This is a genomic window from Acinetobacter sp. 25-47-130 (assembly GCF_056779705.1).
In genome coordinates this window covers 1-57,671 of the sequence record NZ_JBWYII010000013.1, presented here as the reverse complement: position 1 = coordinate 57,671, position 57,671 = coordinate 1, and the positions used below count along the sequence as shown (strand labels likewise).

The window sequence follows — 57,671 nt, the reverse complement described above, 5'->3', positions numbered from 1 at the left end:
ATCCAAATAAGATTTTTTCGAAGTCTAATCTTGAAGAAAAACTGTATGATATTGAAAATGAAATCAGCAGTAATACCATTGAAGTCTATATTCATCGCATACGCTCAAAATTAGGTAAAAATTTTATACGTAATGTGCGAGGATTAGGTTATCGGCTAGGTCAGCCTACACCATAAAACAAGAATTGATACATGACGCAACCCTACTCTTTACAAAAGCAACTTGTTGTATTTACCTCAATTTTTAGTGTGGTGATGGGATGCATATTAGTTTTTTCAGCCTATAGAACAGCTTTAGAGGAAACAAATGAAATACTTGATGCTCAGCTGAAAAATCTGGCAGAGCGCGTTGCAAAATTTAATCCAGATCCTGTAAAGAGTAAATTTTCACATTTAAAACAGTACCATGAAGAAGATTTATTTGTAGATGTTTGGGCCTATGACCAACAATCACATTTACACGAAAAGTTTAAACAGTTGGTTGAGCCAGTTGCTAACTCAGGTTTTTATCATCACACTAATCATTATGGTAAATGGCATACCTATGTGATTCCATTGAAAACTGTTCAAGTCCAAGTGAGCCAACAAGACTCTGTTCGACAAGCTTTAGCCATAGAGCTCGCAATCAATATGTTTTTACCTTACTTAATCATTATGCCCTTCGCGATTTATGGCTTAGGTTTTATGATTAGAAGAAATTTTTCTCCATTTGAACAATTTAAATCCGAATTAAGTACACGCAAACCAAATGAGCTGACCGTAATTGACCCTCAACAGTACCCTATTGAGTTAGTACCCAGCATTCAAGCGATTAATCAATTATTTCAAAGGATCTCTGATGCCCAACAAGAACAAAAACAATTTATTGCAGACGCCGCTCACGAATTAAGAACACCAATTACAGCATTAAATCTTCAAACTAAAATTTTACTCAAAGAGCTCCCCCATCACGAATCGTTAATCAAAATGAATAATGGTTTACATCGAACTCAGCATTTGGTCGGACAGCTTTTAAATCTCGCTCAACAAGATTCATTGAATGCCAGTAACGAGAAAAAAATGAGTATTCGGTTAGATGAACGTGCTTATCAATCTATTGAACAATTGATTCATTTAGCCTTAGCCAAAGAAATCGATTTAGGTATGGAACGTTATGAACACGTTCAAATTATAAATTATTCATCTGCTATAGATTCAATATTAACCAACTTAATAGAGAATGCGATTAAATACACGCCTCCCAATGGCATCATTAATGTTTCGACATTTCAAGAGAATGATATTGCGATCATTCAAGTCGAAGATAGTGGCCCAGGAATTTCAGCAGATCTCTATGAACGTATTAAAAAAAGATTTTATCGAGTTGAGCAACATCAAGAAATTGGTAGTGGCTTAGGTTTATCAATTGTTGAAAAAGCGGTAGAACGTATGGGGGGTAATCTTATCTTTGATCGCAGCCCTCAATTAGGTGGTTTATTGGTGAGAGTGGAAATTAAACTACATTAATTGCTTAGGCTAATTTAACCTTTTCTTTTAGACTAAATATTACGACATTGAACATCCAAATCAGCCAACCAGTCCAAAGATTATGACTCAAAAAATGTGCACCTCTAAGCATTTGTGTCCATCCCATAAGCATTCCCAAGAGAATTGCACTCAATAAGTAAAATTGAGCTAATTTGCTTTTTTTGCTCCTGAACACAAAATACCCACTCAATAATGCAAAACCTGCAGAAGCATGACCTCCAGGAAAACAATGCCCAACTTTACTACTGAGACTCCAGACAACTGTCATTCCCTGAGGTTGAGCTGCATCCCACGGACACATCAAGTTCGACTGTGATTTGAACAACGCTATTAAAATAATTGAAATTAAAGCAACTGCAAAAATTGTGATGTAATTTTTAGAGGTTTCCAAACGTTGATTTCTCGATTTGGGATGAGCAACCATGACTGCAGATATCAGCATACTGCAGTACATCGCGATTAGCACATATTTAACCCATTCATGCCCGACTACACTTGGCCAAAATGCATCTTTTAAATAGAACACTCCTTTTGAATTTAAGCCTAATTGAATCAATTTCATGTCGACTGCACCATGCACTGGAAATAGATTGACCAAAATGAAATAGCTCAAGATTAAGGCGATACATTGCTTGCGATAGAAAAAACTCATACGAATACATCGAATAAAAATGTATTTAAATCAATCAGGCTTAAAATTTTCTGAACGATTTGACATCAAATAGACTTTTATACTGCATAACGATATGCTTAAACCAACCTGAGTTGGGTTTAAAAAATAAAAAAGTGTTAAGGATAACCACGATGCAAACTCAAGAATTACTCATTCCGAATGGTAGCTATCAAATCCAAGCGGATTTATATATGCCAGAGCCGATCACAAAAGATTCTAGTATCATCATTATGGCTCATGGCTTAGGTGGAGAAAAAAGCTGTGGCTTAAACTCTTTCGCTGAAGCTTATGCAGAATTGGGATATAACTTATGCGTATTTGATCATTCTGGTTTTGGATTAAGCAGTGGTCCTGTTCAGCATCTTGTCGATAAAAATAGTCAACTTCAGGATTGGAACGTCGTTATCGACTATATTCAATCCCGATTCTATATCCCGAAAAAAAATATCATTTTATGGGGGTATTCTTTCAGTGGTGCGCATGTTCTAACATTAGCAAGTGAACACACCTTTAAAGCAGTGATCTCTAATTTTCCACACGTTGATGGTTTAGCGAGCTTGACACTGTATCCGAAAAAATATTTATTGCCTGCAACCATGATTGCATTACAAGATTTAGCCCTAGCAAAAATAGGTAGAGTCAAAACCATGCCTGTAGTTGCAAAAGATCGGTTTGCCATTTTGGCGGGTGAAGATTGCTATGATGCATATTATCGACTGATCCCAGACGGGATACATTGGAAAAATGCTGTACCAGCTCGAATCGTTGCAACCATTGGTTTATACCGACCAACAATGATCGTACATAAAATTCAATGCCCTGTTTTTGTGTCAGGTGCGGAACTAGATTCACTTATTCCTATCAAAGCAACACGTAAACTCGCACAAAAACTAAAACAAGGTGAATATCGTGAGTTCGTCTGCGGTCACTTCGATCTATTCCATTCGCCCGTTTTTGATCAACTCATCACAGCGCATCAACATTTTTTGGAAAAACTAAAATAAACTTTTAAAGTTGGTAGTTATATCCCTTACTGCTTAAGTAAAATTCACTGATGAAATGGCATTCTTTTAGAATGTCATCAGTGACTTGTTGATGCTGATAATAGCTGTGTTTCATTAATGCAAAAACCATTTCAACCAGATACACCGCTTCCTCTTTTCTATTCAATTTTAGCGGATGTACTTTCTGCTCAAATACCGCTTGTAAATCATGAGCAATCTTCTCAATCACGATTTCCTGTAAATTAAAACCATCAACATGTACTGGCCCACCCAAAATCAAAATACTTGCAGCAGGATTTGAATTGTAGAACTCAGCCACCTTAGAAATTAGATCAAAACAAATATCACGTGTTGACCAAGTTTGATAGCACTCATTTTTAAACAAAACATAGGCCTGCAGTTCATCTAAATAACGTTTCACCAATATGCTGAACAAATGATTAACTGTTGGAAAGTATTGATAAATCGTAATCTTAGGAAGATCGGACTGTGCTGCAATTTCGGGAATAGTACAGTAATTGATGCCTTGTTCTTCTAATATTTTCTTCGTTGTTTCTAATACAAGTTCTAACCTTGCTTTACTTCTTTTTTGTACAGGAAGCTTAATTTCATCAAAAAGCATTTAAACAAATCCCCTGTCTTGCTGTTTAAAAATAAATCGATTATAGTCATAAAACCAACTATAGTTGGTTATGAATAAAAAGAACATCATTCAAGGATATGAATATGAACACAGTCTGTATCATTGGTGCAGGTCCGTCAGGAATTACGGCTGCTAAAAATTGTCAACAAAATGGTATTGCATACGATATCTTCGAGAAGAATGACAAAGTCGGTGGGAATTGGGTGTTTAATTCTAAAACTGGTCATTCTTCAGTCTATGAGAATACACACATTATTAGCTCGCGTACAATGTCTGAATATGAAGATTATCCAATGCCAGACAGTTACCCTGATTATCCACGACATGATCATTTGCAGCAGTATTTTGAAAATTATGCCAAACATTTTGGTGTATATGACAAGATTAAATTTCATCACACGATTCACCATATTCATAAAAATGAAAATAAAAAATGGGTGGTGGATTACACCGATGATCAAGGTAAAGAACAACAGAAAATATATGACTATTTAATGGTTGCAAATGGTCATCACTGGAAACCGAAATACCCTGAGTATGGAGGTGAATTTACTGGCAAGTGGATGCATTCACATGATTTTAAAGGTGTAAATGACGACTGGCGTGGAAAGAAAATTTTAGTCATTGGTGCAGGTAATTCAGGCTGTGATGTTGCCGTAGAATCAGCACGTGTCTCAAAAGATGTGTATATATCGATGCGCAGTCCACAATGGTTTGTTCCAAAATTTATGTTTGGACATCCCGCAGACATACTCGTCAAGTCAATGGAAAAACTTCCGCCCAAAATGCGCCAAAAAATTCTGACCAAATTGGTAAAAGCATTCAGTGGAAATTACGCAGATTTTGGCTTGCCTGTAAATGACAAACCGATGCTGACACAACATCCAACGGCGAACTCTGACTTCATTGACTATGTGCGTCACGGTAAAATCAAACCAAAACCAGCGATCAAGCGTCTCAATGGTAAAATTGTAGAATTCGTCGATGGTACTCAACAAGAGTTTGATATTATTTGTTGTTGTACTGGTTTCTGGACCGTCTTCCCTTTCTTCGATAAAGATTTTATAGATTTCCAACATGCTGAAAAATTACCGCTTTACCGTAAAATGATGCATGCAGAACATGACAATCTTTATTTCATTGGTTTATTCCAGCCACTAGGTTGTATTTGGCCAATTTCAGATCATCAAGCCAATTTGGCATGTCAGGAAATCTTAGGAAAATATAAACGTCCTGCTGATATGAAAAAAGCGATTCAGCATGAGTTAGATCATCCACATTACAACTTTGAAGGCGGTCAACGTCATGCAGCAGAGGTTGACTATAATGACTTCCGCGCTGAACTCGTGTCAGACCTTAAAACTGCTGGTGTCATCATTCCAGAGCGTAAACCTTTGGTTTCAATCCGTAAATTAGTTGGTTCTTTACTGACTGCATAATTTAGTGTATTTCTAGGTCATCAGTGAGTGTTACGTTAATCGTGAGCACTCACCTTACATAAATATAATCAACTCAAAATAAAAACTTAAATGATCAATAGCAGGAGCTTTGCATGCACGGACGTATGATGTTTCAACCTTTATTAATCAGCAGTTTACTAGAACATGCTGCTGAATTTCATAAAGACACCCTGATCGTTTCAAAAAACACCGATGGCTCACTTTACGAAACCAATTGGGGCGATGTATCGGATAATGCTAAACGTGGTGCAAAGGCATTAAATGAACTTAAACTCATTCACGGCGATTGTATTGCAACATTAGCTTGGAACAATCATCGTCATTTAGAGGCTTGGTATGCTATTTCTGGTAGTGGCTTAATCTGTCACACCATTAACCCAAGATTATTTCCAGAACAACTGATTTTCATTATTAATGATGCACAAGATAAAGCGATTATTTTTGATAAAACGTTCCTACCTTTGATTACAGGAATAAAAGCACATATTCCACTGGTGCAACATTTCATCTGCTTAGATGCACCTGATGAAAAGATTCGTCAAGCCTTACCCGAAGTCTTGTTCTACGATGATTTAATTGCGGGTCAAACTGCAGAATATACATGGCCTGAATTTGATGAAACCACTGCTAGTTCACTATGTTATACCTCTGGAACAACAGGCAATCCTAAAGGTGCTCTCTATTCTCATCGCTCAACTGTTCTTCACAGTTCAGCGGCCAGCTTACCTGACTCACTCAATCTGTCAGCCAAAGACACTATTTTACCTGTAGTTCCGATGTTTCACGTTCATGCATGGGGAACACCTTATGCCGCAGCGATGGTAGGTGCTTCAATTATATTACCAGGGCCGGGTCTTGATGGTGAGAGTCTAGTTAAACTCATTGATCAATATGAAGTGACTGTTGCACTTGGTGTTCCTACCATTTGGCAAAGCTTGTTGGTCGCTGCAAAAGCAATGAACAGTTCACTGACCTCTTTAAAACGTAATGTGATTGGTGGCTCGGCTTGCCCACCTAGCATGTTAGCCACATTCCGTGATGTATATGATTGTGAAACCATTCATGCATGGGGGATGACTGAAGCTAGTCCACTTGGCACTGCCAATCAATTCAAAGCTAAACATAAACAACTTTCTCAGGATCAACAAGCAAAACTACGTCTTTCCCAAGGTCGCCCGCCGTTTGGAGTCAGGATTCGTTTAGTGTCTGAAGAAAGAGGAACCGATCTTGTTCCACATGATGGTGAGACTATTGGTAATTTACAAATCAAAGGACATTGGATTGTTGACAAATACTTTGGTCAGTCCGACTCACCATTGACCAGTGATGGATGGTTTGATACTGGAGATATTGCGTCTATAGATGCTGATGGCTATCTGCATATTAGTGATCGTGCCAAAGACTTGATTAAATCTGGTGGAGAATGGATCTCTTCTGTAGAGCTTGAAAATATCGCAATGGGTCACCCAGAAATTGCGATGGCTGCGGTCATCGCAGCACAACATCCAAAGTGGGATGAAAGACCTGTCTTAATCGCCGTTAAACATCCTAATAGCCAAATCACTGAACAACAACTCATTGATTACTATGCTGATAAAATTGCAAAATGGCAAACTCCAGATAAAGTGATTTTTGTCGATGCCATACCGCTTAGCGGCACTGGAAAAATGCTAAAAAGAAAACTTCGCGAAGAATATGGACATGTATTAATGTGAGTTCAGGTTAATTTCTCAACTCACTCATACTAACTAAATAAAGCTGTAACTGTACATCAGTTACAGCTTTATATTTAAGCCACTACGAATAATTAAATTAGCAGTATCACGACCTGACAGATATGCACCATGCACAGTGCCTGCATAATCGGTATGACAATGTTCACCTGCAAAATATACTTGCGCTGGATGCTCTTTTTTAAAGATCTCTACATCATCTTTAGTATGTTCAACTTTTGGAAAACTAAATGAACCTAAACTAAACGGATCACTCCCCCAGCGGGTAATTATGATGTTCTGAATTTCATTGGAGTGCATGCAAATCTTCAATATTTTCTTGATATATTCATGCACCTGTTGCTCCGTTGCTTGATCAACCCATTCTGACTTTGTACCTCCCACGAGAAGTAGATAAGTCGGTTTATTATATAAACGACTAAAATCTAAAATACTATACAGCTCACGCTCATCCCAAAAAAATGCCGTATTGTATTTAAGTGCATTCCCATTAAATTCTAGAGCTTTTGAAAATTGTATAAATATTTTATTGAAAGATCCAAAACCCAGCTTTTGAATCGATCGGACTAATCCACTAGGCAAAGGCGGCTCAAACTTAATTTTATCTTGCTTTAAAATACCGAGTGGAACTGTCACCACAACTTGAGAACCTATGTAAAGCTGTCCACATGCTGTTTTTATCTGCACTTGATGAGAGTCATGATCGATTTCAACAATATCTGCATTCGTATGAATCTCTAAATCAGTAGCCAGAACTTTAACAATCTGTTCATAACCTTTTGGAAATATCACTTCATCGCCTGAGAAGTAGCCTTCAAAATCCATAAAATTATGGGCTAATTGCTCTAAATCAGTCGCAAAAGGATCATTGGCAAGCCTTGAGTAATACTGCTTAATTTTGTGTGTGATGACGTCTCGATCAAAATAATGAAGTTGAAAACGTATCGTTCCTAAAACATTCTCAAGTTGCTCAAAAGCGGAGATATCCTGCTCTTTTGATTTATTTTGAAAAACCTTCTGAACATCACGAAGGCATTTTTCAAATTCTAAGCTCTCTTGTTCAGTAAATGGCTGACCATTGGCATGAAAATAATCCATTTGATCATAATTAAAAACTTGAGTATTGATCTGATTGGACTCTGCAATTTTCCATATCGGATTATTATCAATACCATGTATCCATGATGCACCAAGGTCAAAACAATGACCATCAATGTTTTGTGTATGTATTCTCCCACCTATACGATCACGTGCTTCTAAAACAACAACATTAAATCCTGCTGATTTTAAATGCTGAGCACAACTTAATCCTGCAACACCAGCGCCGATAATATAAATAGGATGATTAAAGTCGTTCATTCATTTTTTTATTAGAAAAAATTCGCTTAAAGATATCGCGTTCAAAACTGTGAAAATAGTCGTGTGATGTAATAAATTTAAAATGATTGGTAACTTAAGAAGAGTTAAAAATTGTTTTAATCGAATAAATCACAAATAAAACGGCCATGAAGACCGTTTTTTTTAGAATGCTTTGATTTTCTCGTTAATCTGCTGAGATATCTTCAAATAAAACTGAAGATAAATAGCGCTCTCCAGCATCAGGTAAAATCACCACTATGGTTTTACCGGCATTTTCAGGACGTTGAGCAAGTTCATGAGCGGCCGCTAATGCTGCACCACTTGAAATCCCCACAAAAATTCCTTCTTTGATTGCAGATTGACGAGCAAAATCAATTGCAGTTTGATTTTCAATCGCGATAACTTCATCCACCAAATCTAAATCTAGGTTCTTAGGAATAAAGTTTGCACCAATGCCTTGGATTTTATGTGGTCCTGGAGTCAGTGTTTCGCCACGCTTCGCTTGTCCAATAATTGGTGAGTCTGCTGGTTCAACTGCAACTGAGTAAAGGGCTTGATTTTTAACTTTCTCAAAATAACGCGAAATACCAGAGATCGTACCTCCCGTACCTACACCAGCCACTAAAATATCAACCTTACCACCCGTTGCTTCAAAAATTTCAGGTCCAGTTGTAGTTTCATGAATGGCAGGATTTGCTGGGTTTTCAAATTGCTGAGGTAAATAATAAAGCTCTGGGTTCTCAGCAACTAAACGTTCTGCTTCTTGAACAGCACCATTCATCCCTTTAGCAGGATCGGTTAATACTAAATGAGCACCCAATGCTTTGAGTACTTTACGGCGCTCGATACTCATACTTGCAGGCATGGTCAGTGTGATGTCATAACCTTTAGCAGCAGCAACAAAAGCTAGCGCAATCCCTGTATTACCACTCGTCGGTTCAACAATATGCATGCCTGCTTTAAGCACACCACGTTGTTCTGCATCTGCAATCAAAGCTGCACCAACACGGCATTTTACTGAAAATGCTGGGTTACGTGCTTCCACTTTAGCAAGAACTGTAGCCCCACCCTGTATCACACGATTAATGCGAATAAGCGGTGTATTACCAATCGCTTCAGCGTTATTACTGTATACCGCGATTCCACGATTAGAAGTTTGTGGAAATTGAGTCTCTGTGGTCATGAACAATCCTTATATTCATAAAACAATACTTTTATCATAATCCTTTTTCATTTTAGATATATAACCATTTGTACGATTTTCATATAAAATAAAATGAATAGGTTATTCTAAATATGAAATTATCACTTTACTGCTTTTAATCCATAAAAATTAGACATTTGACAAAAAGTTCTTAAATTTTGATAACCAGCCTGAAGGTATAGATTCTTAATCTCTTTCACCGTCATTAAATTAAAGTCATCATGTATTCTTTCCAACATGACCTGACTTTGTTTTTCACTTAATCCTATTTTTGTCACCAAATTTTTTAATACTAACTGATCATTTGGTTCTTCGAATTGCATCAGATCGAAACTCAGAACCACACCATCTTGTTTCAAAGCATGGTAAATATCACCTAAAAAACTCTTTTTGCATGCATGTGAAACAAAATGAAAAACCAAAATACTCAATACTGCATCAAAATTTTCAGAATATTTCTGGAGCACCGTCGTGTCACCTTGCAGAATTATGACTCGGTGCATTTGCTGCTTAAACTGAACGATCTGTTTTGTTTTTTCAAGCATCGCTGCCGATGGATCAAACACAACAAACTCCGCCTTTGGAAAATGATCTAATAAATAATTCAGTTCAAATCCAGTTCCGCACCCGACAATGGCAATTTTAGCCTCTTCTTTGAGATGAGTTTCAAGCAGTGCCAGTATATGTAGATGCATCAGTTCATATCCTGGTATGAGCTGCCTGATATGTTCATCATAGTTTTCTACAATTTTTGGGTGATCAAAATTCTTTGCCATATCGCTCTTCGACTATTTTTAAAATTAAGCCGAACTTAGTGAACTAAGTTCGGCTTTGTTGTTTTTCTAGCTTGAAGTTAAAAATATTACTCAATGACGATTAAGCACTCTCATCAAAAATATTGAGGTGCTCACGCATATATTCTTGGAGTTTAAACTTCTGGGCCTTACCAGAAGCAGTCATTGGGAACTCTTTAAGAAAATGTACATATCGTGGCACTTTATTATGTGAGATATTGGCTTTGCAGTAATCTTTGATCACTTGTTCAGAACATTCATGTCCTTCATGCAAAATAATACAAGCACATAACTCTTCGCCATATTTCGGGTCAGGAAGTCCAATCACTTGGACATCGCTAACAGCCGGATGTTTATATAAGAAGTCTTCAATCTCTTTAGGGAATAAATTCTCCCCCCCACGAATCACGACATCTTTAATGCGACCTTTGATTTTGATAAATCCTTCATCATCCATTTCAGCGATATCACCGGTATGCATCCATTTTGCGACATCTACGACTTCTCGGGTTTTTTCTTCTTCATCCCAATAGCCCAGCATGACTGAGTATCCTCGTACACACAACTCTCCGAGTTTGCCACGAGGCACTACTTTACCGTGTTCATCGACTATTTTAATTTCGATATGTGGATGAACTCGACCAACAGTGCTCACTCGTTGTTCTAGCGAATCTGTGATCGAACTTTGTGCGCTTACTGGTGCTGTTTCAGTCATGCCATAACAAATCGTGATATCTCGCATATGCATACGCTCAATGACGCGCTTCATGATTTCTTTTGGACATGGACTGCCAGCCATGATGCCTGTACGTAATGTGGTCAAATCAAATTCGTCAAATTGCTCATGATCAAGCATGGCAATAAACATGGTAGGCACACCATATGCCGCAGTACATTTCTCTTGTTCAATCGCTTTAAGACTATCAAGAGGATTAAATACAGCTGATGGATAGATCATGGTTGATCCATGTGTAATACAGGCGAGATTACCCATCACCATACCAAAGCAATGAAATAACGGTACAGAAATACAAACTCGATCTTGAGAAGTCAGTTTGATTGCCTCTCCCACAAAATACCCGTTATTCAGAATATTATTGTGTGTCAGCATGGTCCCTTTGGGGCTACCTGTCGTTCCGGAGGTAAACTGGATATTGATGGTTTCATCGAATTGAAGACCAGATGCTATCTCATTAAGTTGATCTAACTGCTCTGAAGTCGGTTCAGCCAATAAATCACTAAAGCGATAAAACCCAGTATGTTGTTGATCATCTATTTTGATCAAATACTTTAAATGCGGTAATTTTTCAGCATTTAAAACGCCATTGGTCGTATGCAAAATTTCTGGTGCAATTTGCGTCAAAATTTCTAGATAATTGGTCGTCTTAAAGGTCGATGCAATGATCAATCCTTTGCAAGATACTCGATTGAGTACGTATTCTAGCTCGTAGCTTTTATACGCAGGATTTAAGTTGACCAAAATAATTCCAGCCTTGAAGGCTGCAAATTGTGCGATCGTCCATTCCACACAATTAGGGGACCAAATCGCTAGACGATCTCCCTTTTCTAAACCGATTTTTAATAAACTACATGCAAAAGCATTTACTTTCTCTTGTAACTGCTGATAGGTCAAACGTACATTTTGATGCACACTGACCACAGCATCCTGATCGGCATATTGTAGGCATGCTTGATCAAATTTATGGCCTATGGTCATACCCAATAAGGGTTGCTCACTGGTGCCATAGGCATAACTGAGTCGTAATTGCGTCATTGAATCATACTCCTTGATTCTATTTTCTTATATCAATCCAATATTTCGTTATTAATTACGCGATTACTCGTTTAAACATGACATCCTTTTGTGTGAATTAAATTAATTTTCCTCCTTTGCCTTAACTGCATTGACACAAAAGTCTGCAATTTGCTTAACGAAATAACCTTTATAACCGTCATCAAACATCACATTACGCGATGGATTTAAAGGTTCAATCACAACGAATGTCATCGCACCAACCACGCATAATGCAGCTGTATTTAAATCTTCAAATTCGAACTCACCATTGACCTTTCCTTCGGCAAGAATCTCCTTAATGGATTGTTTTATCAGTTGCTTACTTCTAAAACGTTCATGTTCAATCGTTGGGTCTACGGGCTCAAACATGAGTGAATATGCAAGTTGAGGGCTATTCAAAGCACGTTTTACGAAAGCAGTGACGGCCTTTGTCAACTTCTCAGTCGAAGTCCAATCATTTTTTGCAATCTGATTCAGAATATCGACCTCACCTTTGATGGCCTGTGAAAGCACTTCAATCAAAATCTGATTTTTGTTCTCAAAATAGCGATAGACCAAACCACTCGAGACACCAGATTTTTCTGCAATCGCTTGCACTTGTGCATCTTTAAAACCACCACCCGCAATAAGTTCGCGCGCGGATTGCAGTATCGATTGACGATTTTGCTCCATACGCTCTTGCATCAAAGTGGATCTTTTATAACTCATAATTGTTCACCCAATCAACTAAAATGAATTATAAATCATTTTCTGAATCTATATTCACTTTTTAAAAAAATAACTGTATTGTATTTCTCAAGCAAGGACAAAATGCTTCACTGGAAATAAAAATTAAATTTTAGGATGAATGAAAATGAATTTACAGAGTATCGACTTTGGACTAGACGAAACACTAATCGCTTTACGTGATTCTGTAGCTGCATTCTGTGCAAAGGAAATCGCACCTATTGCTCAACAAGTTGATCAAGACAACTTATTTCCAGCTCACTTATGGAAAAAATTTGGTGATATGGGGTTACTTGGACTTACCGTGAGTGAAGAATACGGTGGTGTCAATCTGGGTTATTTGGCTCATATCATTGTCATGCAGGAAATTTCACGAGCATCTGCTTCCATTGGACTTTCATACGGGGCACATTCAAATCTTTGTGTGAATCAAATTAACCGTAATGGTAGCGAAGAACAAAAACAAAAATATCTTCCTAAATTAATTTCTGGCGAATATGTCGGTGCTTTGGCAATGTCTGAACCAAATGCGGGTTCAGATGTCGTTAGTATGAAATTACGTGCTGAAGAGCATGGTGATCACTTTGTACTTAATGGCTCAAAAATGTGGATTACCAATGGTGGAGATGCTGACGTGCTGGTGGTTTACGCCAAAACTGACATCAATGCTGGTGCCAAAGGCATGACTGCTTTCATTATTGAAAAAGGCATGGAAGGCTTTAGTCATGGGAGTCACTTAGACAAACTCGGAATGCGTGGTTCAAATACTTATCCCCTGTTCTTTGACAATGTCAAAGTGCCTAAAGAAAACGTGATGGGTGGTGTGGGTAACGGGACAAAAGTGCTCATGAGTGGATTGGATTACGAGCGTGCAGTTCTCAGTGGTGGACCACTAGGCATTATGGATGCATGTTTAGATGTGGTCATCCCATACATTCATGAACGTAAGCAATTCGGTCAATGTTTAGGTGAATTCCAACTCATGCAAGGCAAAATTGCGGATATGTATTCTACATGGTTGGCAAGCAAGGCTTTGGTTTATGCCGTGGGTGCAGCATGTGATAAAGCTGATCATGATCGTGGTTTACGTAAAGATGCAGCAAGTGCCATTCTCTACTCAGCTGAAAAAGCAACCTGGATGGCTGGTGAAGCAATTCAAACCCTTGGGGGCAATGGTTATATCAATGATTACAGCGCAGGTCGATTGTGGCGTGATGCCAAACTCTATGAAATCGGTGCAGGAACTTCTGAAATTCGACGCATGTTAATTGGTCGTGAGTTATTCAACGAAACCAAATAATTCAAGTTAATACAAGGAAGTCATTGATGAACGAAATTAAAAGCAAAATCAATCCACGTAGTGAAGAGTTTAAAATCAATCAAGCTGCAATGCTTGAATTGGTCGCAGATTTAAAAAAACAAGCTCAAACCATTGCCTTAGGTGGTGGAGAAAAAGCACGTCAGAAGCATTTAGCACGTGGAAAACTATTACCGCGTGAGCGCATTGACCAACTCATTGATGCAGGAACTGCCTTTCTTGAAATTGGTCAACTCGCTGCTTATCAAGTTTATGCTGACGATGTACCAGCCGCAGGTGTGGTTGCAGGTATTGGTCAAGTGCATGGTGTGACATGCATGATCGTTGCCAATGATGCAACAGTTAAAGGAGGTACATATTATCCTTTAACTGTAAAAAAACATTTACGTGCGCAAGAAATTGCTGAACAAAATCATCTTCCTTGTATTTATATGGTCGACTCGGGCGGTGCATTTCTGCCAATGCAGGATGAAGTATTCCCTGATCGCGATCATTTTGGACGAATTTTTTACAACCAAGCACGCATGTCGAGTAAAGGTATTGCACAAATAGCCGTGGTTATGGGGAGTTGTACTGCGGGTGGCGCATATGTCCCTGCCATGTCCGATGAAACAATTATTGTCCGCAATCAAGGTACGATTTTCCTCGGTGGTCCACCTTTGGTAAAAGCTGCAACAGGTGAAGTGGTGACTGCTGAAGACCTTGGTGGTGGCGATGTTCATACCCGTTTATCTGGTGTCGCAGATCATCTAGCAGAAAGTGATGAACATGCGATTCAAATTGCACGCAATATTGTTCAAAACCTAAATATCGAACCGAAAGCATTTAAGACAGAAATTGAAGAACCACTTTATAGTGCTGAGGAACTCTATGGTGTCATTCCGAGTGACTCACGCAAGCCCTTTGACATCCGTGAAGTGATTGCACGTATCGTGGACGGTTCAAGACTTGATGAGTTTAAAGCTCGTTTTGGTACAACCTTAATTACAGGTTTTGCATCTATCTACGGCATGAAGGTCGGAATCATTGCCAATAACGGAATTTTATTTTCAGAGTCTGCACAGAAAGGCGCGCATTTCATCGAATTATGTACGCAACGCAATATTCCACTGCTCTTTATCCAAAACATCACAGGCTTCATGGTCGGTCGCCAATATGAAAATGAAGGTATTGCCAAAAATGGAGCCAAATTGGTCATGGCAGTAGCGACCGCAAATGTTCCTAAAATCACCTTGGTGATCGGTGGTTCTTTTGGTGCAGGCAACTATGGAATGTGCGGTCGAGCATATTCTCCTCGCTTCTTATGGACTTGGCCGAATTCACGTATTTCCGTGATGGGCGGTGAACAAGCTGCTAGTGTTCTCTCCACGATTAAGCGTGATCAAATTGAGCAACGTGGTGAAACTTGGTCAGCTGAAGAAGAAGATCAATTCAAACAACCTTATCGTGATCAATTTGAAAAGCAAGGACATCCTTATTATGCATCTGCACGTTTATGGGATGACGGTGTGATTGATCCAGCAGAATCACGTCATGTCTTAGGTCTGAGTTTGGCTGCTGCATTGAATGCACCCATTGAACCAACTCAGTTCGGCGTGTTCCGCATGTAAGGAGAAAATGACATGATTTATGAATTTTTACAGCTTGAAATTGAACGCCAAGTTGCGACCGTATGGATTAATCGTGCTGAATTACACAACGCATTCAATACACAAGTGATAGAAGAGCTGAATCACTGTTTCACAACTTTAAATGCTAATGATGACGTTCGTGTTGTCGTTTTGGCAGGTCGTGGTAAAAGCTTTTCTGCAGGTGCGGACCTTAATTGGATGAAACAAGCAGGTCAAGCATCAAAAGTGGAAAATGAAGAGGATGCTTTGAAACTTGCCAAAATGTTACAAAGTTTAGCCACGCTGAAACAACCGACTATCGCACGTGTCCATGGTATTGCATTTGGCGGCGGCATGGGGCTTGCTTCAGCATGCGATATTTGTGTGGCTACCACTGATGCTAAGTTTGCCACTTCAGAAGTGAGATTAGGTTTAGCACCTTCAACGATTAGTCCATACGTGATCCGTGCGATCGGTGCTCGTCAAGCATCTCGATACTTTCTCACGGCTGAACGTATTTCTGCAGAGCAAGCAAAGCATATTGGTCTCGTCCATGAAGTTTGTCAGCCAGAACAGTTGGATGCCACCGTATCGCAAATCATTGCTGCAATTTTGCTTGGTGGTCCTGAAGCTCAAGCTGCATCAAAGTCTTTGATTCGTTTAGTTGATCATCAAGAAGTCACAGAAGATTTACTGATTCAAACCGCCCAACACATTGCGCACGTACGTCAAGGTGATGAAGCCAAAAATGGCTTAACTGCTTTTTTAAATAAACAAAGCCCAGCATGGATTCAAGCAACGGCAGAACAATAAAAAGGAATTCAATATGTTTAAAAAAATTCTCATTGCAAACCGTGGCGAAATTGCATGTCGTGTGATTCGTAGTGCACAAAAATTAGGTATCGCAACGGTTGCAGTCTACTCAGATGCAGATGCCCAAGCGCAGCATGTCAAATTAGCAGATGAAGCTATTTATATTGGTGAATCCCCTGCTGCACAAAGTTATTTACAAGCAGATCGTATTATTCAAGCTGCACTTAAAACAGGAGCTGAAGCCATCCATCCAGGTTATGGTTTCCTATCTGAAAATGATCAATTTGCGGAAGCTTGTGAAAAAAACAACATCACCTTTATAGGGCCTCCAGTGGCTGCCATCTTAGCCATGGGTTTAAAGGCAACATCTAAAGCATTGATGGAAAAAGCAGGTGTACCTCTCACACCCGGGTATCATGGTAGCAATCAAGATGCAGATTTCTTAAAACAACAAGCTGATCAGATTGGCTATCCTGTACTGATTAAAGCCAGTGCAGGTGGTGGTGGTAAAGGCATGCGCTTAGTTGAGCGTGCTGAAGACTTTCTTCCTGCACTGAACTCATGCAAAAGTGAAGCGAAATCAAGCTTTGGCAATGATGACGTTCTAATTGAACGTTATGTTGTCAATCCTCGTCATATTGAAGTGCAAGTTTTTGGTGACAAACATGGCAATTATGTTCACCTCTTTGAACGTGATTGCTCTGTGCAGCGCCGTCACCAAAAAGTCCTAGAGGAAGCCCCAGCCCCTAAAATGGCCGAAGTTAAACTCGAAGCGATGCGTGAAGCTGCGATTAATGCTGCCCGAGCAGTAGACTATGTCGGTGCTGGAACGGTTGAGTTCATTGTTGAGCAAGATGGTACAGCTTATTTTATGGAAATGAACACTCGCCTCCAAGTTGAACACCCTGTGACGGAAATGATCACAGGACAAGATTTGGTTGAATGGCAATTACGTGTTGCTTATGGTGAACCTTTGCCAAGACAACAGTCTGAATTAAAAATTCATGGCCATGCACTTGAAGCTCGTGTTTATGCAGAAGAGCCAGAGAAAGGATTTCTCCCAGCAATTGGAAAAATTAATTATCTTCATTATCCGACTCAAAATGAATGTGTCCGTGTTGATAGTGGCATTGTGCAAGGTGATGAGATCACAACGTTCTATGATCCAATGATTGCTAAACTCATCGTATGGGGAGAAAATCGTGAAGCAGCACTCGTCCAGATGCATCATGCTTTGAGCCACTTTCATGTCGAAGGCTTAGGCAACAATATTGCATTTTTAGATCGCTTAGTGGCATGTGACTCTTTCAAAAATGCCAATCTTGATACTAATTTAATTCAGCGTGAAGATGAGTTCCTATTTAAAACCACGACTCCTTCTTCGGCTGAAACAATTGTCACAGCAGCATTTATTGAACTGCATTCTCAGTTAAATGAATCCAAGCGTACAAGCCATCCAGTTTGGAAAGCAAAACCCATTTGGAGAAATAATGTTGATGCACGTACACCAATAAAACTAGAACATCTAGGACAAACGTATCAAGTTGAATTTATCTCATCTTCGCAAGGATTCGAAGCACAGCTTGATGGCGAAAGCTACGCTATCTCAGGTCAGTTGCTCAATGAAAATCTCATGGCAATCTATACCTCTTTTGGTCAAGAGAAAATCAGTTTTAAAAAAACCAATGATGCGGTCACCCTCTTTAAAAATGGGCAGACTTTTAAATTTGAACTCATCAAAGCTAATTTTAATACAGATGATCAATCCTCATCTGACTCAAATCTAAAAGCACCAATGCCGGGTGCAGTGACACAAGTATTTGTTTCAGCAAATCAACGTGTAAAAAAAGATGAAGTGTTATTAACGTTAGAAGCAATGAAAATGGAATACGCTATACGTGCACCATTTGATGGTGTCGTAGTCGCAGCTTATTTCCAACAAGGTGATCAAGTGAAAGCTGGTGATGAGCTGGTTGAGTTTCAAGCTGCTGAGGAGAATGCGGCATGATGAAAACAACCAATCAAACCACACCAAATCACGATAATTTTGTGAAAATCGTTGAAGTTGGACCTCGTGACGGTCTTCAGAATGAAAAAACACCCTTAACATTCGAAGACAGACGCAATCTTATTCTTGATTTGATGAAAACTGGTTTGAAGAATATCGAAGTCGGTTCTTGTGTATCTGCAAAGTGGGTACCTCAAATGGCAGAAAGTGATCAACTCTATGCCAGCCTACCACATGATGAAGATATCCAGTTCAGCTTACTCACACCAAACCTTAAGGGATTTGAGTCAGCTTTAGCTGTAGGTTGTAAAGAAGTTGCGGTTTTCACCGCTGCTTCTGAAAGTTTCACTCAAAAGAATATAAATTGTTCAATTGAGGAAAGTTTTGAGAAGTTTGCTGATGTATTACAGCTTGCTCAACAACATGATATTAAAGTACGCGGATACGTTTCATGTATCGTCGACTGCCCTTATGAAGGTCCAATTGATCCATCTAAGGTTGCTGAAGTCAGTGCAAAGTTAATTGATCTAGGTTGCTACGAAGTATCCTTGGGTGAAACCATCGGCACAGCTACACCTGATCGAGTTGCCAAAGTTTGGAATGCATGTTTGGAACGAATTGAACCACAACTTTTAGCTGGTCATTTTCACAATACCTACGGCATGGCAATTGCCAATATCTATCAATCACTGACACAAGGCATCCGCATATTTGACTCATCGATTGCAGGACTTGGCGGTTGTCCTTATGCCAAAGGTGCTTCGGGTAATGTATCGACTGAAGACTTATTTTATCTCTTGTCCAATATGGGCTATGAGACTGGCATTGACCTAGATGCCCTGATGCTTGCGAGTCGTAACATTAGTCAAGTTTTGCAACGAAATAATCCATCTAACTATGCCAATGCGTATTGGCAAAAAAAATGTGCTTAGTACGTATCAGCATTATGAAATGATGAAGATCAGAAGCTGATTCAGGATGAACAAAATAAAAATACAATGAGGTGTTCAATGACGAACAAAGTATATGAAAGTGCTGAAAGTGCACTGAACGATATCATTCAAGATGGTCAAACCTTAGCTGTTGGCGGTTTTGGCTTATGTGGTATTCCTGAGGCTTTGATTGCTGCCCTGAAACAAACAGGAGCTAAAGAGCTGACTTGTATTTCAAACAATGCAGGTGTAGATGGTTTTGGTTTGGGATTACTACTCGAAACAAAACAAATTAAAAAAATGATCTCGTCCTATGTCGGAGAAAATAAAGAATTTGAGCGACAATACTTAAATGGTGAACTTGAAGTCGAGCTAACCCCTCAAGGCACTTTGGCTGAAAAACTCCGTGCTGGTGGAGCTGGGATTCCTGCATTTTTTACCCAAACAGGCGTAGGTACGTTGATTGCAGAAGGTAAAGAAGTACGTGAGTTCAATGGTAAAGAATATATTTTAGAACCCTCTTTAACTGCAGATATCGCTTTGGTCAAAGCGTATAAAGCAGATAAGGCAGGTAACCTAATCTTTAGGAAAACAGCTCAAAATTTTAATCCCGTTTGTGCGATGGCTGGGAAAATCACAGTCGCTGAAGTTGAGGAAATTGTAGAGATCGGTGAGCTCGATCCCGATTCGATACATTTGCCCGGCATTTATGTAAATCGTATCGTTCTTAACACTACACCAGAAAAAAGAATCGAACAAATGACCTTAAAGGCGGAGGCATAAGTTATGGCATGGACGCGTAATGAAATGGCACAACGAGCTGCCTTGGAACTCGAAGATGGATTTTATGTTAATTTAGGGATTGGATTGCCTACATTGGTTGCGAACTATATTCCTGAAAATATCAATGTTTGGCTCCAATCTGAAAATGGTTTGCTGGGAATTGGCGAATTTCCAACAAAAGAAACCGTAGATGCTGACCTGATTAATGCGGGTAAGCAAACTGTTACGGCGCGAGCAGGCGCTGCATTTTTTTCCAGTGCTGATTCATTTGCCATGATCCGTGGTGGGCACGTGAATATAGCTATACTTGGCGCTATGGAAGTCTCTGAGCAAGGTGATCTTGCGAATTGGATGATTCCAGGGAAAAAAGTCAAAGGTATGGGTGGAGCAATGGATTTGGTGGCTGGCGTACAAAAAGTCGTCGTGCTAATGGAACATTGTGCCAAAGATGGCACCCCAAAAATTGTTCCGCAATGTTCACTGCCCCTTACAGGTAAAGCAGTCGTTCATCGCGTGATTACAGATCTAGGGGTTTTGGATATCACGCCTCAAGGGGTAAAACTGATAGAACTGGCTCATGACGTCAACTTTGATGAGATACAGAAAGTGACTGGAGTTCCCCTAATTCAATCGCAATAAGATCGCTAAAAAAACCACGCCTAAGCGTGGTTTTTTTAGAAAGCATTCATTAAAGAGACGCCAATACCCGCATAGGTAGCACGATGATTATAATCAATCAAACTCTCACCATACCCATCGAATAATTGAAAATGACCTCTAAGTTTGCCACTGATTGGAAATGCCCAATCAAATTGAACAGCTCCTCGAGAATCATCCCCACCCTTAAGTGAATGTCTTAACATCAAACTAAAATCATGATCATTCCAACGGTAAAAAGTCGTTAAATCACCACGACCAATATAGTTTTTAATGTCAGGATTGTTATCATCATTGAAATCTTCTTCGATTCGATACCAAGGTCGAATCATCATAGCGAAATTATCACGCTCAAATCCTAAGTTCAGCATCACACGGTTCCAACTACGTGATAAAGGATCCGAACGTCCATTTGATTGATGATTCAGCGTTAAACCGAGTAAGCGACCATTTAAACCTAAAAATTCATAGTTGGTTCTAAACACAATACTTGCTTCAGGTTCATAATTCGTTTCACGAAATGGTCGTGATTCTTCAGAGTTGTAAACCTGCCAACGAGAGGACTGGGTATAACCCAACCAAATATCGCCATTATTCCCGATTAAGTTTTCAACAGCTTTAGTTTTGAGTGAAATTTGAAACTTGGACTCTAAAGACTTTAAATTTTGATCATCTTCTACGGTGTTTTGAGGATTTGGGCTCGATGGAAATTCGTTCTTATCAGACGTCCAAAATGCAGGAAGTAAATATACAGGTTGATGTGCGCGTATATTCCATGTACCTAATTTACTGTCTTCAGCCAATTCCCATCGTTTATCAAGCAACGATGAATTCGGTGTAATTACAGGACCTTCCACCGAAAACAAGTTTTCAACTTTTTGTTCGATTTTAGACTTTAAATCCTGTGGTTCAACCTGCGGTGCTGGTATTTCACGCGCAGCCTGACGCTCAGAAACATAAGCAGGTTGCTCAAGTTCAGGGGCTTTGAACAATGCATCATAACAGGCTAAACGCTCTGCATTTGAATCAAGTGCAACGCACGCTTGTGGTGACGCTGGATTCGCTGGTACCACATCTGTTGCCCAAACTGTCTGTATAGGCAAACACATAAACGACGACACACCCAACCATATTGGTGAACGTTTTATTCTATTTCGCATTGGCTAAGCCCCATTTTTAATTTTAATTCACTTGTTTTATTGAAAACCCAAGTTCTGCAAGTTGCTCTTTTTTAGCCATTGGTGCTACAACAGCCTTCGTTGGTTTTTGATTCACTAAATACGTTTCTGCTACACGCTTTAGATCATCTAACGTTACATTGAGCAAACGCTCTCGTAAAGTTTTTCTGAATTGAGGCGTGCGTCCATGCAATAATGCATAACATGCAGTAATTGCTTCACCTGCTGGAGAACCTGGCTTATCCATACTCGATACAAGACCCAGAATCGCCTCTTCAAGTTGGTGTGGTTTTTGTTCAGTATTCAATAACCAATCAATACTTGCTTCAAAATCTTGGAAAGTTTCTGCTAAACGTGGATCACGATAACTATAGAATCTAAATGCACAAGCATTGCCATCATAGCTTGCACCACCACCATAAGCGCCTCCTTTTTCACGGATTGCACTGTGTAGGAAACCATTTCGTAGATAAGCCGCAAGCACCATTAACGGTGCTGCATCCGGATGAGAAACTTCAACTGCTGGATAAGCAGAAGCACAGAATTGGACATTGGATTGAATCAGCCATGCTTCGTCATTTTGCGCTTGTTCAAAATTAACTTCAGCAAGATGCACTGGCTCACGCTTCACTTCAAGTTTATCCCAAACATTTTGAATTTCTTCAATTAAACGTTCAGACTGTTGCTCTTCACAGACCAGTAGGAATTGTTTAGGCGCGAGTAACAACAAACGGTGAATATTTTGCAACTCTTGAATGAGGTTCGCATATGCTTGTTCATCTGTTTCAATGCTTTGAACAAGCTCGCTCAGCCAATTAAGCGCACCTAAGCCGGTATTATTATAATCACGTAATGCCAATGCACTCATATTACGAGAAGCAATCTGCATGGCATAGCTATGTCCAGAACCAGACAAACGGGATGCCCAACGCGTCTTACGCTGTTGTAAAAGTTCAATAATACGGTCCTTTTCATCAAAACGCAGTTTCTCAAATGCCAGTTTTAACAATTGAATCGTATCTAGTTTGTGGGCAAGCGATTTGGTTGTCAGCGTTAAAAATGCGCTAATTTTACCTTTATCATCAACTTTACTACGTAGAGATGCCCCCATACCAAGGCCACCACTTACCGCTGTTTGTAATTGCTGTAATTCTAAATAATTATATTGACCTGCACCAACCTCCCCCATGAGCACGGAGAGTAAGTTAAAGTAAGGTGATTTCACGACTTGATCAGGAATTTGAATAATCACTTGTTGATAATAAATTCCGTTAGTACCAGCATGGTATAAGTTCAAGGGTGTATCTAAGTTATTAGAAATGATTTCTCTCAATTGACCTTGAACGACTGGAAGCTCAGCGGGAATATCTTCTAAACCAACTTTCGGCAATAAATCTAAGTTATCAGGAGTTGCCTGTCTTTCATTCAATGCTTCAGTCTGGCGTACAATTTCCGCTTTTTCATCATCTGTTAAGCGTGCGCCTATATCAGCTAAACGCTGTTTTTCTGCTTCAGCCTCTAATTTCGACTTATTCGCATCTGGTACAAGCGTCATCTGTACACGATGCGGATTATCAATCAAATGGGTCTTAATCAGATTAGGCAACCACATCGGGTCTTTCAACTGCTCTTTCACTTGCTCAATGGTCGAATCTACGTCCCAAACATGTATTGGATCATTATGATGAATTGCACTGCTTAAACCATTGAGGATGAGGCTTAGACCATAAGGCGTGCCATCTCCACCAATTTCTCGTTGGTGTAATTCAATTTGATGCAAAATCGCATCAACCAATGACTGATCTACAGGCTTCGAGGCAACCTCATTCAGCACATTCAACACACCGTTTTTGAATGTTTCTGCATGTTCAGGATTTGAACCTTGAATACCACAGTAGAAAGTCATTTCATAGTTAGAATCATCAAGACCTAAAATTGGTCCTGTAGATTGAGCATAACCACACGTTTCTAAATAGTGACGTAATGGTGAAGCAGAATCTTCCAATAAGATCCCTTCAGCCAAACGTAAGCCTAAACGAAGTTGAATATCACTAGATTCAGGAAGTAACCATGCCAGTACATGGTAGGTTTTATCTTTCAAATCTTCAGCATCTACCGCATAAGTCTCTGTCACCTCAATAGGTGCTTCTAGACGCTGTTCAGGTGTCGAATATAAGGTTTGACCTTTCTTAAACTTAGATAACGCTAAAGTTTCAAACTGCTCTTGTAACTCATAGGCAGATTGATTACCAAAAGTCATGAAAATAGCGTTACTTGGATGATAATGTGACTTATAGAAACTGACTAACTCTTCGTAAGTTAAATCAGGAATATCCTTAGGATCACCACCTGAATTATAGTGGTAAGTCGTTTTAGGGAATAAATGATGAGCAAGTTGGTGATATAACTGATCTGAAGGTGAACTCATTGCACCTTTCATTTCATTAAAAACCACACCCTTGTAAACAGGCTCACCATTTTCCAACTCAATTCGGATACCTTCTTGAGCGAAATCCAAAGGGTTTAAATTGGCTGCAAATGCTGCATCCAAATAGACGGAAAGTAAGTTTTGGAAATCTTTTTTATTCTGTGTCGCAAATGGATAAGCTGTCCAATCGGCAGCTGTAAATGCGTTCATAAACGTATTTAGAGAACGACGGATCATTAAAAAGAATGGATCACGTACAGGAAATTTTTCAGAACCACATAATGCAGTATGCTCAAGAATGTGTGCTTCGCCTTTTGAATCCATCGGTTGTGTACGGAAAGCAACTAAAAAAACATTTTCATCATGTTCAGTTGCTAGATGAAAATGCACAGCGTCAGTTTCTTTATGACGGTATTCTGAAACTAATATATCGAGTGCGGCTACATGATGTTGACGTACCAACTGAAACGCGGGATGAACGGTGTTTTGAATGGTTTCAGTAACATCTACGGTCATGTGTGCTCCTTAATTTACATAAATTTTAACAAAGATCATTATACTGATAGTTCAATACAATTCATCATTTATACAACAAACTCCAACTATTTTCCGAGTAAAATAGTCAGATTAAAACTAAATCAATAAAACTATATCTGAATTAAATGATACATTTCGATTAAATGTGGGTTAAAGCTTGAAAATCAAGCTATACGCTACTGAATTCAATCGCATTGGTGTAAAATCGTTTTCTTTTTTCGTGATGTGAATTTAGACATGGCTAAAGTTGACCTTTTTGCGATTGGCAATGCCCTCATTGACCAAGAATTCAAAGTATCTGATGAATTTCTTTTAGAGCAAAATTTGCAAAAAGGTACTATGCAGCTTACAGATGGGGAAACTCAAGCCCGTCTATTTCAAAACTTAAAAAATTCTCAAGAATATAAAGGTCAAGCCTCTGGGGGATCTGCAGCTAACTCAACAGTGGCTTTTAGTGCCTTAGGTGGTCAAGCGTTTTATGGATGCCGTGTCGGCAATGATGATCTTGGAGCGTTGTACTTAAAAGGTCTAAATGATGCAGGAATACAAACCTCTGAACGTTCGATCAGTGAAGGCGTAACTGGGACTTGCATGGTTTTGGTCAGTCCTGATTCAGAACGTACCATGCATACTTTCTTAGGTATTACAGCTGAACTCAGTAATGAACAAATTGATTTTGAAGCGCTAAAAACCGCTCAATGGTTATATATAGAGGGTTACCTTTCTACGAGTGATACAGCACGAGCTGCCGTAAAGCAAGCGCGTGCAATTGCGAAAGCAAATAATGTCAAAATTGCGTTAACGCTCTCTGATCCTGCTATGGTGCAGTATGCGCGTACAGGCTTGGACGAATTATTAGATGATGGTGTAGATGTTCTATTCTGTAATGAACAAGAAGCATTGATGTATACACAAACTGATGGCTTACAAAATGCTCTTGCTGCACTTAAAAAATTAAGCTCTACCGTCATTATTACGCTTGGCGCAGACGGCGCTCTTGTAGCAACGGAATCAACTGAACTTCAAGTGAAAGGACGTAAAGTTGTTGCTTTAGACACGAACGGTGCTGGTGATGCTTTCTCTGGTGCATTTTTATATGCATTAAATGCTGGTAAAGATTTACAAACAGCGACTGAATTGGCTATTTTAATCTCAAGCCAAGTGGTTGCTCAATTTGGTCCACGTTTAGACGTAGCTGATTACGCTAAACTTCTTAAAGAATTTCAAATAGAAGTCGCATAAAATGAATAAAATTTGCATGACTGAAGACATTCCTGAAAGAGAATCTCGATCTTTTGAAACTGAAAATGGTGACAACATTTTCATTACGCAACGAGATGGTTGCTTCTATGCGTATCAAAATGTATGCCCACATTTGCAAGTTGAGCTCGAGTTTCTTGAAAATCAATTCTTAGATCGTGATCAAGAGTTCATTGAATGCTCTACTCATGGTGCTTTATTTGATGTAGAAACTGGTGTGTGCATTTCAGGCCCATGCCAAGGTGAATCTTTAGAAAAAGTCGAGATTAAAGTTCATTCTGATGGTGGAATTTACTTAGAATCTTAAGTCATGAGGTGAATGACATGCTGGCATTTTTAATGGAAATTGATTTAATGCCATTTCATATGTGCGTGTTTGCATTGCTAATGCTCAGCATGGCTGAAACCTTAGGCTATTTTGTTGGCTTAAGACCTAGTCAATTTATAAAAAAATTAACACCTTATTGGCTTATTCGCCTTCCTTTGCTTCAAGTTAAATTTTCCAAAGTTCTCATTCTTGTTTTTTTTCTGATCAATTTTAGTTTTGCTGGATATTTTCTTCAGCTCATTGTATTTGCAAGCCAGAAATCCTTTCTAGCTTGGTACTATGTTTTATTACCCGCTTTAATTATCGCAATCTTCTTTACGGTATTTATGATTCATTGTTTGGATCAAGTGATCAAACCCAAGTACAAATCCGAGCACTCAAATTTGCTTGGTCGACTAGCAACTGTTTCCAGTGGTAATGCACGACCTGGTTTCTCTGCTCAAGCACGCGTTCGCGATGAATTCGGTCAATTACATTATGTACAAGTTGAACCAGAGTTTGGGGAACTTGAATTTCAATCTCAAATCCTCCTGATACGTGCAAAAAGATCTCATTTTATTGCTAAAAAAATTGCCAAAACAAATCAACTTTTCAATGTTGATCAGCATTAATGAGCTATTAACACCCCACTTCAATCATATGCATTTGATTTGAAAATAGTTCATTCAAGGTATTTTGTGACGCCTATTAAATTTAAATCCAACCAACTCAACGATTATATAAAAATTAATAAAATCCTTATAACCAACCATTTTAATCAGATTTAAAACCAACTAATTTAATAAACTTTAAAAAATAATCGTATTATTTTAGTTGGAATTAAAATATTAATACCAAGCATTTTAGTCTATTTTATTTTTTAATATAACCATTTTAGTCGGATTTAATTTTATTAAAAATAAAAATTATAAATAACTGTTTTTATTATATTTTTTATATTAAAAATATTTATTACTATAAGGTATTTATTTTAAATAAAAAAAAGATAATAATATTTAAAATAGATTTAAATAATGCATTTAAATATGATGATTAAACCTTCAAGTTTAAATAAAAATTTAATCAAAGAGATTACTTTGATTCTTATTATCAAAGTAATCATTCTTATCGTGATTAAAAATATCTGGTTTGATGCACCTACCATTCCCAAAAACTTTGACCATCAAGTCGCTGAACGAATTACGGGCAGCGAACTTAAAATGAAGGAGACACGTTGATGATTTCTGAAAGCGTGGTCGATCTATCGCGGTTTCAATTTGCAATGACCGCAATGTATCACTTTATATTTGTACCCCTCACTCTAGGTTTGGCATTTATCCTTGCCATCATGGAAACCACCTATGTCATTACAGGCAAAGAGATTTACCGAGACATGACCAAGTTTTGGGGTAAGTTATTCGGGATCAACTTTGCTTTAGGGGTAACCACTGGACTAACGATGGAATTCCAGTTTGGTACAAACTGGGCTTACTACTCACATTATGTAGGTGACATTTTCGGAGCGCCATTAGCAATCGAAGGATTAATGGCCTTCTTTTTAGAATCTACTTTTATTGGTTTATTCTTTTTCGGCTGGGAACGTCTTTCTAAAGTCCAACATTTATGTGTGACATGGTTAGTGGCTTTAGGCTCTAATATGTCAGCACTTTGGATCTTGGTTGCAAATGGTTGGATGCAAAACCCTGTCGGGGCCGCATTTAACTATGAAACCATGCGAATGGAGCTGGTAGATTTTGCCGCACTAATCTTTAACCCAGTGGCACAAGTTAAATTTGTCCATACTGTTTCTGCGGGTTATGTGACTGGTGCAATTTTTGTATTGGCAATTTCAAGTTATTACCTACTTAAAAAACGTGATTTGGCCTTTGCCAGTCGTTCATTTGCCATTGCTGCTATTTTCGGTCTTGCTTCGACATTATCCGTAATTTTACTGGGTGATGAATCAGGATATGAATTAGGTGATGTTCAAAAAACTAAACTCGCTGCAATTGAAGCAGAATGGGATACACATCCAGCACCAGCTGCATTCACATTATTTGGTATCCCCAATCCCGAGACGCAAACAACAGACTATGCTGTGAAAATTCCATATGTCATGGGTTTAATTGCGACTCGCTCTACAACTGAACAAGTCACAGGGATCAAAGATTTAATCGCACAACATGAGCAACGTATCCGTAATGGTATGGTCGCTTATGCACAGCTTGAACAACTTCGCGCTGGAGATCAATCACCAGAACTCAAAGCCGCATTTGACGAGACTCAAAAAGATTTGGGTTATGGTCTATTGTTGAAGAAATACACACCAACTGTGGTTGATGCTACTGAACAACAAATTAAATCTGCAGCTTTAGATACTATCCCTCATGTTCCAAGTTTATTTTGGGCATTTAGAGCGATGGTGGCGTCAGGTTTCTTGATGCTCTTGTTGTTCATTCTTGCAACGTACGCTGTCATGAAACGTAATGCTGAAAATAAAACTTGGTTGCTCAAGTTTGCACTGATCGCCCTTCCACTTCCATGGATTGCAGCTCAAACAGGTTGGTACGTTGCTGAAGTTGGTCGTCAACCATGGACTATTGGTGAAGTTTTACCAACACACCTATCTGCATCAAGTATTAGTTCAGCGGATGTATGGGGTTCAATTTTAGCACTCGCTGCTTTCTATACAGTGCTGCTCATCATAGAAATGTATTTAATGATCAAATTCTCAAGACTAGGACCAAGCTCTTTACATACTGGAAAGTATCATTTCGAAAAACTTGCAGCAGCCAATAAGTCAACTGAGGAGATTTAACATGATTGAATATGAACTTCTCAAAATCATTTGGTGGGTATTGGTCGGCGTCCTCCTTATTGGGTTTGCTTTGACTGATGGATTTGATATGGGCTCTATGGCACTGATGCCGTTCGTCGGTAAAGACGATGAAGAGCGTCGTGCTGCTATCAACACGATTGCACCACATTGGGATGGAAACCAGGTGTGGTTTATTACGGCGGGTGGTGCACTTTTCGCAGCTTGGCCAATGGTATATGCAACAGCTTTCTCGGGTATGTACTGGGCGCTGTTACTCGTATTATTTGCTTTATTCCTTAGACCTGTTGGTTTTGACTATCGCTCTAAGCTCGAAAATACTAAATGGCGTAATGCTTGGGATTGGGGCTTATGTATTGGCGGCGCAGTACCAGCACTCGTTTTTGGTGTTGCATTTGGCAATATGTTCCTTGGTGTACCCTTTACACTTGATGAAACTGTTCGTTCAACTTACACAGGAAGCTTCTTTGCACTTTTAAATCCATTTGCCTTGGTTTGTGGATTGGTGAGTTTGACTATGCTTGCTGCTCATGGTGGTGCATGGTTAATGCTACGCACTGAAGGTGCATTAAGAACACGCTCTGCTCAAGCTACACGATATATGGGTATTCTTTTTCTCATCTGTTTTCTCGGTGCTGGTGCTTGGTTGTATTTCGGCAATATCGAAGGCTACACGCTTGTAACACCTTATGATACGAATGGTGTAGCTAATCCACTTGCTAAAGAAGTACTCACTAATGCCAATCATGGCTGGATGAACAATTATTCTATTTATCCAATCACAATATTGGCACCGGTGATGGCAATTATCGGAGGAATAATTGTGGTTTTAGCATCGTCTAAAAATAAAGCGGGACTTAGCTTTGTGGGTACATCGTTCGCTGTGATTGGCACAATTCTCACTGCTGGTTTTGCCCTATTCCCATTCCTGATGCCATCTAGTATTCATCCAAACATTAGCTTGACGATGTGGGATGCAGTATCTAGCCAAATGACGCTTTCAGTAATGACTGTTGCTGCGTGTATTTTTGTTCCGCTGATCTTGGCATACACCACTTGGTGTTACTACAAAATGTGGGGTGTGATCACCAAGAAACATATTCAAGACCACACGCATAGTCTGTATTAAAACCGAATCACTGTTAGGAGATAATTATGTGGTACTTCGCATGGATACTAGGTGTGTTGATGGCATGTTTCGCGAGTGTACTTGCAGCCATTTACATGGAACAACATCAAGACTTAGATGGTGAATGAAATGAGTGAGCTTGCAATGTCAAATTCTGAAAAACGTAAATACTCATTCGCAATGATCATTTCATTTCTGATGGCATTGCCTCTCGCTACCATATTACTCATCCACCCAAGTCTGATGTTGGATGCAAGTGGTAATTACAGTCATCGTGCCATGATGCTGATTATGATTGGAATATCTGGTGGATTTATCCATGGCGTAGGGTTTATACCACGTTATTGGATATGGAAGTATTTATTTAGTCCATTTGTAGCATGGCCATTGATGATTTATGGTTACTATACTTGGCTGTTCACTTAATTTATAAAAAAGCCCTCTATGAGGGCTTTTTTATATCTGTTTTGAAATATTAAATGTTTTATTGCGTTGCAAGCCAAGTCATAAATTTTTGACGTTCCTGCTTTGAAGAATTTTTCCATACTTCAATCAACGTCTGACCATCATGAGTATTTGAATTTGTATTTTTAATGTCAGCTTGTTCCACTGTTTGATTATTTATTGATGGTGAACTTGACTTGATCATTGGGCTAGCTTGTGGCTCATTATGCAATATCTGATTGATCGTACCGCCTAGCAAACTTTGCGAGGTCATTTGAACAATCAGATTATTTGAAATGAGTTGATTATTTTGATTATAAATTGCCAATTGAGGATTTTTGGCGAATGTTTTTGCTTGGTCCAAATCTCGTGGTGGATGAATTAAATCCAATTTGTATGACTTATTATCCTCTAGGGTTGGCAATTTCAAAGTAAGAATATCAGACTTTACGATCTCATGATTATTTAAAGGTAGTTCAAAGTATTGATTATATCGAACATTCACCAAAGGTTGATTCACATCAATTTGGTATTGTTTTTTTGATTTAAATAGTCCTGATTTAACCTCTTGATTATTCACTGAAATTACGACCAGTTCCTCTGGAACCACCAAGGTCGCCCCTGCAAAAATTTGACTGCTCAAACCCGTAAATATCAATGCAGACGCAATTTTTAATTTCATAAATAACTCAATATTAGATTGTTAGATATGACTACTATGCTACCAAGCGATGACAATTTAATGACAGAACTCATCATAAAAAAAGGCACCGAAGTGCCTTTATATGCTTTGGATTAATTAAAAGTTTTAAAACGAATTTCGTCATCAATAAACGTTTTATCTCCAGCAGGCGCTTCGATTGAACCGAGCACAAGCTGAGCACGAAGTTTCCAAGAAGCTGGAATTTCAAATGTTGAAGCCACTTGTTCATCCACAATTGGATTGTAATGTTGTAATGATGCTCCAATATTTTTTTCTGACAATGCAGTCCAAACCGCAAATTGAGCAATAGCTGTTGAATGTTCAGACCAGATTGGGAAGTTCTCAGCATAAAGTGGGAATTGCTCTTGTAAACCTTTCACCGTATCTTGATCTTCATAAAACAATACAGTTGCATGACCCGCTTTAAAGCTATTGATCTTATTTTGAGTTCCCTCAAATGCTTCTGCAGGAACAATTTTACTTAACGTTTCTAAAACGATATTCCAGAATTTGTCATGTGACTCACCAAAAAGTGTTACAACACGTGATGTCTGTGAGTTAAATGACGATGGACTTTGACGTACCGCTTCTTTAATGGTTTCTTCAATCTGAGTATTGTCTAAAGAAACATTCTTACCAATTGCATAGATGGTACGGCGATTTTTAATTTGATTTAGAAAAGACATAACTTATTCCTTATTTTTAACATTCATTGTGTGCTAACGATGATGCTATCTTATTCATATTACGAAACCTTTTCAGCCTTATCTTTATAACAAAGTGTTCTATTTTTGGAACAAATTGCGTATTTAATGTATTGAGTCTAAAGATTCGGCTTTCTCATATTTGATTAACCTTATGAATTTTAATTATTTATAAAAAAAGCTCCGTATAAGGAGCTTTTTAAATTAACCCAAGAATAATTATTTTTCGTTATCGAATAATGCAGCGACAAATGATTTTGCTGAGAACGGTCTCAAATCATCAATCTTTTCACCTACACCAATAAATCGGATTGGCACATGTGTACGGCTCGCAATATTAAATAGCACACCACCCTTTGCCGTACCATCCAATTTAGTAATAGTAAGACCCGTTAAACCTACAGCTTCATCAAACATTTCAACTTGGTTAATCGCGTTCTGTCCTGTGCCAGCATCCACAACAAGCATCACTTCGTGCGGTGCAGTCGCATCAATTTTCTGCATAACACGTTTTACTTTTTTGAGCTCTTCCATCAAGTGACCTTTGTTATGCAAACGCCCTGCGGTATCTGCAATCAATACATCGATCCCTTTCGCTCGTGCACTTTCAAAAGCATCAAAAATTACAGAAGCACTGTCTGCACCATGACCTTGTGCAACGACATTAATATCATTACGTTCACCCCAAATTTGTAGCTGTTCAGTCGCCGCAGCACGGAAAGTATCGCCTGCCGCGAGCATGACTTTTTTACCTTCACCTTGCAATCGTTTTGCGAGTTTACCAATCGTGGTTGTCTTACCTACACCATTTACACCCACAACCAAAATCACATAGGGATTTTTATTCGGATCGATATGTAACGGTTTAACACGTGGTGCTAATAAAGCAACTAATTCTTCTTGAAGAGCTTTATAGAGAGAATGAGAGTAGATCAAATCGCCACGCGCAGTTCTTTCAGTCAAATTGGCAATAATTGTTTTCGTCGCCTCTACCCCAATATCTGCGACCAATAATTGTTCTTCAACTTCTTCGAGCAGCTCATCATCAATCTCTTTACCACCGACTAGAATATTCATCATTCCATCAGCTAAATTTTTACGAGATTTTGATAAGCCTTCTTTCATACGACTGAAGAAACCACCTTTCGGTTTTGTTTCTTCAACGGCCGGCACCGTTTCCAGCTTTTCTACTTCATTGTTTTCGATAATAGGCACATTAACGGCCGGGAGGCTCGGTAAGGTGACATCGTCATCACCAATATCCGCATCAATCAAGAATTTATTTTGCTGTTCTTGCATGCCGATTCCTTGAAAAGCATTGCGATTAAAAGAATGGAGTTTAGCATAGATTACTTTAAATTCACGATCTGCAATTACTTTTAAAACGATCAACCAAATTGCAACAGTTCAATCTTGAATAAATATACGACATCATCAAGAATAATTTTAAAGTCATTATTCGGATTAATTGTGTCTCTCAGCCGGCTCAAATTCTCTCTGCAACTCATTTTCAAACAAACAATCATCATTGCTGCGATTACATCAGCACCGATGATGGCATTTGCAAATCAGCAAACTGCTCAACTCTCTCGAAACACCGTCGAAACAACACTGGATAATGGTTTAAGAGTCATTATTAGAGAAGATCACCGAGCACCTGTAGTAATTAGCCAAATTTGGTATGCCGTCGGCAGTAGTGACGAGTCAGGGAATTTACTCGGTATTTCACACGTTCTAGAACATATGATGTTCAAAGGCACTAAAAAAGTACCGAATGATGAATTTACACGCCTTAGTCGAATTTATGGTGGTAGTGTCAATGCATTCACATCCACAAATTACACCAATTACTATCAATTCTATCCTAAAAAATATCTTCCACTGGCATTAGAGTTAGAAGCAGATCGAATGCAAAATTTAGTTCTGCGCCAAGAAGATTTCGAACCCGAAATTAAAGTTGTAATGGCTGAACGACGGCAACGAACAGAGGACAATCCTCGAAACCTTGCTTTTGAAAGATTTAAATGGATAGCATACCCGACCAGTCACTATCGCCAACCAGTGATTGGCTTAATGAAAAATCTGAATAACATTCAATTGAATGATTTAAAGCAATGGTACGAAACTTGGTACGCGCCGAATAATGCAACATTGGTCATTATTGGGGATGTTGATCCTGAACAAACCATTCGAGATGTCAAAAAATATTTTAATAAGATTCCCAAAAAATCAGTTCCTGAGCGAAATGATGTGCTTGAATTTTCAAGAATTGGATATCGCTTCATGCAGCAATATCAGGCTGTACATGTGCCCAACTTGTTTATGGCTTGGAATGTCAATTCCATTAAAACAGCAAAAAACCCTCAAGACGCCTACGCTTTAACCATTATTCAAAATCTATTGGACGGCGGAATTTCAGCACGTCTACAAGAGAGACTGATCCGAGATAAGCGAATTCTGACCTCAATTAATGTGAGTTATGATCCATATAATCGTGGGGATAGCCTATTTTTAATCTCTGCCATACCTGCTGAGGGTATCAGTCTTGAGCAAGCGCAAAAACGCATACAGCGGGAACTAGATTTATTCAAATCAGAATTGGTCAATGAAAAAGAACTCAATCGAGTCAAGGCGAATTTCATTTCAAATTTAGTGTTCAGCCAAGATGATATTATTGGGCAAGCTCGACTCATTGGTTTGCTCAGCATCAATGATCTAGACTATCGCATGATTGATCAACTCCCTGATTACTTTGATAAAGTCACACCGCACGATTTACAACGCATTGCCAATATTTATTTTAATCGTGACAATTTGAGCGTTTTACATCTTTATCCTGAACACAAAAACAATAACTAGGCGTTTTATGAATTATTTATCTTCTCTATTTTTAACGAGTGTATTGTGTGGTGCCATCTTGAGTTCAATGTCGCATGCGGAGGAACTTATAGAAGCGGAACCAATTGAACAAATCATCGAAGAAGATCCCAGTGGTCTAAGCTCGATCAAAAACTTGTTAAGCTTAAAAGAGATCAAAAAAAATTCGCACAATTATCAAGCACCTTTTGTTCAAGAACTTAAAAACTCTTTAAATGTACGAACCTTATTTGTCGAAACGAATGATCTGCCAATGGTCGACATTCAAATTACATTTAATGCTGGATCTGCACGAGATGAAGTCATAGGTAAAGGACTTTATGGTATATCCAATATGGCAGCTCGCCTTATGCTTGAAGGAACAGATCAGCTCAGTGCCAAACAGATTACCACCACATTTGAGGGATTAGGCGCCAAATACTCTTTCAACGCCTTTCGTGACATGTTTGTTGTTCGACTAAGAGTGTTAAATGATCCTGAAAAATTTGACCCTGCACTGAACTTACTACTGCATTTAATCAAGCATGCCACCTTCAAACAATCAGGCATTAATCTCGCGCTCAGTAATACTCATATTGGACAAAAACAACTTCAAGAGAATCCATCCAGACTAATGTCAATACAACTGTACCGTATGCTGTATGGGGATCATCCATATGCTCAACCAACAGCTGGGACAGTCGGTAGTTTAAAAAAGATTACGCCTGAATTACTCAAAGAATTTAGAGATCGATTGCTTGTCGCTCAAAATTCCAATATAGCAATCACAGGACAACTCACTCAAGATCAAGCTCAACAGATCTCGGAACTGATCAGCATCAATTTACCACAAGGGCAAAAGCAGCCTAACCTTCCAACTCCCGTAAGTGAATCAGGTTTTAAAATTTCAGTACTAAAACGCGAAAGCCTACAAGCACATGCATTAATGGGTCATTTATCTTTAGAGCGAGCACATCCAGATCGTGCCGCTTTGGAAGTTGCCAACAGAATGTTTGGTGGTGGGAGTTTTAATTCAATCTTATCAAAAGAGTTACGAGTTAAACGAGGACTCACCTATAGCGCATCGAGTACACTTACTACACCACAGGTACCTGGCGTTTTTAGTTTTGGATATGCGACACAACAAGACCAATTGCTCGAAAGCTTAAAGCTCGCACATCAAGTATTCATTGACTTCAAAAAACAGCCTATTACTGACTCTTTACTTAAAGAAAATAAAGAAAGTATTCTTCGGTCTTTTCCGATGACCTTAAATAGCAATGCAAATATTAATGCCCAAATCGCATCAATTGGTTTTTACGGACTTAATTCCAATTATCTAAATGAGTATCAGGAGCAGATTCGAAAATTAACTCGCCAAGATATTCAAAATGCAATACAAAAACATTTACACCCCGATCAAATCACTATTATCGCTGTCTCTGATCGTGTCACTGCCAAGGAGATCGAAGAAATACTGAATCAAAATCTTGGGCTCAATCTGAATAAGATTGAAGACTAATCCAACTTTTCAATCGCTGGATAAATTTTTATACGAGCATTCTCGATATGATAAGCATTCAGCAAACGATAAAATTCAATATTTTTAATCTTAGGTTTTGCAAGTAACAAAGTTGCCATTTCATGCGTTCGCTCTAAACGATTTTGAGCAGCGAGCGCTTGAACTTGTTCAAAGTGGGCTGAATTAATTGGACGATTCAGTGCAATACTAGAGACAATAAGAATAAAAAGTACAATGCCTATGATGAAAGCATTTTGAATCTGCTCAATATTTAATTGTGAGAAAAGATCAGACGAAATTTTTTTTAAATGGAGCATGTACAACCTCGGATTAGCTTAAGTGTAATCCGAGATGCTTTAAAAATATAGTGTTAACGTTGAATTTAACAAGAACCATTATGCTAACAATGGCGCTTATTCACCTTTAAGAGACAACATTCTGCACAACACCAAAATATAAGATAGCAGCGATCACCGCGAGTACGATAAAAATAGTGAAAACACTTAAACCACCTTCAGCATCATCAGGGTGTTCTTCGTCAATGACGGCGATACGTTTTAATTCGCCATCATAGTAGCGATAAAATTCAGCTTTCGCTGCAGGATCAAGCGTCTGCGTGTAATCATGCACACGTTTACGCTGCTCTAAACAGTAGTGACCTAAATGAATTTCTTGATGAAAAATTGCTTCATCAAGTTGTTTTTTATGATGATGTGCAAGCGCAATAATATCGGATGGCTCTGGTGGATTGCCAAATGTGAAACCATCAATGGTATTAGTCATAAGTCATTCTCCTTTATAGTTATTTACAGTTTTATCATAAACCCAATATAAAATGATTAAAGTTTAATCATGTAAGTATTTTTTAAAAGATTTATCTTGAAATTTTATTTGACAATTAACGCAAATTGTAATATTAGTTTAATATTACTTTGTTATATTCCATTTTGACCTAATTTAGGTCTTTATAACTGTAGTACTAATCATAATTAGAATAAGGAGTTTTATATGATTAAACAATTCTCTCAACAAGACCTCGAACATATGTATTCGAATGCTGTAAATACCATTCAATTTGAAATGAATTTTACAGACGCAGTTTCAGAACTTGAGAATGCAGCACGTGCGGGTCATGGTAAAGCAGCGATGTTTCTAGCTGAACTCTATCTTCAAGGTTTCCGTGTAGAACGTGATTCTTTGAAAGCACAGTATTGGCAAAACATGGCCACAATGCAAGCATAAATAAACGTCACATTCGTGGCGTTTTTTTAGCTCTTTTATTTACATATTTGCTTACCAACTTTAAATTAATGCAACTAAACTTTAAGAAAAAATCATTAGACTGAACTTATCATCATTGGTAATGAATCATCGAACGATCATGAACACCTTTGTACAGTTGCAACCCAATTCAAAGCATTTTTTACTCAAAGTTAATATCCTTAAAACCATGATGTATTGTGGAGTACTGTGGGGACTGTACAATCCAGAACATCAAGGTTGGGCCATTCGATCAATCAATCAAGAATACATATTCCCCTTCTGGCTCAATTCAGTGCAGGCTTTACATTATGCAAAAATTCACTGGCCGCACTATCAGCCTCGAAAAATAACGCCTGATGATTTTAAAAATTCACTACTCCCAACCCTAACGCGATTAAAAGTCACACCTGCCCTGTGCAATCATCGAGATCGCCACTTTAAACTCACTATTCCACACATGCAGATGCTATTTTTTTAGAATCATTTAAGCCCTTCTATTTAGCAGAAAATTCCACTAAAACGATTGTAAAGATTTTAGATTTCAGTTATTAACTTATACATGGACAAATAACCAATAAGAGGAAATTTTATGACAACAGTAGCTCAAGTCCTACAAAATAAAAACAATTCAGAAATCTCTACCATCACACCTGATGCTACGGTTTTAGAAGCAATCACACTAATGGCAACAAAAGGTATTGGTGCCGTTGTTGTCGTTCAGGAAGAAAGACTTGTTGGAATTTTATCTGAACGGGATTACACGCGTAAAATTGCACTTATGCAACGTACATCCGACTTAACTACAGTCTCAGAAATTATGACTGGTACTGTTTTATCTGTAAGTAAAAGCAACACCGTAGATGAGTGTTTAGATTTAATGACAGAGCGTCATATTCGCCATCTGCCAGTATTAGAAGACGATAGACTCGTTGGAATTGTATCTATTGGTGACTTGGTTAAAGCCGCTATGGAAGACCAAAAAGTATTGATTGAACAACTTCAACAGTATATTTCAGGATAAAGATAAGCTCCCAACTCGGGGGCTTTTTTGATAACTCCATCATGATCTCAATTTTGGACAATTGATTGAAATTGGTCATCTTTTACAAAGATTTTCTTTTATTGAGTCATTGAACTATTGAAACAGCATTAGTAAAGTCATCACATTATGGAATTTTTTTGCCTAAGGACTAATGATGTATAAAAAGTTATTGTGTTACACCGCTTTATTTGTAACTGCTTCCACTTATGCATCTGAACTTGAACCAACGATAAAGAATCAAATAGAGCTGCTAAAAAAAGCAAAAACATATCAAAAAAAGACGCTCATCACCCCTGCATGTAATACCTATGAAAAAGCCTACAAAATGGGATATTTAGGGGCTGATCAAGATATGAAAAATCCAAGAAAAAACAAAGAATTTGTTGAAGCCGCCCTGCAAACTTCTGCCTGTTATACAAATTTGAATTATACAGAACAACCCCAAAAATGGCTCGAAGGTACTATAACGCTATTTAAGTTAAAAAATTATTTTGCAGTCCCAAACTTAGATGGCCGACTCAAAGAAATTCAAGATGAAATGATGTCGATCGCAGAAGTGCTATATTTCAAAAAAAATGCTGACTATCGCAATCCCTCTTCTGAAGTGACCAATGCCTGTGCTGCATCTGAAATTGGCTTCAAGATTGGTTATTTAGGTGATCCTGATAGAGCTAAAGATCCTGCATTCAATGCAACATACGTACAACATGGTTTATTTCATGCCGCTTGCGTTTCTTTACTTCCATCCAAGGCTAAATCTGAGAATCCAGCATTTACGAGTTATTTGTCTTACGCAATTTTAAAAGAACTTGCCACCAAATATGACAGCAAAAAAGCACACGAACTAAGTGCACCAGCTGATGAAATAATGAAAACCATGGTTCAAGCTCAACAAGCTCAACAAGCTCAACAAGCTCAACAAGCTCAACAAGCTCAACAAGCGACTGAAACACCTGTTCAAGATCTTTCAATCGAAACGCCGCTCATTCCAATTGAAATTTCCTCCTTTGAAAATATTCTTACGCCTTTGAATGAAGAACCACCAGAAATGTAATTAAAAAAACCAGCCTAAGCTGGTTTTTTTATGTGTTAATTTAAACCTAATTTTTCTGCCACATAGTCCGAGTCTTTATCACCTCGACCTGATAAATTCACTACCACAATGGTATCTTTGGACAGTTGTGGAGCTTCACGTATTGCCCAAGCAACCGCATGTGAACTTTCTAATGCAGGCACAATCCCTTCAACTCGAGATAGAGTCATGAATGCATTCAGACATTCTTCATCAGTTGCTGTTGAGTACTCAACACGACCAATATCTTTTAAGAAACTATGTTGAGGCCCCACACCAGGATAATCTAATCCAGAAGCAATCGAGTGCACAGGTAATGGCTCGCCATTTTCATCTTCCAGCACATAACACGCCATCCCATGAAGTTGACTTGGTTTACCCAAAGTTAATGTTGCCGAATGTTGGTCAGTATTTAAACCATGTCCTGCTGGTTCAACACCAATCAATTTCACACTACCATCATTAAGGAATGCACTGAATGCTCCCATTGCATTTGAGCCACCGCCAACACAAGCAACAATATAATCAGGATATTTGTTAAATCTTTCTTGTGATTGAACTTTAATTTCATCACCGATAATTGCTTGGAAATCACGCACCATTTTAGGAAATGGATGTGGACCAACGACTGATCCGATGGCATAAATAAAGCTATCAGGGTCTTTCAAATACTCTTCGAAAGCACTATCAACAGCATCTTTTAATGTTGCTGTTCCACGAGTGACTGAGATTAGATTCGCACCCAAAATTTTCATTTTCACGACATTTGGATGTTCTTTTTCAATATCAACTTGACCCATATGAATTTCACACGGGATACCAACCAAGGCACAAGCGGTGGCTAATGCGACACCATGTTGACCTGCCCCAGTTTCAGCAATGACTTTTTTCTTGCCCATGTATTTGGCTAGTAATGCTTCACCCAAACAATGGTTAATTTTATGCGCACCTGTATGGTTCAAATCTTCACGCTTCAGATAAATTTGAGCACCGCCCAATTGTTCTGAAAGTCGTTTGGCATGAAATAAAGGACTTGGACGACCTACATAATGCGCAAACAGCTCTGAAAGCTCATTTTGAAATTCAGGTGTTTTACGAATTTCTTCATAAGCAACATTGATTTCATCCATTGCTGCTTTTAAATGAGGTGGAATGAATTGACCACCATATTCACCAAAAAAACCTTCTTCATTTGGCAATGCCACACCATTGATTTGATAGCTCATATCAAGATCCTTTAGATGAATATAATTTAAAAAAGTTAGCGCGAGAGGAATTTAGTCATATCTTCAATGCCTTTTAAAGTCATTGGATACATATGATCTTCAAATATTTCTTTGATCATTCCTATCGTTTGAGTGTAATGCCAGTAATTCTCAGTTTCAGGATTCAACCAAGCCGTCTTTTCATAATGCTGGCGCAAACGACGCAACCAAATTTCACCCGACTCTTCATTCATGTATTCGACAGAACCACCAGCAGATTTTAATTCGTATGGCGCCATACTTGCATCACCAACAACGATCACTCGATAATCTTTACCATAGGTATTAAATAAATCTAAGGTATTCATTTTTGTCGAAGTACGGCGATGATTGTCTTTCCACACGTAATCATAAAGACAGTTATGGAAATAGAAATATTCTAAAGTCTTAAATTCTGTTTTGGCTGCACTAAACAGTTTTTCACATTGTGCAATATAGGCATCCATAGAACCGCCTACATCGAACAACATTAAAACTTTAATTCGATTACGACGCTCTGGCACCATCTGTACATCAAGAATTCCCTGCTTAGCCGTTTCGCGAATCGTTTGATCTATATCAAGCTCTTCTTCAGCACCTTGACGCGCAAATTTTCTCAGACGACGCAACGCCATTTGCATATGACGTGTTCCCAAAATTTGATCATCATCAAGATTTTGGTATTTACGTTGTTCCCACACTTTCACCGCAGATTTTTTACGTCCCGGCCCTCCAATTCTCACCCCCTCTGGGTGATCACCAAAAGCTCCAAACGGTGAAGTGCCACCAGTGCCAATCATACGATTACCACCTTGGTGTTTTTTATGTTGCTCACGCAAACGCTCTTCCAGCATTTTCATGAGCTCTTCTAAAGAACCTGCTCTTTGCAGTGCTTCACGTTGCTCTGGCGTTAAGTGTTTTTCAAGGAGTTCTAAATCAAACCATTCTTTAGGAAGTTGATTAACTTTACTGAGTAAATCATCTACATCAAAGGTTTGAATGCCCTGAAAATAATCCTTCATAGCACGATCATACTTATCGAAGTAACGCTCATCCTTGACCATGACTGTCTTCACAAGCTGATAAAAATCATCTTGATCTGCAAAAACCAAACCTAGACTAATTGCTTGATTCAGATCAATCAGCTCGCGCGTCGTTACGGGGATTCCGTATTTTCGCAAGGTGTAAAACAGTCTTACGAACATAGTATCACCTATCGACGAGTCATAAATGCGAGGCGCTCAAGTAGCTGCACATCTTGCTCATTTTTGATGAGCGCACCATACAGCGGTGGAATTGCTTTTGACTTATCATGGTTTCTTAAAATATCTTCAGGCAGATCATCAGCCATCAATAAGCTTAACCAATCAATTAATTCAGAAGTTGAAGGTGGCTTCTTAAGACCAGGTATTTGGCGAAGCTTAAAGAAGACCTGAAGTGCCTCACTGACCAATGTCGTTGAAATTCTTGGAAAATGAACTGCAATAATTTCACGCATGGTCTGTTCATCTGGGAATTCAATATAATGAAAGAAACAACGGCGTAAAAAAGCATCAGGAAGTTCTTTTTCATTATTTGAAGTGATGATCACAATTGGACGCTGTGTTGCAGTAATTGTTTCGCCAGTTTCATAAACAAAGAATGACATTTTGTCTAGTTCATGAAGCAAATCATTTGGGAATTCGATATCTGCTTTATCAATTTCATCAATTAATAAAACGCAACGTTCTTTGGAGGTAAATGCTTCCCACAATTTACCTGGTTTAATATAGTTTTTAATATCATAAACACGCTCATCGCCCAATTGACTATCGCGCAATCTCGAAACGGCATCGTATTCATAAAGACCTTGTTGGGCCTTCGTCGTTGATTTGATATGCCAAGTAATCAGTTTTAAACCCAGACTTTCAGCAACTTGTTCAGCCAATAATGTTTTACCTGTACCTGGCTCACCCTTCACTAAAAGAGGCTTTTGCAACGCCCGAGCGGCCTTCACAGCAAGCTTGAGACCATCTGTGGCGATATATTGATCTGTACCCGTAAATTGATGTGCATCAACAGACATAATGAAACCTTATTTTTTTATTTGGATAATTAAAGTGGTGGTGTCTTCACTGACGATGTGTGTCTCGGATTCTTTTGTTTAGAAGCGTACTTAGTCCAGAAATAACCTACCAATAACCCTAAAGCAATAACAAAGGCAATCAATGAGAAATTGGACCAGATCAACGGTGAATCTTTTGTTAAAACCCCAAAGATCAAACCAAAAGTTGCAGGTGCTAAGGCGGAATTAGGACCTTCAGAAATCGTTGGTGTTGCCAAAATAGCAAACACAAAAATCCAAGTCACTCCACCTAAAGGTGAAGGTAGGCGTTTCGCTATGCCGTACCAACACCACAGAATAATCAAAGTTCCGAGAATATAGACGGTAATTGCAATGTTATATTCTGGAATTGAATCCAACATTGAAACAAACTGATCCCATCCTCCAACTTGATTATCACGCACCGCGTAGTCCCTCTGGCTCTACCGCATTAGGATTGATCAATCCTTCAGGCGGCAATTGTAAAAAGAATCCTTTCGTCTGAATTGAATCCATCACATGTAAAACATTTGCACGCGCTAATTTGCGTTCTGCATGTAATTCCAGTGACATCACAAATGTCGCTCGGCCAAATGCATTTTTCATTGCATCAGATAATACTGATAACGGATCAACAGCTTCTTGGTTTTCCGCTTGTTCAGGACGCGCAACGTAAATATACATTTCGTCTTTCTTACTAGATTTGTAGATTTCACACCACATGATTCAAACAACACCTTTTAAACTCAAATCAAAGCATACATCAAAAAAAACGGCGAAACATTAGCGTTTGTTAACGCATCAGTCTAGTTTAGGATGACTGGTAATTCTTTAATCAAATTTTGAGAGAAGTCATTCATTGACTTTCATTTGCATACTCAAATATTGTGCATCTTTATGAAGCAACTCAATTAATGGCTTCGTCAGTAAATCATAACGCCAACCGAGTAAATATTGAGGTAAGTCTTGTTCATCGCCATGAAAAACCACATGCTGATATAAAGCCCCGAGCCATTTTTTTCGCATTAACACTTCTTTGGGGATCACCAACTCTTCTGCAAGATTACCAATCATGTTATCAACATCATGTGTAATATCTTTAGATGAATGTTTAATTGGTCGAGCAATTCGTAATGGCCATTCTTCCATTGGGGGCAGCAACGCAATAATATCCAAAATCGTTTTACCGTGCTCACGAACCACATTCGGACGAATATTTTTAACTTGGGATAATTGAAATGTATTTTTTGGATTTTTTTCCACCAAATCAATCATAGTGGCATTTTTCAGAATAAAACTTCGAGGCTGATTTAAAGCCTTCACCATTTCTTCACGCCAAACACTGAGCAATTGTAGCTGCATTAACTGCTTTCGAGAGTGTCTATAATTTCCGACATCTTCGTATAGTTTCTCTTTCGGCGTTTCTGTCGCAATCTCAAGCGTGAGGCTCTTACAGTCCTCTAGTACATACTGATAATGCCCTTTTTTCTTTAACTCATTCTTTAGCTCATCGGCTAAATTCATAATATATAAGACATCATTTGCTGCGTATGCTTTTTGCTCTTCAGTTAAAGGACGTGCAAGCCAATCTGAACGTGTTTGATCTTTATCAATTTCTATATTTAAAATTTCTTTAAGCGCATTTTGATAACTGACCTGTAATCCGTGTCCGAGAAAAGACAAAGCCACCTGAGTATCAAATACATTATTAAGATGATTGCCTTTTGAATAATGGTAAATCAGATCAATATCTTCACCACAAGCATGGAAAATATTTTGCTTTGCAGCAAAAACTTTAGGCCAGAAACTCGAAAAATCTAGACGTGTACCGTCTAATAAAAACACCTGATCTGCGACATTGATTTGCAAGACACCCAATTTTGGCCATAGTGTATCAACTTTGATAAATTCAGTATCTAAACCATAAACATCTTGTTGACTCATTAGTGTCAAAACATGCTCGAGTTCTTTTTGCTCTTGGATAAATTGAAACATCATAAAAAACAATGTGCTAGATTGGTATCGAGATGTATTTTAGCTTAAATTATCAATTTTAAATATAAATTTTCAATTAAAGCGTCAAGCAAATCTATGTATACACTGTAAATAGTTATAAAACATGAAAAATTTAATATTTTTTTTGACTAAAAAACTATTCAGAAAAGTGATATTTCTCTAATCAAAAAAATAAGCACAATTTGTGCTTATTTCATTTGCATACGATTATGAACTGCTTGGCTTAAGGTGTGACTATCGACATACTCAAGCTCACCCCCTTGTGGTACACCTTGAGCAATACGCGTCATTTTGATATTCAAATGACGTGTGGCTTCTACCAAATAATGTGCCGTAGCCTGTCCTTCAACCGTTGCATTGGTAGCGAGAATAACCTCTGCTACCTGACCTTCAGCTAAGCGTTGAACTAATGCAGGTATGCCAACCTCTTCAGGCCCTATACCATCTAAAGGAGATAAATGCCCCCCCAATACATGATATTTGCCTCTGAAACTTCCACTTTGCTCAATTGCCATCACGTCTGCAGGAGATTCAACCACACAGAGCAAGGTATCATCTCGGTCTTGCGACAGACAAATGTCACACACCTCATTCTCAGTCAATGAGTGGCAAATAGAACATTCATGGATATGATCAGCGGCATCGCTAAGTGCTTCAGATAATGCCAAAGCACCTTGCTTATTCTTCATGATCAAATGCAACGCCATGCGCTGAGCCGACTTAGACCCAACGCTTGGTAAAATTCGCAGTGCTTGGACGAGTTGGTCAAACCGTTCGCTGAACACTCGGCAATATCCTTAAAATAAACCTGATAAGCCAGGAGGTAATCCCATACCACTATTTGCAGACTTCATTGTTTCTTCTGAAATCGCTTCGGCTTGGCGTGCAGCATCATTCATAGCAGCTGCAATCAAATCCTCAATCATATCTGGATCGTCTTGAAGTAATTCTGGATTGATTTCAATGCGTTTTACCACATTACGGCAAGTCATTGTCACTTTTACCAAACCACCACCAGCTTCAGCATGCACTTCTTTCTGTGCAAGCTCTTCTTTCGCTTTCTTGATATTGGACTCTACTTCCTTTTGCATGCGCTGTGCTTGTTGCATAAGCATGTTAATGTTCATTTGTATACTCCGAACAAATTTAAATTAGACTAAATCAAGACCACGTTGAATGTCTGCAATAATATCATCAACGTCTTCCAAACCTACTGAAAGACGAATTAAACCTTCTGCAATGCCAGCTGCAGCCTTCGCTTCATCAGACAATTTACCATGAGTAGTCGTTGCAGGATGAGTAATCGTTGATTTTGCATCCCCAAGATTTCCAGTAATAGAAATAAATTGAGTGTGATCAATCACTTTCCAAGCAGCTTCTCGCCCACCTTTTACCACGAATGAAACGATACCACCAAAACCTTTTTGTTGCTGTTTAGCCAAATCATGACCTACATGATCCGCTAAGCCAGCAAAGAATACTTTCTCGATTTTATCGTGCTGATGAAGCCACTCAGCAATCTTTTGTGCACTTTCAGAATGAGCCTTCATACGTAGACGAAGCGTTTCCAAACCTTTTAGGAAAACCCAAGCATTGAACGGACTCATAGAAGGCCCAGTTGTACGAACGTAGCCAAAAACTTCTTCAAGTAATTGATGACTACCTACGACAGCACCACCCAACGCACGACCTTGACCATCTAAATATTTTGTCGCTGAATAGACAACTAGATCCGCGCCCAATTTTAATGGTTGTTGTAGCACTGGCGTACAGAAACTATTATCAATTGCGAGTAAGGCATCATTTTCATGCGCGATATCTGCTAATGCACGAATATCAGCAATTTCCGATAATGGATTTGACGGAGATTCTACAAATAGTAGTTTAGTTTCTGGTTTGATCGCAGCTTTCCAAGCATCTAAATCTGTTAAATCAACAAAATTGACAGTCACACCAAACTTAGAAATGTATTTTTCAAATAAGGCCACGGTTGAACCAAATACTGCTCGAGAACATACAACATGATCACCAGCCTTTAAGAATGACATCGCCACCGCCATGATCGCAGCCATACCCGTACTTGTTGCCACTGCACGTTCAGCACCTTCCATTGCAGCCAATCTTTTTTCAAACATTGCAACTGTTGGGTTTGTAAAGCGAGAATAAATATTACCGGGCTCTTTCCCAGAGAATTTAGCTGCTGCTTCTGCTGCATTTGCATATACAAATGAAGAAGTTAGAAACATCGGCTCAGCATGCTCACCTTCAAAACTGCGCGTATGACCTGTACGAAGTGCTAATGTATCAAGTTGGTATTCAATGTCGTCTTGCTGGCTCATTGCTCTAAATCAGTCCTAAAAACTGCCTTTGTGAATAATTGCCAACATTTTGAGCGCCCAAAGCATTTAAGGTCAAGGTAAAATATATAAATATCGCTTAGACTTCGTTCAAATCACATGCTTATGAGATCTTCAACCTTCATGGAACATTTAAAAACTAACTGGCGTTCTAAACAAAGCAAGTTAAAAAATTTAGGGACACGCATTTTTTACGGTAAATCTTTGGTTTTATCTCAAGCAACGCCGTATGAAGTGATAGGTACTCATAAATCGAGTAAAATTCGATATTACGCATCTGAAAATAAAAAATATGTTGAGCCATTGGTCTTTGTCGCGCCTTTAGCGATCAAGATGGATATTTATGATCTTTATCCATACCGTTCTCTTATCAAATATTATACAGAGCAAGGTTTTGATGTGTATTTATTGGATTGGGGACACTTTAGCTATAAAGATCGCGATCTCAACTTTTTAGGTTTTATTGATGATGCAATCCCGAATTGTATCGATCAAATACGCACACACGCTAAATCTGATCAAATTTCTTTACATGGCTGGAGTATGGCGGGAATATTTGTTCTGTTGTACACAGCGCTCAGACAGCCGAACCATGTAAAAAATCTAATCGTTTTAGGTAGTCCAATTGATAGCTTTGCTTCAGGTAGTATCGGAAAGCTATATGCTAAGATGAATCGCTATCTTGAAAGAACTCGTCTACTCAAACATAAAGTTTATAACGGTCGTATTCCTAAGCGCCTCATTCACTCCCCAGGTATTTTAAATGCAATTGGATTTAAAATTTTAGATCCAAAAGGTTGGTATGAAGGCCATAAACAATTATTACTGAATCTTGATGATAAAAAACTTTTGCATGAACATGCCACTTTAGGTTATTTCCTCAATCATATGATTGATTATCCTGCTGGGGTAAACCAAGATATGTTATTCAATGTCTGGTTAAGAAATCCGCTAAAAAATGGTTATATCGAACTTCAAGATAAGAAAATCGAATTAAAAAATATAGACTGCTCTCTTATGATTGGCGCGGGTTCAAGCGATCAAATGGTCACAGCTGATGCTGTTAGACCATTGACTGAATTGACAAATAGTCGTGATGTCACGTTTACTCTTATTCCTGGTGGGCATTTAGGTTTAATGTCGAGTCAAAAAAGTGCCGATCAATTTTGGCCTGAACTTGCTCACTGGTTAGCAGAGCGTTCAACACAAATAGAGTAAAGAAAATGACGACAGTTGCATTTATTGGATTAGGCGCAATGGGTTACCGTATGGCAGCTCATTTACCCAAACACTATGAATCAGTTTTGGTATGGAATCGAAATTTCGAGAAAGCCAAACAACATGCAACTGAATATCAAACACAAGCTGTATCACTTCAAGAAGCTGCCCAAGCTGATATCATTTTTAGTTGCTTACCAACGAGTCAGCAAGTCAATGAGATCATTCATCAAGTCGACATTAAATCTGGATCAATTTGGGTAGACTGTACCAGTGGCGTGCCTGATGCAGCTAAAGCACAACAAGCTTTTTTAAAATCAAAAGGTGTATATTTTCTAGATGCGCCGGTTAGCGGACAAACTATTGGTGCTGAAAATGCGACTTTAACCTTCATGGTTGGTGGTGAAAAAGCGGCTTTTGTAGCTGCATTACCAGCAATGCAAGCCATGGGTAAACTGATTAAGCATGTAGGAGACTCAGGATCTGGTTTTGCTGTGAAAGCAGTGAACAACATGCTCTTGGCTGTTCACTTATGTGCCGCTGCTGAAGGTTTTACTGCACTTAAAGCACATGGTGTGGATTTAAATGAAGCTTTAGAGTGCATCAATGCTTCAAGTGGTAAAAGTGGTGTGACTGAAAATGTATTGCCTCAACGGGTATTAAATCGAAGTTTTCCAAATACTTTTGCCTTACCGTTACTGAGCAAAGACACTGGTATCGCAGTAGACCTCATTCATCAAGCAAAATTATCCGCACCTGTCATTACGCTTACTCAAAGTCTAATTGGTGCTGCTAATGCAATAGCTGAACCTAATAGTGATTTTTCGACAGCAGTTAAAATGTACGAATCATGGAGCAAAATTACCTTAGAATAAATTTTCGCCATTGAATTCACATATAAAGCCCATATAATTGAAATGTGACAATATCAAATGTCCATTTCTAAATGAGGATACTCATGAATAAGTTTTTATTAGGTTTAATTACTGCTGTATCTGTTTCAGCTGGGGTTAATGCTTTTGCCGACACTACAAAAGAGTGTGAAAAACTTAAAGATGATTACAACATCATCTATGCATCAAAAGGCTTCTGTTTTAAAGATCCAGATACTAAGGCAAAGTTCGGCAATGAAAATTGCAATACAACTAAACCTAAGTTCTCAGAAAAAGAGCAACAAAAGCTTGACTCCATTAAGCAACGTCAGAAAGAATTGAACTGTAAATAATTCAATCTAATTACATTCTGGGAATAGTTATGGCTTACGATGATCAAAATATTTTTGCAAGAATTTTACGTGGTGAACTTCCTGCAATTAAAGTGTATGAGGATGAGCAAGTTCTTGCATTTATGGACATTATGCCTCAAGCAGATGGTCATACTTTAGTCATCCCTAAATCCCCTGCCGTAACTTTACTCGACTTAGATCCAAACACTGCAGCGTACACGATTCAAATCGTTCAAAAAATTGCAAAAGCGATTGAAACAGCACTAGATGCAAAAGGTATAGTGTTGATGCAGTTATCTGGTGCTGCAGCTGGGCAAACCGTGCCTCACGTTCACTTCCATCTTATTCCAAGTTCAATTCATGAACTGGGTAAACACGCAGCACAAATGGGTGATCAAGAGCGTATCAAGACTTTGGCTGAGAAGATTAAAGCTGCTTTATAACAGATCCTCATAAAAAAAGGAGCTTTGGCTCCTTTTTTTTGGTTTATGCCTTTTGATTACTATAAATTGTTTCTATCCATTTTCATGATAATGAAATAAATTCTTAATATTACTGACTTATTTGTAATGAATACTTAGCACCAATAGAGAACAGTAGTTACAAAAAAACTACTGATCATGATTATTAGGACAATAAATCAGTCTTTACTGGAGCTAGAAATGAAAAAAACACTTTGTGCATTAGCAGTTGGGGCAACACTAATTACACCATCAATCGCAATGGCAGCCGACGTTAAAATTTATGGTCGTGCGCATGTTTCATTAGATTACCTTGATGATGGTAAAGATTATAATGAAGTGGGTTTATCATCTAATTCATCTCGTCTAGGCTTTAAAGTTGAACAGAAACTAGAAAATGATATGACTGTTTTTGGTCAAATTGAACAAGAAATCAACTTTGCTAGCGGTGGACAAAATTCAGGTGTTGATTTTGCAACACGTGATACATTTGTTGGCTTAAAAGGTAATTTCGGTCAAACTCGTGTCGGTCGTTTTGATAGCCCTTTTAAAATAGCACGTGGTCCAGTTAACTTTTTCGGCGATCAAGTAGGTGATTTACGTAATGTAACACGTGCTGGTGACTTACGTTTTGATGAGCGTAATGAAAATACCATCGAATATAAATCACCAAAATTCGGAAATGGGTTCAATGTATTAGCAGCACTTTCATTGCACGAAAGCAATTCTCCAGGCTTCACGGAAACAATTGTAGATAAAGATACTGGTGAAGTTATTCAAAAGAAAGGCGACTCTAAAAAGAATAAAGCTTACGATCTTGCATTGACCTATAAAGAAGGTCCTGTTGATTTCGCAGCTGCTTATGAACACTATGAAGAAGATGCGACTCGCGGCGAACGTGATGGCTTCCGTTTAGCTGGTGCTTATAAAATCACACCTGAGCTAAATATTGGTGGTTTATATCAATATATGACTCATGACAATGACGTAAAAAATCCTGATGCACAAGTCATTGGTGTTGCAGCTGATTATAAATTTGCACCAAAAACATATATCCGTGGTCAAGTGATGCACCGTGATGTAGATGCTAAAGATGCGAACGCAACACTCATTGCTTTAGGACTTGAACATCGTCTTGATAAAGCAGTTCGTGTTTACGGTAACGTCGCAACTGTGCTTAATGACAAAAACTCAAGCCTTACACCGTGGGAACAAGCACGTACAAATAATGTGAAGGGTTTCAAAGGTGAGGATGCTTTAGGTTTATCTTTAGGTTTCCGTTACGATTTCTAAGCCCTAATTGATTTAAAAAAAGCACACTTATTGTGTGCTTTTTTGATTAAAATAAAATAAATCCAATTATATATATTTATCGAATATATACCAATCAATGTAATATTACTGTCACACATCAAACGTACCATCGCTGCAAGGTCTTTCCTGACGGCTCAAAAAGCAATAATTGGTACTATGCACTCTTTTGAAAACTTTCAACACAATTCAGACACTTACATTAATCGCGAACTTTCATTATTAGAATTCCATAAACGAGTTTTAGCTCAAGCTAAAGACCCTCACCACCCCTTATTAGAGCGACTAAATTTTTTAATCATCTTTTCTCGGAATTTAGATGAGTTTTTTGAAATACGCGTTGCTGGACTTTTAAAACAGATCGAATTAAATCAAATAACTACTGCGCCTGATGCTATTCCCAATGAAATTATTTTAGAACAAATATCTAAAACAACGCATCATGCGGTTCAAGAACAATATCAGATACTTAATAACGAGCTCATTCCTCAACTTAAATCTTATGGTATCGAATTTATCCAATATCATGGAATTTTAGATAAATATACTGAATGGATTCAAAACTACTTCAGTAAATTTATTCAACCAGTAATCACGCCCATCAGTTTAGACCCTGCCCATCCTTTTCCCCGTTTAGTCAATAAGAGCCTTAATTTTATTGTCACGCTTGAAGGTAAAGATGCTTTTGGTCGTCAGATTGAGCTCGCGATCGTACCTGCACCGAGAACTTTGCCAAGGGCGGTCAAAATTCCTGATGACTTATGCGAAGGTAAGCAACATTACATCCTGTTGTCGGCTATTCTGCAACAACATATCAATGACTTATTTCCAGGAATGAAGGCGACAGGATGCTACCAATTCCGTGTTACACGCAATGCTGACTTAAATTTAGCTGACGATGTAGACGATCTGGCAGTTGCTCTTAAAGATGAACTTTCTTCGCGAAGATTTGGACGTGAAGTTCGACTTGAAATTGATCACAATTGCCCAGAAACGATTAACCAATATCTACTTGAACAATTTTCTTTAGAACCTTCACAACTCTATCGTGTTCAAGGTCCTGTAAATTTAGCTCGATTATTTTCAGATTTTGATTGTCCAGATTTGAAGTTTAAACCCTATCAACCCGTGATACCGAAGATATTGAGACAATCAAAAAGTATATTTGATGTATTAAAACAACGTGATGTCCTTTTACATCATCCTTTTGACTCATTTTCACCCGTCATCAACCTGTTAAAAGAGGCTGCAAAAGACCCTAATGTCTTGGCAATTAAGCAAACTCTTTATCGCAGCGGACCAGATTCAGAGATCGTTCAGGTCTTAGCAGAAGCAGCACGAAATGGTAAAGAAGTTACTGCGATTATTGAATTACGTGCTAGATTTGATGAAGAATCCAATATCATGGTCGCCAACCTCCTACAAGAAGCTGGAGCTGTTGTTGTGTATGGCATCGTGGGCTATAAAACTCACGCTAAAATGATTCTGGTTGTTCGTAGAGAAGCAGATCATCTGAAACGTTATGTTCATTTGGGAACTGGCAATTATCATGCTGGTAATGCAAAAATGTATACCGATTACGGTCTTCTGACCACTGATGATGACATTTGTGAAGATGTCCATAAAATCTTTCAAGAATTGACAGGTATGGGAAAAATGGCAAAGCCTAAAAAGCTGTTCCATGCACCTTTTACCTTGCATGAACAGCTTTTAAAACTCATTGCCAATGAAATCCACCATGCTAAGTCTGGTCATAAAGCGCATATTATTATCAAAGTTAACGCTTTAACTGAACCTAAATTAATCGCGGCACTTTATCAAGCGTCAAATGCAGGTGTTCAAATCGATCTGATCATTCGTTCCATCTGTTCATTAAGACCTCAAGTACGACAGTTATCAGAAAATATCCGCGTCAGATCCATTGTAGGACGTTTTTTAGAACACACACGGGTCTACTATTTTCTAGATCAAGGCAATGAGAAATTATATTGTTCAAGTGCAGACTGGATGGGACGTAATTTATTTTCAAGAGTAGAAACTTGTTTTCCGATTGAAGATAAAAAACTAAAGAAAACGATTATTAAAGATGGTCTACTGAATTATCTGAACGATAATCAACGTGCTTGGGAATTAGATCAAGAACATCAATGGAACAAGGTATGCCCACCTGATGATCAAGAAATTTTTATCGCTCAAGAATATCTAACCAATCTACGTCAAATGTAGTGATCAAACATTAAGTGTGATCCACAATGTCCTTAAATTGAGCATCTAATACTTGGGCCAATGATTGAGGATCTAATCCGATATCTAGCCCTCGTTTTCCACCACTCACGTACACCTTTTTAAGAGAACTTGCCGATTGGTGAATGACTGTATTAAGTCGCTTTTTTTGAGCAATTGGACTAATCCCACCCACTAAGTAACCGGTCAGACGCTCAGCCACTTTCGGATCAGCCATTTTAAGTTTTTTACAACTGAAAGCATTCGCCGCCTTTTTTAAATTAAGTTGATGGTCCACTGGTAAAATTGTCACAAAATAATTGACATCATCTGTCACTAGAAGTGTCTTAAAAACTTCATGTACAGATAAACCCAATTTTTGAGCTGCTTCTAAACCAAAACTTTCAGCATTAGGATCATGCTCATATTCATGAACAGAATAATCTATCTTTTTGTTTTTTAGAAATTTACAAGCTGGCGTCATGATGATTTCAGGCATTTAATAATGGCATTATTATAAGAAAATATTGAATCAATTTTAAAGTTTTTCTGATCTATTTATCTTACTCATCAATATATTGCAAAACTACAACACTCCAATTTATCTAGGGCTTGACCCCAATCACCAGCTTACTTATGATTTTTGCAAATTGAATTTGTACGGTTACTATTTTGCTTTTTTTACAACGTTTACAATCACCTCCCCCATCCTTTACTTTCCTTAAATATAGTTTAGTTCTATCATCGTGTATCGTGTTTGTCGGTTGCTCATCTTTAGGTGGTGGTTCAGTACAAAAACGCGCCGCAAAACTTTCAACAGGTATTCAAAAGGCATACTCTGTACACCCAGACACCGCAAATAGGGTTTCACCACTAATTGTGCAAAGTGCGCAACAATTTGATGTCGACCCCCTGTTAATGGCCGCTCTTATTCGACAAGAATCGAGTTATCGAAATTATGCAGTATCACCAGCAGGTGCTGTAGGTCTTACCCAAATTATCCCTAGATATTGGCAACAATCTTGTCCAGGTGACCTTTTTCAAGAAAATATTAATATACATTGTGGGACTTTTATCCTATCAAAATATAATCAATCTGCTGGTAGCTGGAAAAAAGCACTGGCCTATTACAACGTTGGACCTACTGGATACAACACAAATCGAAAAATGAAAAAACAAGGTAAACGTTATGCCAAACAGGTTAAAGAGCATCAAAAAATTTTAAAATCACATTTATAAAAAAAGCCTCTTATGAGGCTTTTATTCTACTGTGTAATTGAAGATGCGATTTTTATTTTTTCAGGAACTGTTTCAATCACTTTTGTCCTTTTAATACATAATACGGCTATTGCACCAATTACTGCTGGTATAGCAACGGCAATGAAATTCCATTTGTGCGGCAATTCCATTCCTAAAAGAATACCAATGACAATGGGGCCGACAATTGCACCTATACGCCCTACTGCTGAAGCCCAACCAATCCCAGTTGAACGTACAGCAATTGGATAAGATTGCGCTACATAGCTATATATTAAAATACTTGTACCAATTGATGCTGCACCAGCCAATGCCACAAGTAGATAAATAACCATTGGCGGCGAATTGAAACTTAATCCAAATAAAGCAAAAGCTCCAATTACAAACATCGAAATCACTACAGGTTTGAGATGAAATTTGTCTGCTAGAATTCCACCACCAATAGTACCGATGACAGCGCCAATATTTAATGAAAGTAAAAACGTTAAACTACTTCCTAAAGAATAACCTGCAGCCATCATTAACTTTGGTAACCAACTTCCTAATGCGTATGTCATTAAAAGACACATAAAAAAGCAGCACCAAAATAACAACGTCGTTGTCGCTCTATTATCAGTAAAAAGAGATTTAACCGATGCATCAGGTAGTTTAATTTCGTTTAGAACCAAATGAGTTGTAGAATTAACATTTAAATCTGCGTTGATCTTATTAATAATTCCTGAGGCAGGTTCATAATTTTTTTGTTTCACTAAAAATGTTAGTGATTCAGGCATATACTTCCATATAAACGGTAATACTAATAATGGAATTCCTGCGATAAAGAACATAATCTGCCAACCAAATTCAGGTGTAAATTTTACACCCAATAAAGCTGCCATAATTCCGCCAACTGCATAGCCACTAAACATAATCGTAACTAAGGTACTTCTCAATTTTTGTGGTGCATATTCAGAAGTTAAAGTTACTAAATTTGGCAAAACACCGCCTATACCAAGTCCAGCAATAAATCTTAAAATTCCAAATTCTGTTGGATTACTTGCGAATCCTCCTAAAAAAGTAAAACCACTGAACAAGGTTACACAAATTAAAATAACTTTTTTTCGACCAATTTTATCTGCCAACATACCAAAAAGCATCGCACCAAACATCATTCCCGCTAGCGCTGTGCTCGCTAATAACCCAGCTTGGACAGAAGTCATACCCCACTCTTGCATAAGAAGTGGCAACGTTACGCCATTAATTGCTAAATCATAACCGTCAAAAATTACGATAAATAAACACCATAATACGATTGATAAATGAAAGGGTTTAAATTTTGCATTATCAATTACAGCATTCACATTCATTGTCTGCGCTGTCATTTTTATCTCACCTCCAATTGTGAGTATTTTTAAAATAATGAACCTAGATTCATATTTTATATAAATGCAATAAATTAGGATTTTTGTCTATACAACTTTCTAGTGGACTATTCATTTAATAGATTGATTAATAATTCAATTGGCATAAAAAATCATGAAAATTCAAGTTTTAAGAGTTTTATATTTATTCTTAGTTACTAAGAATGAATTCTTATATAACCTTTCGACTGAAATCTTGATTTTTAATACTCAATCTGCAAATTAGGATTGGCATTTTATTTAATAGTCAACTTTGATGCTCTTTGTAAATAAAAATTTCATTGTAAATCATTCATTTTTTGAACCATTCATTATTGTTTATTATTTAGCTTTTCAACTAATTAGTTGGGTTGTTTTTATGATATTAGCCTTATCACTAAGGCATTTATTGTTTAGCATAAATTAACTGAATGGAGCTTCTTATTTAATTATAAGGGTTTAATAATTTTCAAATTCAATTTTTATGTATAAAAAAACACCCCCTTGTATTGAAGGGGGTGTTTAGAATAATGAGCTGGCGATGACTTACTCTCACATGGGTAACCCCACACTACCAT

The 57,671-nt window shown here is 38.2% G+C and carries 58 protein-coding genes (1 of these 58 running past the window's edge); 33 read left to right on the top strand and 25 right to left on the bottom strand.

The window, feature by feature from the left end; genetic code table 11:
• Positions 1-176 carry the 3' end of a response regulator transcription factor gene (locus tag AC1M83_RS13415; RefSeq protein ID WP_481590883.1) on the top strand. 505 nt of this gene lie to the left of the window's left edge, so 176 of the gene's 681 nt are visible here — the last part of the coding sequence; its start codon lies off the left edge, out of view; its stop codon occupies positions 174-176.
• A 15-nt stretch (positions 177-191) separates the two neighbouring features.
• A complete protein-coding gene (locus tag AC1M83_RS13410; RefSeq protein WP_481590882.1) occupies positions 192-1,505 on the top strand; it encodes an ATP-binding protein in 1,314 nt (437 codons plus the stop codon).
• A gap of 4 nt (positions 1,506-1,509) precedes the next feature.
• Here AC1M83_RS13410 and AC1M83_RS13405 read toward each other — a convergent pair whose 3' ends face one another.
• Positions 1,510-2,178, bottom strand: a complete 669-nt coding sequence (locus AC1M83_RS13405; RefSeq protein ID WP_481590881.1) for a phosphatase PAP2 family protein — start codon at positions 2,176-2,178, stop codon at positions 1,510-1,512.
• Between the two features lie 152 nt (positions 2,179-2,330).
• Here AC1M83_RS13405 and AC1M83_RS13400 point away from each other — a divergent pair, with 152 nt between their 5' ends.
• A complete protein-coding gene (locus AC1M83_RS13400) occupies positions 2,331-3,203 on the top strand; it encodes an alpha/beta hydrolase (RefSeq protein ID WP_481590880.1) in 873 nt (290 codons plus the stop codon).
• Positions 3,204-3,207: 4 nt separating this feature from the next.
• Here the strand turns inward: AC1M83_RS13400 and AC1M83_RS13395 are convergent, their stop codons facing one another.
• Positions 3,208-3,825: a TetR/AcrR family transcriptional regulator gene (locus AC1M83_RS13395; RefSeq protein WP_481590879.1), complete on the bottom strand. Its 618-nt coding sequence runs from the start codon at positions 3,823-3,825 to the stop codon at positions 3,208-3,210.
• Between the two features lie 104 nt (positions 3,826-3,929).
• Here AC1M83_RS13395 and AC1M83_RS13390 point away from each other — a divergent pair, with 104 nt between their 5' ends.
• Together AC1M83_RS13390 and AC1M83_RS13385 are read left to right on the top strand one after the other, a co-directional pair.
• Positions 3,930-5,285, top strand: a complete 1,356-nt coding sequence (locus tag AC1M83_RS13390; RefSeq protein WP_481590878.1) for a flavin-containing monooxygenase — start codon at positions 3,930-3,932, stop codon at positions 5,283-5,285.
• Positions 5,286-5,398: 113 nt separating this feature from the next.
• On the top strand, positions 5,399-7,021 hold the full coding sequence (locus AC1M83_RS13385) for a long-chain-fatty-acid--CoA ligase (protein ID WP_481590877.1): 1,623 nt from the start codon (positions 5,399-5,401) through the stop codon (positions 7,019-7,021).
• 60 nt (positions 7,022-7,081) lie between these two features.
• Here AC1M83_RS13385 and AC1M83_RS13380 read toward each other — a convergent pair whose 3' ends face one another.
• From AC1M83_RS13380 to AC1M83_RS13360, 5 genes are all read right to left on the bottom strand, one after another.
• Positions 7,082-8,398: a flavin monoamine oxidase family protein gene (locus tag AC1M83_RS13380; protein WP_481590876.1), complete on the bottom strand. Its 1,317-nt coding sequence runs from the start codon at positions 8,396-8,398 to the stop codon at positions 7,082-7,084.
• Positions 8,399-8,582: 184 nt separating this feature from the next.
• Positions 8,583-9,581 carry a cysteine synthase A gene (cysK, locus tag AC1M83_RS13375; RefSeq protein ID WP_035266629.1) on the bottom strand — a complete coding sequence of 333 codons (999 nt, stop codon included), beginning with the start codon at positions 9,579-9,581 and terminating at the stop codon, positions 8,583-8,585.
• A gap of 122 nt (positions 9,582-9,703) precedes the next feature.
• Positions 9,704-10,378: a class I SAM-dependent methyltransferase gene (locus AC1M83_RS13370; protein ID WP_481590875.1), complete on the bottom strand. Its 675-nt coding sequence runs from the start codon at positions 10,376-10,378 to the stop codon at positions 9,704-9,706.
• Positions 10,379-10,478: 100 nt separating this feature from the next.
• Complete coding sequence (locus AC1M83_RS13365; protein ID WP_481590874.1) at positions 10,479-12,170, bottom strand: AMP-binding protein; 1,692 nt, start codon at positions 12,168-12,170, stop codon at positions 10,479-10,481.
• Positions 12,171-12,272: 102 nt separating this feature from the next.
• Positions 12,273-12,899: a TetR/AcrR family transcriptional regulator gene (locus tag AC1M83_RS13360; protein ID WP_481590873.1), complete on the bottom strand. Its 627-nt coding sequence runs from the start codon at positions 12,897-12,899 to the stop codon at positions 12,273-12,275.
• Between the two features lie 145 nt (positions 12,900-13,044).
• On the opposite strand from AC1M83_RS13360, the gene AC1M83_RS13355 reads away from it, so the two are divergent.
• The 7 genes from AC1M83_RS13355 to AC1M83_RS13325 all read left to right on the top strand — a co-directional run bounded on the left by AC1M83_RS13355 (position 13,045) and on the right by AC1M83_RS13325 (position 21,020).
• Positions 13,045-14,217: an isovaleryl-CoA dehydrogenase gene (locus AC1M83_RS13355; RefSeq protein WP_481590872.1), complete on the top strand. Its 1,173-nt coding sequence runs from the start codon at positions 13,045-13,047 to the stop codon at positions 14,215-14,217.
• A 26-nt stretch (positions 14,218-14,243) separates the two neighbouring features.
• A complete protein-coding gene (locus AC1M83_RS13350) occupies positions 14,244-15,845 on the top strand; it encodes a carboxyl transferase domain-containing protein (protein WP_481590871.1) in 1,602 nt (533 codons plus the stop codon).
• Positions 15,846-15,857: 12 nt separating this feature from the next.
• Positions 15,858-16,658, top strand: coding sequence for an enoyl-CoA hydratase/isomerase family protein (locus AC1M83_RS13345; RefSeq protein ID WP_481590870.1), 801 nt, complete (start codon positions 15,858-15,860; stop codon positions 16,656-16,658).
• Positions 16,659-16,671: 13 nt separating this feature from the next.
• Positions 16,672-18,666, top strand: a complete 1,995-nt coding sequence (locus tag AC1M83_RS13340) for an acetyl/propionyl/methylcrotonyl-CoA carboxylase subunit alpha (RefSeq protein WP_481590869.1) — start codon at positions 16,672-16,674, stop codon at positions 18,664-18,666.
• Positions 18,666-19,598: a hydroxymethylglutaryl-CoA lyase gene (locus tag AC1M83_RS13335; RefSeq protein ID WP_481590887.1), complete on the top strand. Its 933-nt coding sequence runs from the start codon at positions 18,666-18,668 to the stop codon at positions 19,596-19,598. The genes AC1M83_RS13340 and AC1M83_RS13335 overlap by 1 nt, the downstream gene beginning before the upstream one ends.
• A 78-nt stretch (positions 19,599-19,676) precedes the next feature.
• Positions 19,677-20,381 (top strand): CoA transferase subunit A, encoded by a 705-nt coding sequence (locus AC1M83_RS13330; RefSeq protein WP_481590868.1) that lies wholly within the window; start codon positions 19,677-19,679, stop codon positions 20,379-20,381.
• Between the two features lie 3 nt (positions 20,382-20,384).
• On the top strand, positions 20,385-21,020 hold the full coding sequence (locus AC1M83_RS13325) for a CoA transferase subunit B (protein WP_092768415.1): 636 nt from the start codon (positions 20,385-20,387) through the stop codon (positions 21,018-21,020).
• A gap of 35 nt (positions 21,021-21,055) precedes the next feature.
• On the opposite strand, the gene AC1M83_RS13320 is transcribed toward AC1M83_RS13325, so the two are convergent.
• Both AC1M83_RS13320 and AC1M83_RS13315 read right to left on the bottom strand, forming a co-directional pair.
• A complete protein-coding gene (locus AC1M83_RS13320) occupies positions 21,056-22,147 on the bottom strand; it encodes a phospholipase A (RefSeq protein WP_228143132.1) in 1,092 nt (363 codons plus the stop codon).
• Between the two features lie 73 nt (positions 22,148-22,220).
• Entirely contained in the window at positions 22,221-25,160 is a 2,940-nt protein-coding gene (locus tag AC1M83_RS13315; protein ID WP_481590867.1) for an insulinase family protein, read from the bottom strand.
• 258 nt (positions 25,161-25,418) lie between these two features.
• Here AC1M83_RS13315 and AC1M83_RS13310 point away from each other — a divergent pair, with 258 nt between their 5' ends.
• The 8 genes from AC1M83_RS13310 to AC1M83_RS13275 all read left to right on the top strand — a co-directional run bounded on the left by AC1M83_RS13310 (position 25,419) and on the right by AC1M83_RS13275 (position 31,139).
• Positions 25,419-26,423 carry an adenosine kinase gene (locus AC1M83_RS13310; RefSeq protein ID WP_180028895.1) on the top strand — a complete coding sequence of 335 codons (1,005 nt, stop codon included), beginning with the start codon at positions 25,419-25,421 and terminating at the stop codon, positions 26,421-26,423.
• Positions 26,424-26,439: 16 nt separating this feature from the next.
• Positions 26,440-26,748 (top strand): Rieske (2Fe-2S) protein, encoded by a 309-nt coding sequence (locus AC1M83_RS13305; RefSeq protein ID WP_171076765.1) that lies wholly within the window; start codon positions 26,440-26,442, stop codon positions 26,746-26,748.
• Between the two features lie 17 nt (positions 26,749-26,765).
• Positions 26,766-27,380: an OB-fold-containig protein gene (locus tag AC1M83_RS13300; protein WP_481590866.1), complete on the top strand. Its 615-nt coding sequence runs from the start codon at positions 26,766-26,768 to the stop codon at positions 27,378-27,380.
• Between the two features lie 414 nt (positions 27,381-27,794).
• A complete protein-coding gene (gene cydP, locus AC1M83_RS13295; RefSeq protein ID WP_481587955.1) occupies positions 27,795-27,986 on the top strand; it encodes a cytochrome oxidase putative small subunit CydP in 192 nt (63 codons plus the stop codon).
• A complete protein-coding gene (locus AC1M83_RS13290) occupies positions 27,986-29,566 on the top strand; it encodes a cytochrome ubiquinol oxidase subunit I (protein WP_481590865.1) in 1,581 nt (526 codons plus the stop codon). The genes cydP and AC1M83_RS13290 overlap by 1 nt, the downstream gene beginning before the upstream one ends.
• Position 29,567: 1 nt before the next feature.
• On the top strand, positions 29,568-30,713 hold the full coding sequence (gene cydB, locus AC1M83_RS13285) for a cytochrome d ubiquinol oxidase subunit II (protein ID WP_481590864.1): 1,146 nt from the start codon (positions 29,568-29,570) through the stop codon (positions 30,711-30,713).
• A gap of 26 nt (positions 30,714-30,739) precedes the next feature.
• Positions 30,740-30,841, top strand: coding sequence for a cytochrome bd-I oxidase subunit CydX (cydX, locus tag AC1M83_RS13280; protein ID WP_035266590.1), 102 nt, complete (start codon positions 30,740-30,742; stop codon positions 30,839-30,841).
• A 1-nt stretch (position 30,842) separates the two neighbouring features.
• Complete coding sequence (locus tag AC1M83_RS13275) at positions 30,843-31,139, top strand: cyd operon YbgE family protein (protein ID WP_092768427.1); 297 nt, start codon at positions 30,843-30,845, stop codon at positions 31,137-31,139.
• A gap of 58 nt (positions 31,140-31,197) precedes the next feature.
• Here AC1M83_RS13275 and AC1M83_RS13270 read toward each other — a convergent pair whose 3' ends face one another.
• The 3 genes from AC1M83_RS13270 to ftsY all read right to left on the bottom strand — a co-directional run bounded on the left by AC1M83_RS13270 (position 31,198) and on the right by ftsY (position 33,863).
• Positions 31,198-31,839: a DUF2057 family protein gene (locus tag AC1M83_RS13270; protein ID WP_481590863.1), complete on the bottom strand. Its 642-nt coding sequence runs from the start codon at positions 31,837-31,839 to the stop codon at positions 31,198-31,200.
• Between the two features lie 113 nt (positions 31,840-31,952).
• On the bottom strand, positions 31,953-32,546 hold the full coding sequence (locus tag AC1M83_RS13265; protein ID WP_481590862.1) for a nitroreductase family protein: 594 nt from the start codon (positions 32,544-32,546) through the stop codon (positions 31,953-31,955).
• A gap of 237 nt (positions 32,547-32,783) precedes the next feature.
• On the bottom strand, positions 32,784-33,863 hold the full coding sequence (ftsY, locus tag AC1M83_RS13260) for a signal recognition particle-docking protein FtsY (RefSeq protein ID WP_481589508.1): 1,080 nt from the start codon (positions 33,861-33,863) through the stop codon (positions 32,784-32,786).
• A 252-nt stretch (positions 33,864-34,115) separates the two neighbouring features.
• Here ftsY and AC1M83_RS13255 point away from each other — a divergent pair, with 252 nt between their 5' ends.
• Positions 34,116-35,423: a M16 family metallopeptidase gene (locus tag AC1M83_RS13255; protein ID WP_481590886.1), complete on the top strand. Its 1,308-nt coding sequence runs from the start codon at positions 34,116-34,118 to the stop codon at positions 35,421-35,423.
• A 7-nt stretch (positions 35,424-35,430) separates the two neighbouring features.
• On the top strand, positions 35,431-36,942 hold the full coding sequence (locus tag AC1M83_RS13250) for a M16 family metallopeptidase (RefSeq protein WP_092768431.1): 1,512 nt from the start codon (positions 35,431-35,433) through the stop codon (positions 36,940-36,942).
• On the opposite strand, the gene AC1M83_RS13245 is transcribed toward AC1M83_RS13250, so the two are convergent.
• Positions 36,939-37,259 (bottom strand): hypothetical protein, encoded by a 321-nt coding sequence (locus AC1M83_RS13245; protein WP_481590861.1) that lies wholly within the window; start codon positions 37,257-37,259, stop codon positions 36,939-36,941. The two genes, AC1M83_RS13250 and AC1M83_RS13245, sit on opposite strands and share 4 nt — an antisense overlap.
• Before the next feature lie 106 nt (positions 37,260-37,365).
• Positions 37,366-37,725 carry a hypothetical protein gene (locus tag AC1M83_RS13240; RefSeq protein WP_481587962.1) on the bottom strand — a complete coding sequence of 120 codons (360 nt, stop codon included), beginning with the start codon at positions 37,723-37,725 and terminating at the stop codon, positions 37,366-37,368.
• A 225-nt stretch (positions 37,726-37,950) separates the two neighbouring features.
• On the opposite strand from AC1M83_RS13240, the gene AC1M83_RS13235 reads away from it, so the two are divergent.
• From AC1M83_RS13235 to AC1M83_RS13220, 4 genes are all read left to right on the top strand, one after another.
• Positions 37,951-38,184: an SEL1-like repeat protein gene (locus tag AC1M83_RS13235; protein ID WP_035266572.1), complete on the top strand. Its 234-nt coding sequence runs from the start codon at positions 37,951-37,953 to the stop codon at positions 38,182-38,184.
• A gap of 139 nt (positions 38,185-38,323) precedes the next feature.
• Positions 38,324-38,683: a DUF2750 domain-containing protein gene (locus AC1M83_RS13230; protein ID WP_481590860.1), complete on the top strand. Its 360-nt coding sequence runs from the start codon at positions 38,324-38,326 to the stop codon at positions 38,681-38,683.
• A 111-nt stretch (positions 38,684-38,794) separates the two neighbouring features.
• A complete protein-coding gene (locus AC1M83_RS13225) occupies positions 38,795-39,226 on the top strand; it encodes a CBS domain-containing protein (RefSeq protein WP_481590859.1) in 432 nt (143 codons plus the stop codon).
• Between the two features lie 175 nt (positions 39,227-39,401).
• Positions 39,402-40,301 (top strand): hypothetical protein, encoded by a 900-nt coding sequence (locus AC1M83_RS13220; protein WP_481590858.1) that lies wholly within the window; start codon positions 39,402-39,404, stop codon positions 40,299-40,301.
• A 35-nt stretch (positions 40,302-40,336) separates the two neighbouring features.
• On the opposite strand, the gene trpB is transcribed toward AC1M83_RS13220, so the two are convergent.
• The 9 genes from trpB to AC1M83_RS13175 form a co-directional block, all read right to left on the bottom strand.
• Positions 40,337-41,545 (bottom strand): tryptophan synthase subunit beta, encoded by a 1,209-nt coding sequence (gene trpB, locus AC1M83_RS13215; protein ID WP_092768441.1) that lies wholly within the window; start codon positions 41,543-41,545, stop codon positions 40,337-40,339.
• A gap of 35 nt (positions 41,546-41,580) precedes the next feature.
• Complete coding sequence (locus AC1M83_RS13210; protein ID WP_092768443.1) at positions 41,581-42,768, bottom strand: vWA domain-containing protein; 1,188 nt, start codon at positions 42,766-42,768, stop codon at positions 41,581-41,583.
• A gap of 8 nt (positions 42,769-42,776) precedes the next feature.
• Complete coding sequence (locus AC1M83_RS13205) at positions 42,777-43,628, bottom strand: AAA family ATPase (protein WP_180028948.1); 852 nt, start codon at positions 43,626-43,628, stop codon at positions 42,777-42,779.
• Positions 43,629-43,657: 29 nt separating this feature from the next.
• Entirely contained in the window at positions 43,658-44,029 is a 372-nt protein-coding gene (locus AC1M83_RS13200) for a hypothetical protein (RefSeq protein ID WP_180028957.1), read from the bottom strand.
• Between the two features lie 34 nt (positions 44,030-44,063).
• Entirely contained in the window at positions 44,064-44,369 is a 306-nt protein-coding gene (locus AC1M83_RS13195; RefSeq protein ID WP_035266558.1) for a YcgL domain-containing protein, read from the bottom strand.
• 129 nt (positions 44,370-44,498) lie between these two features.
• Positions 44,499-45,641, bottom strand: coding sequence for a ribonuclease D (locus AC1M83_RS13190; RefSeq protein WP_180028958.1), 1,143 nt, complete (start codon positions 45,639-45,641; stop codon positions 44,499-44,501).
• 209 nt (positions 45,642-45,850) lie between these two features.
• Positions 45,851-46,447, bottom strand: coding sequence for a recombination mediator RecR (recR, locus tag AC1M83_RS13185; RefSeq protein WP_481590857.1), 597 nt, complete (start codon positions 46,445-46,447; stop codon positions 45,851-45,853).
• Between the two features lie 12 nt (positions 46,448-46,459).
• Positions 46,460-46,789 carry a YbaB/EbfC family nucleoid-associated protein gene (locus AC1M83_RS13180; protein WP_035266548.1) on the bottom strand — a complete coding sequence of 110 codons (330 nt, stop codon included), beginning with the start codon at positions 46,787-46,789 and terminating at the stop codon, positions 46,460-46,462.
• A gap of 24 nt (positions 46,790-46,813) precedes the next feature.
• The gene (locus AC1M83_RS13175; RefSeq protein WP_092768449.1) at positions 46,814-48,001 is read right to left on the bottom strand and encodes an O-succinylhomoserine sulfhydrylase; all 1,188 of its coding nucleotides are present in this window, start codon (positions 47,999-48,001) and stop codon (positions 46,814-46,816) included.
• Positions 48,002-48,142: 141 nt separating this feature from the next.
• Between AC1M83_RS13175 and AC1M83_RS13170 the strand changes: the two genes are divergently transcribed.
• The 6 genes from AC1M83_RS13170 to ppk1 all read left to right on the top strand — a co-directional run bounded on the left by AC1M83_RS13170 (position 48,143) and on the right by ppk1 (position 54,460).
• Positions 48,143-49,237 (top strand): alpha/beta fold hydrolase, encoded by a 1,095-nt coding sequence (locus AC1M83_RS13170; RefSeq protein WP_092768451.1) that lies wholly within the window; start codon positions 48,143-48,145, stop codon positions 49,235-49,237.
• 5 nt (positions 49,238-49,242) lie between these two features.
• Positions 49,243-50,112 carry an NAD(P)-dependent oxidoreductase gene (locus AC1M83_RS13165; protein ID WP_481590856.1) on the top strand — a complete coding sequence of 290 codons (870 nt, stop codon included), beginning with the start codon at positions 49,243-49,245 and terminating at the stop codon, positions 50,110-50,112.
• A gap of 83 nt (positions 50,113-50,195) precedes the next feature.
• A complete protein-coding gene (locus tag AC1M83_RS13160) occupies positions 50,196-50,462 on the top strand; it encodes a YARHG domain-containing protein (protein ID WP_035266544.1) in 267 nt (88 codons plus the stop codon).
• A 29-nt stretch (positions 50,463-50,491) separates the two neighbouring features.
• Positions 50,492-50,905 (top strand): HIT family protein, encoded by a 414-nt coding sequence (locus AC1M83_RS13155; RefSeq protein ID WP_180028951.1) that lies wholly within the window; start codon positions 50,492-50,494, stop codon positions 50,903-50,905.
• Between the two features lie 219 nt (positions 50,906-51,124).
• Positions 51,125-52,216, top strand: coding sequence for a porin (locus AC1M83_RS13150; RefSeq protein ID WP_180028952.1), 1,092 nt, complete (start codon positions 51,125-51,127; stop codon positions 52,214-52,216).
• Between the two features lie 177 nt (positions 52,217-52,393).
• A complete protein-coding gene (gene ppk1, locus AC1M83_RS13145; RefSeq protein ID WP_481590855.1) occupies positions 52,394-54,460 on the top strand; it encodes a polyphosphate kinase 1 in 2,067 nt (688 codons plus the stop codon).
• Between the two features lie 10 nt (positions 54,461-54,470).
• Here the strand turns inward: ppk1 and ybaK are convergent, their stop codons facing one another.
• Positions 54,471-54,941, bottom strand: a complete 471-nt coding sequence (gene ybaK / locus AC1M83_RS13140; protein WP_180028959.1) for a Cys-tRNA(Pro) deacylase — start codon at positions 54,939-54,941, stop codon at positions 54,471-54,473.
• Between the two features lie 269 nt (positions 54,942-55,210).
• On the opposite strand from ybaK, the gene AC1M83_RS13135 reads away from it, so the two are divergent.
• Positions 55,211-55,696, top strand: a complete 486-nt coding sequence (locus AC1M83_RS13135; RefSeq protein WP_373683363.1) for a lytic transglycosylase domain-containing protein — start codon at positions 55,211-55,213, stop codon at positions 55,694-55,696.
• A gap of 26 nt (positions 55,697-55,722) precedes the next feature.
• Here AC1M83_RS13135 and AC1M83_RS13130 read toward each other — a convergent pair whose 3' ends face one another.
• Complete coding sequence (locus AC1M83_RS13130) at positions 55,723-57,075, bottom strand: MFS transporter (protein WP_180028955.1); 1,353 nt, start codon at positions 57,073-57,075, stop codon at positions 55,723-55,725.
• Between the last annotated feature and the right edge of the window lie 596 nt (positions 57,076-57,671).

Excerpts from the sequence above, each read along its gene's own strand:
- AC1M83_RS13410 (WP_481590882.1), top strand. The coding sequence starts at position 192 with ATGACGCAACCCTACTCTTTACAAAAGCAACTTGTTGTATTTACCTCA.
- AC1M83_RS13405 (WP_481590881.1), bottom strand. The coding sequence starts at position 2,178 with ATGAGTTTTTTCTATCGCAAGCAATGTATCGCCTTAATCTTGAGCTAT.
- AC1M83_RS13400 (WP_481590880.1), top strand. The coding sequence starts at position 2,331 with ATGCAAACTCAAGAATTACTCATTCCGAATGGTAGCTATCAAATCCAA.
- AC1M83_RS13395 (WP_481590879.1), bottom strand. The coding sequence starts at position 3,825 with ATGCTTTTTGATGAAATTAAGCTTCCTGTACAAAAAAGAAGTAAAGCA.
- AC1M83_RS13390 (WP_481590878.1), top strand. The coding sequence starts at position 3,930 with ATGAACACAGTCTGTATCATTGGTGCAGGTCCGTCAGGAATTACGGCT.
- AC1M83_RS13385 (WP_481590877.1), top strand. The coding sequence starts at position 5,399 with ATGCACGGACGTATGATGTTTCAACCTTTATTAATCAGCAGTTTACTA.
- AC1M83_RS13380 (WP_481590876.1), bottom strand. The coding sequence starts at position 8,398 with ATGAACGACTTTAATCATCCTATTTATATTATCGGCGCTGGTGTTGCA.
- cysK (WP_035266629.1), bottom strand. The coding sequence starts at position 9,581 with ATGACCACAGAGACTCAATTTCCACAAACTTCTAATCGTGGAATCGCG.
- AC1M83_RS13370 (WP_481590875.1), bottom strand. The coding sequence starts at position 10,378 with ATGGCAAAGAATTTTGATCACCCAAAAATTGTAGAAAACTATGATGAA.
- AC1M83_RS13365 (WP_481590874.1), bottom strand. The coding sequence starts at position 12,170 with ATGACGCAATTACGACTCAGTTATGCCTATGGCACCAGTGAGCAACCC.
- AC1M83_RS13360 (WP_481590873.1), bottom strand. The coding sequence starts at position 12,899 with ATGAGTTATAAAAGATCCACTTTGATGCAAGAGCGTATGGAGCAAAAT.
- AC1M83_RS13355 (WP_481590872.1), top strand. The coding sequence starts at position 13,045 with ATGAATTTACAGAGTATCGACTTTGGACTAGACGAAACACTAATCGCT.
- AC1M83_RS13350 (WP_481590871.1), top strand. The coding sequence starts at position 14,244 with ATGAACGAAATTAAAAGCAAAATCAATCCACGTAGTGAAGAGTTTAAA.
- AC1M83_RS13345 (WP_481590870.1), top strand. The coding sequence starts at position 15,858 with ATGATTTATGAATTTTTACAGCTTGAAATTGAACGCCAAGTTGCGACC.
- AC1M83_RS13340 (WP_481590869.1), top strand. The coding sequence starts at position 16,672 with ATGTTTAAAAAAATTCTCATTGCAAACCGTGGCGAAATTGCATGTCGT.
- AC1M83_RS13335 (WP_481590887.1), top strand. The coding sequence starts at position 18,666 with ATGAAAACAACCAATCAAACCACACCAAATCACGATAATTTTGTGAAA.
- AC1M83_RS13330 (WP_481590868.1), top strand. The coding sequence starts at position 19,677 with ATGACGAACAAAGTATATGAAAGTGCTGAAAGTGCACTGAACGATATC.
- AC1M83_RS13325 (WP_092768415.1), top strand. The coding sequence starts at position 20,385 with ATGGCATGGACGCGTAATGAAATGGCACAACGAGCTGCCTTGGAACTC.
- AC1M83_RS13320 (WP_228143132.1), bottom strand. The coding sequence starts at position 22,147 with ATGTGTTTGCCTATACAGACAGTTTGGGCAACAGATGTGGTACCAGCG.
- AC1M83_RS13315 (WP_481590867.1), bottom strand. The coding sequence starts at position 25,160 with ATGACCGTAGATGTTACTGAAACCATTCAAAACACCGTTCATCCCGCG.
- AC1M83_RS13310 (WP_180028895.1), top strand. The coding sequence starts at position 25,419 with ATGGCTAAAGTTGACCTTTTTGCGATTGGCAATGCCCTCATTGACCAA.
- AC1M83_RS13305 (WP_171076765.1), top strand. The coding sequence starts at position 26,440 with ATGACTGAAGACATTCCTGAAAGAGAATCTCGATCTTTTGAAACTGAA.
- AC1M83_RS13300 (WP_481590866.1), top strand. The coding sequence starts at position 26,766 with ATGCTGGCATTTTTAATGGAAATTGATTTAATGCCATTTCATATGTGC.
- cydP (WP_481587955.1), top strand. The coding sequence starts at position 27,795 with ATGATGATTAAACCTTCAAGTTTAAATAAAAATTTAATCAAAGAGATT.
- AC1M83_RS13290 (WP_481590865.1), top strand. The coding sequence starts at position 27,986 with ATGATTTCTGAAAGCGTGGTCGATCTATCGCGGTTTCAATTTGCAATG.
- cydB (WP_481590864.1), top strand. The coding sequence starts at position 29,568 with ATGATTGAATATGAACTTCTCAAAATCATTTGGTGGGTATTGGTCGGC.
- cydX (WP_035266590.1), top strand. The coding sequence starts at position 30,740 with ATGTGGTACTTCGCATGGATACTAGGTGTGTTGATGGCATGTTTCGCG.
- AC1M83_RS13275 (WP_092768427.1), top strand. The coding sequence starts at position 30,843 with ATGAGTGAGCTTGCAATGTCAAATTCTGAAAAACGTAAATACTCATTC.
- AC1M83_RS13270 (WP_481590863.1), bottom strand. The coding sequence starts at position 31,839 with ATGAAATTAAAAATTGCGTCTGCATTGATATTTACGGGTTTGAGCAGT.
- AC1M83_RS13265 (WP_481590862.1), bottom strand. The coding sequence starts at position 32,546 with ATGTCTTTTCTAAATCAAATTAAAAATCGCCGTACCATCTATGCAATT.
- ftsY (WP_481589508.1), bottom strand. The coding sequence starts at position 33,863 with ATGCAAGAACAGCAAAATAAATTCTTGATTGATGCGGATATTGGTGAT.
- AC1M83_RS13255 (WP_481590886.1), top strand. The coding sequence starts at position 34,116 with ATGATGGCATTTGCAAATCAGCAAACTGCTCAACTCTCTCGAAACACC.
- AC1M83_RS13250 (WP_092768431.1), top strand. The coding sequence starts at position 35,431 with ATGAATTATTTATCTTCTCTATTTTTAACGAGTGTATTGTGTGGTGCC.
- AC1M83_RS13245 (WP_481590861.1), bottom strand. The coding sequence starts at position 37,259 with ATGCTCCATTTAAAAAAAATTTCGTCTGATCTTTTCTCACAATTAAAT.
- AC1M83_RS13240 (WP_481587962.1), bottom strand. The coding sequence starts at position 37,725 with ATGACTAATACCATTGATGGTTTCACATTTGGCAATCCACCAGAGCCA.
- AC1M83_RS13235 (WP_035266572.1), top strand. The coding sequence starts at position 37,951 with ATGATTAAACAATTCTCTCAACAAGACCTCGAACATATGTATTCGAAT.
- AC1M83_RS13230 (WP_481590860.1), top strand. The coding sequence starts at position 38,324 with ATGAACACCTTTGTACAGTTGCAACCCAATTCAAAGCATTTTTTACTC.
- AC1M83_RS13225 (WP_481590859.1), top strand. The coding sequence starts at position 38,795 with ATGACAACAGTAGCTCAAGTCCTACAAAATAAAAACAATTCAGAAATC.
- AC1M83_RS13220 (WP_481590858.1), top strand. The coding sequence starts at position 39,402 with ATGTATAAAAAGTTATTGTGTTACACCGCTTTATTTGTAACTGCTTCC.
- trpB (WP_092768441.1), bottom strand. The coding sequence starts at position 41,545 with ATGAGCTATCAAATCAATGGTGTGGCATTGCCAAATGAAGAAGGTTTT.
- AC1M83_RS13210 (WP_092768443.1), bottom strand. The coding sequence starts at position 42,768 with ATGTTCGTAAGACTGTTTTACACCTTGCGAAAATACGGAATCCCCGTA.
- AC1M83_RS13205 (WP_180028948.1), bottom strand. The coding sequence starts at position 43,628 with ATGTCTGTTGATGCACATCAATTTACGGGTACAGATCAATATATCGCC.
- AC1M83_RS13200 (WP_180028957.1), bottom strand. The coding sequence starts at position 44,029 with ATGTTGGATTCAATTCCAGAATATAACATTGCAATTACCGTCTATATT.
- AC1M83_RS13195 (WP_035266558.1), bottom strand. The coding sequence starts at position 44,369 with ATGTGGTGTGAAATCTACAAATCTAGTAAGAAAGACGAAATGTATATT.
- AC1M83_RS13190 (WP_180028958.1), bottom strand. The coding sequence starts at position 45,641 with ATGTTTCAATTTATCCAAGAGCAAAAAGAACTCGAGCATGTTTTGACA.
- AC1M83_RS13180 (WP_035266548.1), bottom strand. The coding sequence starts at position 46,789 with ATGAACATTAACATGCTTATGCAACAAGCACAGCGCATGCAAAAGGAA.
- AC1M83_RS13175 (WP_092768449.1), bottom strand. The coding sequence starts at position 48,001 with ATGAGCCAGCAAGACGACATTGAATACCAACTTGATACATTAGCACTT.
- AC1M83_RS13170 (WP_092768451.1), top strand. The coding sequence starts at position 48,143 with ATGGAACATTTAAAAACTAACTGGCGTTCTAAACAAAGCAAGTTAAAA.
- AC1M83_RS13165 (WP_481590856.1), top strand. The coding sequence starts at position 49,243 with ATGACGACAGTTGCATTTATTGGATTAGGCGCAATGGGTTACCGTATG.
- AC1M83_RS13160 (WP_035266544.1), top strand. The coding sequence starts at position 50,196 with ATGAATAAGTTTTTATTAGGTTTAATTACTGCTGTATCTGTTTCAGCT.
- AC1M83_RS13155 (WP_180028951.1), top strand. The coding sequence starts at position 50,492 with ATGGCTTACGATGATCAAAATATTTTTGCAAGAATTTTACGTGGTGAA.
- AC1M83_RS13150 (WP_180028952.1), top strand. The coding sequence starts at position 51,125 with ATGAAAAAAACACTTTGTGCATTAGCAGTTGGGGCAACACTAATTACA.
- ppk1 (WP_481590855.1), top strand. The coding sequence starts at position 52,394 with ATGCACTCTTTTGAAAACTTTCAACACAATTCAGACACTTACATTAAT.
- ybaK (WP_180028959.1), bottom strand. The coding sequence starts at position 54,941 with ATGACGCCAGCTTGTAAATTTCTAAAAAACAAAAAGATAGATTATTCT.
- AC1M83_RS13130 (WP_180028955.1), bottom strand. The coding sequence starts at position 57,075 with ATGACAGCGCAGACAATGAATGTGAATGCTGTAATTGATAATGCAAAA.